At 45.5% G+C, this 49,265-nt stretch carries 54 protein-coding genes (1 of these 54 only partly in view); 4 read left to right on the top strand and 50 right to left on the bottom strand.

All coding sequences use genetic code 11. From position 1 onward, the window contains the following. Nucleotides 1-242: 242 nt before the first annotated feature. The 8 genes from A8709_RS27850 to A8709_RS27815 all read right to left on the bottom strand — a co-directional run bounded on the left by A8709_RS27850 (nt 243) and on the right by A8709_RS27815 (nt 8,528). On the bottom strand, nt 243-926 hold the full coding sequence (locus tag A8709_RS27850) for a DnaD domain protein (protein WP_065857255.1): 684 nt from the start codon (nt 924-926) through the stop codon (nt 243-245). 38 nt (nt 927-964) lie between these two features. Next, a complete protein-coding gene (asnS, locus tag A8709_RS27845) occupies nt 965-2,260 on the bottom strand; it encodes an asparagine--tRNA ligase (RefSeq protein ID WP_208607759.1) in 1,296 nt (431 codons plus the stop codon). Between the two features lie 64 nt (nt 2,261-2,324). Next, nucleotides 2,325-3,533: an acetate kinase gene (locus tag A8709_RS27840; RefSeq protein WP_065857252.1), complete on the bottom strand. Its 1,209-nt coding sequence runs from the start codon at nt 3,531-3,533 to the stop codon at nt 2,325-2,327. After that, nucleotides 3,530-4,402: a 3-hydroxyacyl-CoA dehydrogenase family protein gene (locus A8709_RS27835; protein WP_065857250.1), complete on the bottom strand. Its 873-nt coding sequence runs from the start codon at nt 4,400-4,402 to the stop codon at nt 3,530-3,532. Before A8709_RS27835 ends, A8709_RS27840 begins: the two co-directional genes overlap by 4 nt. 127 nt (nt 4,403-4,529) lie before the next feature. Continuing rightward, on the bottom strand, nt 4,530-6,035 hold the full coding sequence (locus A8709_RS27830) for an AAA family ATPase (RefSeq protein ID WP_065857248.1): 1,506 nt from the start codon (nt 6,033-6,035) through the stop codon (nt 4,530-4,532). Further along, a complete protein-coding gene (locus A8709_RS27825; RefSeq protein ID WP_244163325.1) occupies nt 6,028-6,564 on the bottom strand; it encodes a hypothetical protein in 537 nt (178 codons plus the stop codon). The genes A8709_RS27830 and A8709_RS27825 overlap by 8 nt, the downstream gene beginning before the upstream one ends. Before the next feature lie 137 nt (nt 6,565-6,701). Further along, nucleotides 6,702-7,190, bottom strand: a complete 489-nt coding sequence (locus A8709_RS27820) for a cell wall elongation regulator TseB-like domain-containing protein (RefSeq protein WP_065857246.1) — start codon at nt 7,188-7,190, stop codon at nt 6,702-6,704. Between the two features lie 42 nt (nt 7,191-7,232). Beyond that, nucleotides 7,233-8,528: an amidohydrolase gene (locus tag A8709_RS27815; RefSeq protein ID WP_065857245.1), complete on the bottom strand. Its 1,296-nt coding sequence runs from the start codon at nt 8,526-8,528 to the stop codon at nt 7,233-7,235. Between the two features lie 259 nt (nt 8,529-8,787). On the opposite strand from A8709_RS27815, the gene A8709_RS27810 reads away from it, so the two are divergent. Together A8709_RS27810 and A8709_RS27805 are read left to right on the top strand one after the other, a co-directional pair. Then, nucleotides 8,788-9,414, top strand: a complete 627-nt coding sequence (locus A8709_RS27810; RefSeq protein WP_065857243.1) for a DUF47 domain-containing protein — start codon at nt 8,788-8,790, stop codon at nt 9,412-9,414. Between the two features lie 62 nt (nt 9,415-9,476). Then, entirely contained in the window at nt 9,477-10,478 is a 1,002-nt protein-coding gene (locus A8709_RS27805; protein WP_065857241.1) for an inorganic phosphate transporter, read from the top strand. Nucleotides 10,479-10,531: 53 nt separating this feature from the next. Here the strand turns inward: A8709_RS27805 and A8709_RS27800 are convergent, their stop codons facing one another. The 14 genes from A8709_RS27800 to A8709_RS27735 all read right to left on the bottom strand — a co-directional run bounded on the left by A8709_RS27800 (nt 10,532) and on the right by A8709_RS27735 (nt 24,291). Further along, complete coding sequence (locus A8709_RS27800) at nt 10,532-11,152, bottom strand: redox-sensing transcriptional repressor Rex (protein ID WP_065857239.1); 621 nt, start codon at nt 11,150-11,152, stop codon at nt 10,532-10,534. A gap of 4 nt (nt 11,153-11,156) precedes the next feature. Continuing rightward, nucleotides 11,157-14,015 carry an ATP-dependent DNA helicase DinG gene (dinG, locus tag A8709_RS27795; protein WP_065857237.1) on the bottom strand — a complete coding sequence of 953 codons (2,859 nt, stop codon included), beginning with the start codon at nt 14,013-14,015 and terminating at the stop codon, nt 11,157-11,159. Between the two features lie 89 nt (nt 14,016-14,104). Continuing rightward, nucleotides 14,105-14,698, bottom strand: a complete 594-nt coding sequence (locus A8709_RS27790) for a tetratricopeptide repeat protein (RefSeq protein WP_065857235.1) — start codon at nt 14,696-14,698, stop codon at nt 14,105-14,107. A gap of 90 nt (nt 14,699-14,788) precedes the next feature. Then, entirely contained in the window at nt 14,789-15,172 is a 384-nt protein-coding gene (panD, locus tag A8709_RS27785) for an aspartate 1-decarboxylase (protein ID WP_065857233.1), read from the bottom strand. A gap of 6 nt (nt 15,173-15,178) precedes the next feature. Continuing rightward, nucleotides 15,179-16,048 carry a pantoate--beta-alanine ligase gene (gene panC, locus A8709_RS27780; RefSeq protein WP_065857440.1) on the bottom strand — a complete coding sequence of 290 codons (870 nt, stop codon included), beginning with the start codon at nt 16,046-16,048 and terminating at the stop codon, nt 15,179-15,181. 24 nt (nt 16,049-16,072) lie between these two features. Then, the gene (panB, locus tag A8709_RS27775) at nt 16,073-16,927 is read right to left on the bottom strand and encodes a 3-methyl-2-oxobutanoate hydroxymethyltransferase (protein ID WP_065857231.1); all 855 of its coding nucleotides are present in this window, start codon (nt 16,925-16,927) and stop codon (nt 16,073-16,075) included. 303 nt (nt 16,928-17,230) lie between these two features. Then, nucleotides 17,231-18,199, bottom strand: coding sequence for a biotin--[acetyl-CoA-carboxylase] ligase (locus A8709_RS27770; RefSeq protein WP_065857229.1), 969 nt, complete (start codon nt 18,197-18,199; stop codon nt 17,231-17,233). A gap of 707 nt (nt 18,200-18,906) precedes the next feature. After that, on the bottom strand, nt 18,907-20,193 hold the full coding sequence (locus A8709_RS27765) for a CCA tRNA nucleotidyltransferase (protein WP_244163324.1): 1,287 nt from the start codon (nt 20,191-20,193) through the stop codon (nt 18,907-18,909). A 22-nt stretch (nt 20,194-20,215) separates the two neighbouring features. Beyond that, a complete protein-coding gene (bshA, locus tag A8709_RS27760; RefSeq protein WP_065857228.1) occupies nt 20,216-21,388 on the bottom strand; it encodes an N-acetyl-alpha-D-glucosaminyl L-malate synthase BshA in 1,173 nt (390 codons plus the stop codon). A 17-nt stretch (nt 21,389-21,405) separates the two neighbouring features. Next, nucleotides 21,406-22,098 carry a bacillithiol biosynthesis deacetylase BshB1 gene (gene bshB1, locus A8709_RS27755; RefSeq protein ID WP_065857226.1) on the bottom strand — a complete coding sequence of 231 codons (693 nt, stop codon included), beginning with the start codon at nt 22,096-22,098 and terminating at the stop codon, nt 21,406-21,408. A 1-nt stretch (nt 22,099) separates the two neighbouring features. Beyond that, entirely contained in the window at nt 22,100-22,519 is a 420-nt protein-coding gene (locus tag A8709_RS27750; RefSeq protein WP_065857224.1) for a methylglyoxal synthase, read from the bottom strand. Nucleotides 22,520-22,544: 25 nt separating this feature from the next. Continuing rightward, nucleotides 22,545-23,348 carry a 4-hydroxy-tetrahydrodipicolinate reductase gene (dapB, locus tag A8709_RS27745; protein ID WP_065857222.1) on the bottom strand — a complete coding sequence of 268 codons (804 nt, stop codon included), beginning with the start codon at nt 23,346-23,348 and terminating at the stop codon, nt 22,545-22,547. Between the two features lie 16 nt (nt 23,349-23,364). Continuing rightward, a complete protein-coding gene (locus tag A8709_RS27740; RefSeq protein ID WP_065857221.1) occupies nt 23,365-23,889 on the bottom strand; it encodes a tetratricopeptide repeat protein in 525 nt (174 codons plus the stop codon). Nucleotides 23,890-23,952: 63 nt separating this feature from the next. Further along, nucleotides 23,953-24,291, bottom strand: coding sequence for a nucleotide pyrophosphohydrolase (locus tag A8709_RS27735; protein WP_065857436.1), 339 nt, complete (start codon nt 24,289-24,291; stop codon nt 23,953-23,955). 117 nt (nt 24,292-24,408) lie between these two features. On the opposite strand from A8709_RS27735, the gene A8709_RS27730 reads away from it, so the two are divergent. After that, nucleotides 24,409-25,281: a YitT family protein gene (locus tag A8709_RS27730; RefSeq protein WP_065857219.1), complete on the top strand. Its 873-nt coding sequence runs from the start codon at nt 24,409-24,411 to the stop codon at nt 25,279-25,281. 74 nt (nt 25,282-25,355) lie between these two features. Here the strand turns inward: A8709_RS27730 and A8709_RS27725 are convergent, their stop codons facing one another. The 11 genes from A8709_RS27725 to A8709_RS27675 form a co-directional block, all read right to left on the bottom strand. Further along, entirely contained in the window at nt 25,356-26,234 is an 879-nt protein-coding gene (locus A8709_RS27725; RefSeq protein WP_167357189.1) for a sporulation protein YpjB, read from the bottom strand. A 53-nt stretch (nt 26,235-26,287) separates the two neighbouring features. Beyond that, the gene (locus tag A8709_RS27720; protein WP_065857217.1) at nt 26,288-26,947 is read right to left on the bottom strand and encodes a DUF1405 domain-containing protein; all 660 of its coding nucleotides are present in this window, start codon (nt 26,945-26,947) and stop codon (nt 26,288-26,290) included. A gap of 78 nt (nt 26,948-27,025) precedes the next feature. After that, nucleotides 27,026-27,916: a c-type cytochrome gene (locus tag A8709_RS27715; protein ID WP_065857215.1), complete on the bottom strand. Its 891-nt coding sequence runs from the start codon at nt 27,914-27,916 to the stop codon at nt 27,026-27,028. 20 nt (nt 27,917-27,936) lie between these two features. Further along, entirely contained in the window at nt 27,937-28,608 is a 672-nt protein-coding gene (qcrB, locus tag A8709_RS27710; RefSeq protein WP_028554311.1) for a menaquinol-cytochrome c reductase cytochrome b subunit, read from the bottom strand. A gap of 17 nt (nt 28,609-28,625) precedes the next feature. Continuing rightward, nucleotides 28,626-29,171: a QcrA and Rieske domain-containing protein gene (locus A8709_RS27705; protein ID WP_028554310.1), complete on the bottom strand. Its 546-nt coding sequence runs from the start codon at nt 29,169-29,171 to the stop codon at nt 28,626-28,628. A gap of 281 nt (nt 29,172-29,452) precedes the next feature. Further along, nucleotides 29,453-29,884, bottom strand: a complete 432-nt coding sequence (locus tag A8709_RS27700; RefSeq protein ID WP_065857213.1) for a DUF2487 family protein — start codon at nt 29,882-29,884, stop codon at nt 29,453-29,455. A gap of 198 nt (nt 29,885-30,082) precedes the next feature. Beyond that, complete coding sequence (locus A8709_RS27695) at nt 30,083-30,271, bottom strand: IDEAL domain-containing protein (RefSeq protein WP_065857211.1); 189 nt, start codon at nt 30,269-30,271, stop codon at nt 30,083-30,085. A 177-nt stretch (nt 30,272-30,448) separates the two neighbouring features. Beyond that, entirely contained in the window at nt 30,449-31,561 is a 1,113-nt protein-coding gene (locus A8709_RS27690; RefSeq protein ID WP_065857433.1) for a hypothetical protein, read from the bottom strand. A 144-nt stretch (nt 31,562-31,705) separates the two neighbouring features. Further along, entirely contained in the window at nt 31,706-32,281 is a 576-nt protein-coding gene (locus A8709_RS27685; RefSeq protein WP_065857209.1) for a histidine phosphatase family protein, read from the bottom strand. 46 nt (nt 32,282-32,327) lie between these two features. Beyond that, nucleotides 32,328-32,957, bottom strand: a complete 630-nt coding sequence (locus tag A8709_RS27680) for an anti-sigma factor family protein (protein ID WP_065857207.1) — start codon at nt 32,955-32,957, stop codon at nt 32,328-32,330. Nucleotides 32,958-32,963: 6 nt separating this feature from the next. After that, nucleotides 32,964-33,545, bottom strand: a complete 582-nt coding sequence (locus A8709_RS27675) for an RNA polymerase sigma factor (protein WP_065857205.1) — start codon at nt 33,543-33,545, stop codon at nt 32,964-32,966. A 101-nt stretch (nt 33,546-33,646) separates the two neighbouring features. Between A8709_RS27675 and A8709_RS34995 the strand changes: the two genes are divergently transcribed. Further along, on the top strand, nt 33,647-33,853 hold the full coding sequence (locus A8709_RS34995; protein ID WP_065857203.1) for a hypothetical protein: 207 nt from the start codon (nt 33,647-33,649) through the stop codon (nt 33,851-33,853). Between the two features lie 78 nt (nt 33,854-33,931). Here A8709_RS34995 and A8709_RS27665 read toward each other — a convergent pair whose 3' ends face one another. The 17 genes from A8709_RS27665 to A8709_RS27590 all read right to left on the bottom strand — a co-directional run. After that, on the bottom strand, nt 33,932-34,783 hold the full coding sequence (locus tag A8709_RS27665; protein WP_065857201.1) for a polysaccharide deacetylase family protein: 852 nt from the start codon (nt 34,781-34,783) through the stop codon (nt 33,932-33,934). Nucleotides 34,784-34,976: 193 nt separating this feature from the next. Next, the gene (locus A8709_RS27660; protein WP_065857430.1) at nt 34,977-36,065 is read right to left on the bottom strand and encodes a prephenate dehydrogenase; all 1,089 of its coding nucleotides are present in this window, start codon (nt 36,063-36,065) and stop codon (nt 34,977-34,979) included. Nucleotides 36,066-36,092: 27 nt separating this feature from the next. Next, entirely contained in the window at nt 36,093-37,193 is a 1,101-nt protein-coding gene (gene hisC / locus A8709_RS27655; protein WP_065857199.1) for a histidinol-phosphate transaminase, read from the bottom strand. Nucleotides 37,194-37,215: 22 nt separating this feature from the next. Then, nucleotides 37,216-38,031, bottom strand: coding sequence for a tryptophan synthase subunit alpha (gene trpA / locus A8709_RS27650; protein WP_065857197.1), 816 nt, complete (start codon nt 38,029-38,031; stop codon nt 37,216-37,218). A gap of 3 nt (nt 38,032-38,034) precedes the next feature. Then, nucleotides 38,035-39,228: a tryptophan synthase subunit beta gene (gene trpB, locus A8709_RS27645; protein ID WP_065857195.1), complete on the bottom strand. Its 1,194-nt coding sequence runs from the start codon at nt 39,226-39,228 to the stop codon at nt 38,035-38,037. Continuing rightward, nucleotides 39,225-39,923: a phosphoribosylanthranilate isomerase gene (locus A8709_RS27640; RefSeq protein ID WP_065857193.1), complete on the bottom strand. Its 699-nt coding sequence runs from the start codon at nt 39,921-39,923 to the stop codon at nt 39,225-39,227. Before A8709_RS27640 ends, trpB begins: the two co-directional genes overlap by 4 nt. A gap of 26 nt (nt 39,924-39,949) precedes the next feature. Continuing rightward, entirely contained in the window at nt 39,950-40,744 is a 795-nt protein-coding gene (gene trpC / locus A8709_RS27635) for an indole-3-glycerol phosphate synthase TrpC (protein ID WP_065857192.1), read from the bottom strand. Further along, a complete protein-coding gene (gene trpD / locus A8709_RS27630) occupies nt 40,734-41,774 on the bottom strand; it encodes an anthranilate phosphoribosyltransferase (RefSeq protein ID WP_065857428.1) in 1,041 nt (346 codons plus the stop codon). Before trpD ends, trpC begins: the two co-directional genes overlap by 11 nt. Before the next feature lie 21 nt (nt 41,775-41,795). Next, nucleotides 41,796-43,343: an anthranilate synthase component I gene (gene trpE, locus A8709_RS27625; protein WP_065857189.1), complete on the bottom strand. Its 1,548-nt coding sequence runs from the start codon at nt 43,341-43,343 to the stop codon at nt 41,796-41,798. A 290-nt stretch (nt 43,344-43,633) separates the two neighbouring features. Next, on the bottom strand, nt 43,634-44,020 hold the full coding sequence (aroH, locus tag A8709_RS27620; RefSeq protein ID WP_065857187.1) for a chorismate mutase: 387 nt from the start codon (nt 44,018-44,020) through the stop codon (nt 43,634-43,636). A gap of 3 nt (nt 44,021-44,023) precedes the next feature. Continuing rightward, nucleotides 44,024-45,118, bottom strand: coding sequence for a 3-dehydroquinate synthase (gene aroB / locus A8709_RS27615; protein WP_065857185.1), 1,095 nt, complete (start codon nt 45,116-45,118; stop codon nt 44,024-44,026). A 1-nt stretch (nt 45,119) separates the two neighbouring features. After that, nucleotides 45,120-46,283 carry a chorismate synthase gene (gene aroC / locus A8709_RS27610; protein ID WP_065857183.1) on the bottom strand — a complete coding sequence of 388 codons (1,164 nt, stop codon included), beginning with the start codon at nt 46,281-46,283 and terminating at the stop codon, nt 45,120-45,122. Between the two features lie 266 nt (nt 46,284-46,549). Continuing rightward, entirely contained in the window at nt 46,550-46,714 is a 165-nt protein-coding gene (locus tag A8709_RS34780) for a hypothetical protein (RefSeq protein ID WP_164483568.1), read from the bottom strand. A 92-nt stretch (nt 46,715-46,806) separates the two neighbouring features. Beyond that, nucleotides 46,807-47,589: a CheR family methyltransferase gene (locus A8709_RS27605; protein ID WP_065857181.1), complete on the bottom strand. Its 783-nt coding sequence runs from the start codon at nt 47,587-47,589 to the stop codon at nt 46,807-46,809. 127 nt (nt 47,590-47,716) lie between these two features. Beyond that, nucleotides 47,717-48,160, bottom strand: coding sequence for a nucleoside-diphosphate kinase (gene ndk, locus A8709_RS27600; protein ID WP_065857178.1), 444 nt, complete (start codon nt 48,158-48,160; stop codon nt 47,717-47,719). A 107-nt stretch (nt 48,161-48,267) separates the two neighbouring features. Further along, nucleotides 48,268-49,245, bottom strand: a complete 978-nt coding sequence (locus A8709_RS27595) for a polyprenyl synthetase family protein (RefSeq protein ID WP_065857177.1) — start codon at nt 49,243-49,245, stop codon at nt 48,268-48,270. Next, nucleotides 49,242-49,265 carry the 3' end of a menaquinone biosynthetic enzyme MqnA/MqnD family protein gene (locus A8709_RS27590; protein WP_065857176.1) on the bottom strand. It continues 840 nt past the right edge of the window, so only the last 24 of its 864 coding nucleotides appear in the window; its start codon lies off the right edge, out of view; the stop codon is at nt 49,242-49,244. The genes A8709_RS27595 and A8709_RS27590 overlap by 4 nt, the downstream gene beginning before the upstream one ends.

Below are 49,265 nucleotides of genomic sequence, written 5' to 3'. Positions count from 1 at the left end.
CATGGACTGACACCTCTTAGTCATAGTTAAGATTATTATTACTGCTACACTAAGAGACGTCCACTATTAATTCTAAGAGCACTGATTGTCTTACCACTTACCACTAAATCAAATTGCCTCGACTACAATCACCCTATACCTTTCATCGCAAAAAACGCCCATTCTCCCTCCTTATCGAGTGAAGAATTGGGCATTTTGTTATGTCACATTCTACTAACTCACGCATCCTATCGTGCAATTGATTATCTCGTCTGTCTAAACCGCTGCGAGTATTCCTTCGCCTGATCTACCGTCGATACCCGATTACGACTCCAATCAAGCAGAATCCGATCAATGTACCGGAAATGAACCTTGCCAGCAAACACCGCTTCTTTCAAAGCCGTCATGATCAGCTCTTCTTTATACATATCCTTATCCAACCAATTGGAAATAGTTTCCAATTCCATTGGTGTTAAAGGTCTGGCAAATTCATTTTCGATCGTCGTGTAAATGTTCTTCACCCGATCATCGGACGGTGCCTGCGTCAACTGCGCATCAGCAATGGCCTGCAGCTGTTGCTCGGCAACGCGGTTTGCTAGTTTCTTATAGAGCGGCGTCAGATTATACTGCTCACTTCGGAAACCGGTTGATTCATCTGTCTCTTCATCAATTGTAATGTACTGCTCTCGAATCAGCTTCTGTACACTCGTGATAACCATATCCGGGGAGGCAGACATCCTCTCCTGGATTTCATCCAGTGTTGGGAAGTTGTTTCTTTCTTTTTCGATGAAAGAGATGAAATGGATGAGTGTCATCACGTCAACTTCACTCAAGTTCAGCCCGCGGTAATGCTTAAGCAATAAGCTCGGCACCGCGACGCTGCCCTCTTGAAAACTTTTTAGAAGAATCGCTTCGACCTTCATTTGCATATTCGGTTGCATACTCATGCGTCAATCCCCTTTCTCCCCATGGACAATGCCACTTTTTAAGGGTATAGACGGTATAACAGACGTGGGAATGGAATCGTTTCACGAACATGGTCTAAGCCACAAATCCAAGCGACTGTGCGTTCCAACCCTAGGCCAAAACCAGAATGCGGCACTGTGCCATATTTTCGAAGATCCAAGTACCATTGGTACGCTTCTTTAGATAACTCATGCTCTTTGAAACGCTGCTCCATCAGGTCTGGATCATCAATCCGTTGACTGCCCCCAATAATCTCCCCATAGCCTTCTGGCGCGATCATATCGGCACATAGCACGACTTCTGGGCGACTTGGATCAGGCTTCATGTAGAACGCTTTAATTTCAGTCGGCCAATGCGTAATGAATACCGGTGTTTCGTATTGTGCAGCAATCGCCGTTTCATGCGGAGCACCGAAATCCTCTCCCCAGGCGAATTCATGGCCATTCTTTTGCAAATAATCAACAGCCTCATCATAGGTGATCCGCGGGAAGCTGCCTTTGATTTTCTCCAACTTGGAGGTATCGCGTTCTAAGGTCTCAAGTTCAGCCTGACAGTTCTGAAGCACGGTTTGAACGATATGGGAGACGAACTGCTCTTGTACTTCCAGATTTTCCACATGATCCACGAACGCCATTTCCGGCTCGATCATCCAGAACTCAATGAGATGGCGGCGTGTTTTGGATTTCTCTGCACGGAATGTAGGACCGAAGGAATACACACGCCCAAGTGCCATTGCCGCAGCTTCCATATAAAGCTGTCCGCTTTGGGTCAGGAACGCATCTTCATCGAAATATTTGGTGTGGAACAAATTCGTTGTACCTTCACAAGACGACGGCGTCAGGATTGGCGGATCCACCAGATGGAAGCCACGATCATTGAAAAAGCCTTGAACTGCTTTAATAATCTCAGCGCGGATGACAAGTACTGCACGCTGACGCGGGCTACGAATCCATAGATGACGATTGTCCATTAAGAAATCAACACCATGCTCCTTCGGGGTAATCGGATACTCTTCGGTAACTTGAATAATTTCAACACCGGTGACGTCCAGCTCATAACCGCCTTTGGAACGTGTATCTTCCTTGACGGTTCCTGTTATGTACAGCGAGCTTTCTTGGGTTAGCTTAGAAGCGGCTTCCCAAACGTCTTCACTTACTTCACTTTTAACCACTACACCCTGTATATATCCCGAGCCGTCGCGCAGCTGTAAAAACTGGATTTTACCACTCGAACGTTTCTTATTTAGCCAACAGCCAATCGTAACGGATTCGCCGACATGATGCTTTACACCACTTATCGTACTTTTCATTTGAATATCCTTCCTCCCTAGAACTGAAGATCTTCTTATTGTACACTATTTCACGCTTGCCACGAAAGATTCAGCCCTTTGCAGCTAGCACTAATCCATAGGTATCTTGCGCGATAACCCATTCCTCATTCGTAGGAATCACAAGTACTTCAACCCGTGAGCCTTCCTTCGTAATTCGCTTCTCCATGCCTCTTCCTTGCCGATTCGCTTCTGCATCAAAATCCACCCCGAGGAAGCTCAGTCCCTCGCATACCACTTGTCGCAGCGCCTCTGAATTCTCGCCGACGCCCGCTGTAAACACAATCGCATCGACGCCATTCATCGCTGCAGTATAAGCCCCGATGTATTTGCGCAGCCGATACGTATACATGTCAAAAGCCAGTGTCGCGTTCTTATCGCCCGCTTCCCTCGCCTCCACGATCTCCCGCATATCGCTGGAGATCCCCGAGATCGCCTGTAGGCCGCTATGCTTATTCAGCATGGAGCTCACCTCGCCGATCGTCAAATCCTCCTTGCCCATTACATAGGGCACGATGGCCGGATCCAGATCGCCGCTGCGCGTGCCCATCATCAAGCCCTCGAGCGGGGTCATCCCCATGCTCGTGTCAACCGACTGGCCGCCCTGTACAGCGGCGCAGGAAGCTCCGTTACCGATGTGACAGGTAACGAGCTTCAGCTGCGCCAGCGGGCGTCCTAGGAAGGCTGCGGCACGCTCGCTGACATACTTGTGCGACGTCCCGTGGAAACCGTAGCGGCGCACCTTGTGCTTCCGGTAGAGCGCCATCGGCACCGGATATAGGTAGGCCTTCGCCGGCATCGACTGATGGAAGGCGGTATCGAAGACGACAGCCTGCGGCACGTCAGGCATGTTCGCCTCCACCGCGGAGATGCCCAGCATATGCGCCGGGTTGTGCAGCGGCGCCAAATCGAAGAGACGCCGGATCTCCTTCTTGACCTCGTCCGTGACGAGGACGGAGCTCTTGAAGGATTCGCCGCCGTGTACGACACGGTGGCCGACGGCATCGATCTCCGAGGTGGACGCCAGAACGCCATGCTCGGGATGTACTAGCACATCCAATACCCTACGGATAGCCGTGGTATGCTCCAATATTTCATCAACCTTATGGAAATCAGGTTTACCAGAGGGTTCGTGCAGGAGAATGGCTGAATCCATCCCTATGCGCTCTACTCTTCCTTTGGCCAGAACGGTGGCGTTGTCCATGTTGAACAACTGATACTTCACCGACGAACTGCCCGCATTGATCACTAGAATGTTCATAGTCGGTCACCATCCTTGTCGTAGCGGAAGAAGCCTTCTCCTGTTTTCGTCCCAAGATGACCTGCGCGAACCATTTGCTTTAGCAAATAAGAAGGTCGGTATTTGATATCACCATACTCGCGGAACATTCCTTCAAGTGCAGCCAATACAGCATCTAAACCGAATCGGTCGCACATCTCGAGCGGGCCGTGTTTAAAGTCATAGCCGATGCGCATCGCTTGATCGATATCTGCCGCGGAAGCCACACCTTCCGATAAGGTGTGAAGGGCCTCATTGATCAGTGTACAAATCAATCGTGTCGTAATATAACCTGGTGACTCATTCACTTTGATGCTTTTTTTCAAAAGTAAATCGTCAACGAACTGACGTGTATGGTTATATGTCTCATCCGACGTTTTCATCGCGCGAACGATTTCAACTAGGTTGACTTTGGCAACTGGATGCAGGAAATGCAGCCCAATCACACGCTCTGGATGAGAGGTTACAGCAGCAATCTCCGTAACGCTCAATGTCGAGGTATTCGTCGCGAGAATAATTGTAGGGGAACATATTTGATTGAGCTGAAAAAAAACATGCTTCTTCGCATTCAAATCTTCGGATATCGTCTCGATGACAAGCTCACAATGAGCCATATCCTGGATGGAATTAGCCCGTTTAATTTTCGAAAGGATGGACTTCTTCTCCGCTTCTGTAATCGCCCAACGTTCGATTTGTTTATCTAGACTTACCGTTATTTGTTCGATTGCTCGGTCGAGCTTTTCTGGTGTTTTTTCGGCAAGTAATACGTCAAGTCCTCGAGCTGCAAGCATTTCCGAGATCCCCTGTCCCATCGTGCCTCCACCGATTACACCAATTGTTCTGTACATCATAGCCTGTTTCTCCTTCTACATTCCTATCTTCCCATTACAAATATAAATGAGTCCCTTTAATTATATGTATTCTTGCCCATAAGAAGCAAAGACAAGAACCGCTGACCTAATTGGCCAACGGTCATTATTATGCACTTTGCGACACCGAGGCGTCAAATAACGTACGAAATGTTTCGCCTGAAAGCACTTCTTCCCTCATCAAAATCGCAAAGGAATGTTCAAAGACACTACGTTGCTGCTCAAGCATGCTCTTCGTACGAAGCATCAAGGCATCTAGAATCGCAGCATTCTCTTTCATTAACTGATCCTTGGTTACCATTTCACGGTCAATAATACCTAACCCCGTGAGACCTGAATCCATCATGTTGCGAACCATGGAAAGCGATTGTTCAAAATCATTCCGGGAACCTGTGCTGCGCCCACCATAAATCATTTCCTCTGCTGCCGCACCACCAAGTGCGATCATGATCTGTTCTTCGATATAGTCCTTCGTATACAAATAATGATCCTGAGGAGGATTATGACGCACATAACCTAGCGCTTTTCCCCGCGGGCTTACGGTCACCTGCGAAACGGAACCAGGGCGCACAAGCTCTGCAATAATCGCATGACCCAATTCGTGGTAGGCTACTCGTTCTTTCTCGTCATTCGCTGTTTCTTTATCAGTACGCTCACCCATCATCACTTTATCAATCGCTGAAGCCAAATGGGGTTGCTCAATCGCAAGCTTATCTTCACGCATCGCATAAATCGCTGCTTCGTTCAGTACACCTTCTAGCTGTGCACCTGAAAACCCAAAAGTTTGTTCAGCTGTTAGATCTAACGAAACACCTTCTGCAAGCGGCTTATTTTTCGCATGAATATGAAGAATCGCAAGACGGCCTTTCTTATCTGGCAGATCAACTTCAATATGTCGGTCAAAACGACCTGGTCGCAGTAAGGCACTATCCAGCATCTCTTTACGGTTCGTAGCGGCAATAATTAAAATACGCGGCGCATCATTCGTATGAATACCATCCATCTCGGTCAATAATTGATTCAACGTCTGATCATACTCACGCTGTTGTCCGCCTTCTCGCTGACCACCAATCACATCAATCTCATCGATAAAAATAATCGCGTTATCCTTGCCCTCTTTGAGCGCACGAGCTCTAGCTTCTTTAAACAAATCTCGCACACGGCTTGCGCCGACACCTACGTACATCTCAACAAACTCACTGCCTGAAGCAGCCATATAAACAGAATTCGTATAATGGGCAGAAGCTTTCGCCATTAGGGTTTTCCCTGTACCTGGAGGGCCCGTAAGCAATAATCCTTTGAGCGGACGAATCCCTAATTTCTTAATTTCCTCATGCTTAATCAAGAAATCGAGTGCTTCCATCAATTCTTTCTTTGCACGATCTTGTCCACCAATTTCATCGAATGTTAAAAATGCTGGCGTCCGGTGTTTACTCTTCCGATCACCGCCGCCTGCCGAAGCCCCCATACCGCCGCGAGTGCGCATCATGTAGAAGAGTGAGGCGCCAAGTGCCGCAATAAACAGAATGGGAATCACATTCACGCCTTGATAAACTAGGAACACAAGCAGAACAGGAATAAATCCGATACCAATCTCTTTATATATTTTACTCATTCGGCCACACTCCAATCTGGGAGATTCTAGGCAGCATGATAAATTTCGTCGCATCACCATCTGTCAAACGAATGTACACGTTCTGTTCATCCATTTCGCTATCTACTTTCATGTTCGGAATATCTGCCGCATATTTCTCTAATGTCGTAGGAATATTGGCATAATGTTTGGTCTCCATCGCTTGTGCCACTTCAAATAACGCTTTAGACCACCACTGATCTAACTGAGGAGATGAACTATTTTTCACCGTTATATTCACAGTACGCTTACCGATAATGGACGCACCGTCTTGTTTAATTTGTTCCACGACATTTCTTAGATTCGCATCTGGCTTAAGTGTCAGCTCAATATCTACTTGGCTCGAAGATAATTTCATTGTCGAGTTTGTCACACCCGCAACTGCACTAATTTTATTGGATAATGGATTTTCCATCGCAAAGCTTGTATAAGCGAACCAGCCTCCAAATAACACGCCGGCCGAAATAATCACACTCAAAATAACAGGTAAAAGACGCAGCTTCATCTTCATGGTTGGCGTCCACCTTTCTATTCGTATTTAATTTCCTATGCCTCAAAAGCTATACGAGTAGTATATCATCCGTCTTATACATATTACATTATGTAATCAGTGGGAAATAGAAAAGAAATACGAAAAAACTCAGCCTTCTATTGAAGACTGAGCCGGTATGTATCGAGAAATTTACCTTCTTTGAAGGTGTAATAATCATAGAAATACCGCGTACCTCTATCATTTTTCGTCTTATAAAATACTTCCCACACATAGTCATTTCCAAGCTTACCAGGCATGACACGCTCAATTTCAGTACTTGCATCCTTTTTGGACACCTCAGCTCGTACTTGATCTTCCGTGAACGCCTCATCGGTCATTTCCGTATGAACATCTTTGTCAGAAACCCAAGCAACGAGATTTTGACCCAGCTTATTTTCCCCGTAAACAATTTGGAAAGCCTCATCACCGTAGAAGAAATCTACTTTTGAAGCCTTCGTCATCATGGTGCTCTGATAAGCTTTCTCGACTGCTACTCGCTTCTCATCCCAATGCTCGTTCTGCACATTGAGATAGAAACGACTTAACACTACACCCAACGTTGCCACTATAAAAACGCCTAGTGTTATCGTTCGCTTCTTGTTCATAAACGCCGCGCACCTCCCCAAGTCCACATACTCGGCTAGGAATTAGCCTTTCAATCGATCAAAGCATAATTCAAATTCACGCTTAATTTTCTCTTCATCTAGTGTTAAGCACTCGCCTTTATGGACGATCCAGCTGCCGTCCACACAAACATCCACAACATCTTTGGCACATGCCGAGTACACAATATGAGATACGAAATCCGTTTTCGGTAAGAAATGCGGTTGATCAATATCAAGCGCAATGAAGTCAGCCTTCATACCAGGTTCAAGTAAGCCGACCTTATCCAGCCAAATGGATTCAGCTCCCATCCGAGTGCCGAGCAATAAAGCTTCTTGGGCAGGAATCGCTAGCGGGTCACCCGTAACCCCTTTATGAATAAGTGCAGCCAAACGCATTTCTTCGAACATATCTAGATTATTGTTCGATGCCGCGCTATCTGTTCCTAATGATACTTTAACGCCAGCGCGCAAAAGCTCAGGCAGACGAGCTACGCCGCTAGCCAACTTCAGGTTGCTTCCAGGGTTATGGGAGACACGCACATCATATTGCTTCAAAATCGCGATCTCTTCATCTGTCAAATGTACGCCATGAGCGACTAGTGTTGGCCGTGAGAACACGCCAAGCTTCTCCAAATGAGCAACAGGTCTTGCACCATACTGCTCAACATTGCCTTCTACCTCACGTCGTGTCTCCGACATATGGGTATGTATCGGTAAATCAAGATCATGCGCGGCTTGCACGATACGCTCAATATAATCAGGCGGACATGTGTAAGGCGCATGAGGCGACATCATCGTTGTGATTCTTCCATTGGCTTGTCCATGCCAATTCTTAGCAAATTCCATCGCTTCCTTCAACTTGGATGTTTGCACATCTGGCGGACATAAGCCAATAACGCCACGTGTTAGTACGCCGCGCATACCGGAATCTTCAACCGCCATCGCAACTTCGTTCATATGATCGTACATATCTACGAAAGTTGTCGTGCCACCTTTGATCATTTCAAGAATAGACAGTCGAGTTCCCCATTTCACATCTTGGGAGGTGAATTTGGCTTCCATCGGCCACATTTTCTCTTCTAACCAAATTTGCAGGGCTAGATCATCGCCATATCCGCGAAGAAGGGACATTGCCGCGTGACCATGCGTATTTACTAAGCCTGGCATGTACAATTTATTCGTCCCATCAATGACTTCATCATAATTTTCAATAGGTTCAGGGATTTCCTCACCGATGTATGTAATTTGACTGCCTTCGATAACCATGCAGCCTTTAATGGATGATTTAGCTTCCTTATTAGAAATGAAAATACCGTTCGATATTAATGTTTTTTTCATACTAAAAATCCCTCTCTTTGCTCATTCTATTAATACACAATGCTCCAATAAACTTTACATCTTCATCTCTGCAAAATCAAGGAACACGAACATGCAACTTTATATGTTAAGGAATTGTAAAATTTCACGGAATTTTCGTTGCTTTAGCGGCAATGAGTATGATACTTTATTCATTGTGAGTTTTTTCTACAATTTGGTCCTATTTATTCCTCAAATTCGTTTAAAAACTTGTACATATAGCAAATATTAGGAGGATTCTATGACAACGTTATTCACCAAAAAGAACGAAGTCGATTTCTTGCAACTTCTCATCCGTGCAGCAGAGAACGCTTTACAAACGGCTCAATTGTTTCGCACTGCCATGATGGGTGATAAGCCGCCAATCGAGTATGTCAAAGCCATTAATGATCTCGAGCATGCCGGGGATTCCATAACACACGACATCTTCCGCGGGTTGAATAAAGTATTTATCACCCCTATTGACCGGGAAGATATTATGGTATTGGCATCCAAGGTGGATGATGTCACTGACGGTATTGAAGCAACAATTGCTCGTTTTGATTATCTTAATGTTTCTCATACAGACGGCTATATGAAGGATTTCTCAGCTGTAATTGTAGATTCCTGCCAGCATATGCTTGATGCTTTCAAACTCCTCGCTAAGAAGAAATACATGCAAATTCCGGAACACACCGTTGCCATAAATTCCCTTGAAAATGATGGAGATCGCTTAATGCGCGAAGGTATTCGTCAAATCTTTATTACACGCAAAGATCCGTACGAAGATTTCAAACTCAAAGAGATCTATGAGCGCTTAGAAGAAACCACCGATGCTTGTGAAGATGTTGCCAATATTCTAGATAGTGTTGTACTTCGTTATTCTTAAGACAGCCTAGAGTCTGAGAAGTCGAAGAATGTTTTCCAGCAGGAGAACGCTAGGAGGAATTCATGTTAACCTATTTGATCGTAATCGTTATACTTGCCCTACTTTTTGACTTCATCAACGGATTTCACGATACAGCTAATGCGATTGCAACATCCATCTCTACTCGCGCATTAAGCCCGCGTGTAGCGATTATCATGGCAGCTACGCTTAACTTCGTAGGGGCTATGATTTCCTCCAAAGTTGCCAAAACGGTAGGTGGCAGTATCGCCAATCCTGCCAAAATTGAGAATGGTGTCGAAGTCGTTATCGCAACCTTACTTGCAGCCATTGTGTGGAACTTATTAACATGGTATCTGTCGATTCCATCTTCCTCCTCACATACACTGTTTGGTTCTTTGGCTGGTGCCGTAATGGCTGGAGCAGGGTTTCATGCTGTTAATTGGAGTGGGTTTATCCAAATCATTATCATTTTGGTTCTATCACCACTCATTGCTTTTGCACTCGGATTCTTGATAATGCTCCTAATAAAAAACATTATTATATGGTCAGGAAATACATCTCGATCCAAACTCAATCGGATTTTCCGCTCCTTACAAATTGTTTCCGCGGGCTTACTCTCATTTTCCCATGGTGGTAATGATGCGCAAAAAGCAATGGGAATCATCGTATTCGGTCTCGTAGCTGCGGGATATCAAACCGATTTGAATGTACCCATTTGGGTTAAAATTGCTGCCGCGTTGGCAATGGGCTTAGGAACATCCATCGGCGGATGGCGGATTATCAAAACCGTATCAGGCAAAATTGTTAAAATTGAGCCAATCAACGGGTTTGCCTCTGATTTAACATCATCACTTGTGATTCAGTTTTCAACACATTTTGGTAAAGCATTATCCACAACACATGTTATTTCTTCCGCTATTATTGGGACAGGCAGTGTGTTGCGCTTCCACGAGGTTCAATGGGGCACAGTGGGACGCATGCTTATCACTTGGATCATTACAATTCCGATCTCGATCGCACTAGCGTTCTCTATCTATTTTGTTTTGTTCCGTCTCATTTTCTAAACCAAAATAAAGAGCACGATCACGCTGGCAACAGCGCGATCGTGCTCTTTATTTTAATCGAGATAATAAGCTAAGCTTTGCAGCTCCGTTGTGAAATCCGCGTAATGCACACGGACTTCAGCAGGAACCTTAATAATGACAGGGGCAAAATTCAAGATCGCTTCAATCCCGCATGCGACGAATTCATTCGCTACATTTTGCGCTTCTGTCGCGGGCACCGTGATAATCCCGATACGTATGCCCAGTTCTGTTATGACGGATTTCATTTGACCCATCTGCCTAACGACTAGATTGTTGATAACCTCGCCTGCTTTATCTGGCAATGCATCAAAGACAGCGACAATTTTCATATCATTCCGTAAGTACGTATTATAATTGCATAAGGCTCTGCCAAGATTACCGGCTCCTACAAGTGCTACTTGAATATGACGGTCTAATTTAAGAATCTGTCGTATTTTCTCAATTAAATAAGAAATATCGTAACCGATTCCTTTTTTCCCAAACTCCCCGAAGTAGGCCAAATCCTTGCGAATCTGAGCAGGATTCAGATCTAACTTCTGACCTAAATCCTGAGATGAGACCGTTGTTACATTATTCATCGCAAGTTCGTTCAGATACCGCAAGTAGATTGGCAAGCGTCTGACGACGGCTTCTGAAATTTTTTGTGTTTTCACGAATTTAGGCTCCCCCCATCCATTGCTCAATCCTCGGTAACATTTGTTCGCACGTCATGTGTTCGATTTTGGGACCAGGCAACGAATAGAGGAAATGCTTGCCATAATACGTTTCAATAACACGTGTATCATAAATGATCACGATGCCTTTGTCCGTCGCTCTACGCACAAGTCGCCCAAAGCCTTGTTTAAAGCGAATGACTGCCTGTGGGACGGAGAATTTCATGAACGGATTCTCATTCCGCTTCTTGATGTTCTCGCATTTGGCCTCAACGAGCGGATTGTTCGGAGGTTGGAATGGCAGTCGGATGATCGCTAAGCAGCTTAGCGCATCACCTGGAATATCTACACCCTCCCAGAATGAGCTGGTGCCCAGCAGCACGCACATTTTGTTATCTTGGAACATACGGGTCAGCTTGCTGCGATTACCGCTGTCAACGCCCTGTCCAAGCACCGTGATGCCATGCGGCGAAAGCTTCTCCTTCATGCCGGCGTGAACGAGCTTCAGCATGCGATTCGAGGTGCATAGGACCAACATTCGTCCCTTCGTCACTTTCGCAACATCACTCAGCGAGGCAATCAGTGCTTCGATGAAGACAGGATCGCCTGCCCCCTTGATTGTTGGGAAATCACGCGGGATAACGACTAGTGCTTGCTCGCGATAGTTGAACGGCGATGGCAGCTGGACAGTTCTCAACTTACCTGACTCTTCGTCCGCCGGGATCGAAAGCCCTAATTGCTCCGCCGAATATTGGAACGATTTATTCACAGACAGCGTTGCGGAGGTCAAGATGATACTGTCCTTCACTTCGAAAAAGTGCTGCTGCAATAAGCCGCTCACATCCGTTGGCACCGAATTCAGTTGGACGGATTTAGCTTTTGCATAGGTCCCCGCTTCAATCCAGTACACATAGCCTTCATCCGCCATTTTCATAAAGAAATGCAAGGCATCACGATGCGCATAAAGCTCCTTGACTGTACCGTTCAGATCCGTCACCAGACCTTGAACCCCAAGACCATCCTGCTGCTCTTTCAGCTCGTTCAACAACTTATCCAAGGACCGCAGAAGCTCGTTCGCATTCAAATAGATATTATCTTCCATAATCATCAGCTCGCGCCAATTGGAAGGCAACGTTTCAGGCTTCAACCGAAGTACGTATTGCGAATTTTCCGTTTGGGATGGATCACTGCCTGAAGAGACGATGTCATACAAAGCCTCGCTTAAACGTTCCCAGTCCTCTTTGATCGAGATGATTTTTGGGAATAGTCCGTCGATGGAGTGACCCCAAACCGCCGCGCGTTCCCCAGCTTCATCTGATTTCTGTAATCGGAAACGCAGCATCGGCAGTTGACCGCTTCGATTATCTTTATACAGCCACAATAACGAATGATAAAATGCTGAAGCATGCAGCTCGATACCGAGATGTTTACTCGCCACTTCTTCAAAATGATGTGCCTCATCAATCACAAGGTGCTTGTAAGCCGGTAGAAGGCGGTTCTCAGCCTTCATATCCGTGAAAAGGAGGGAATGGTTCGTGATGATCACATCGGCCGTGTTGGCGTCATTACGCGCTCTATGATAGAAGCACTTTTTATACCAAGGGCACATCCGGTTCAAACAGGAATCCGTGTCACTTGCAACCGAGTACCAGAATTGCGCGCCTTTGTTCCCAAAGTGCAATTCCTCTTCATCGCCATGCTCCGTCTCACTTAACCACACAACCATTTGAGCAGCCGTGATCGGGTCTTCCCTGCCATTTTCATAATCCCGCGTGGTCAGCTTCGTCTCGAACTTCCGTAAGCACAGATAATGGCTTCTACCTTTGAGAACAGCTGCTTTGAACGGCACCGGGAAAATTTCCTTCAGGAGGGGAATATCCCGCTCGCGAAGCTGCTCCTGCAAATTAATCGTGTGGGTAGAAACGACCACTTTCTTCTCATATTTGAGGCCATAATAAATGGATGGAATCAAATAGCCTAGTGATTTGCCCGTTCCTGTTCCCGCTTCGATCATCAAATGTTGATCAGCTTCCAGCGCTTTTTCCACTTCGGCGATCATCTGATCTTGTGACTCCCGGTCCTCATACACCTCAAACCGCGTCTTCAAAGCACCCTTTAACCCCTGTTGAAACTCAGAAAAGGAAGCGCCAAGCGCTTGCGTGACTTGATATTCTGACCGAAGCTCCTCTTCCTCGCCCCAATCGGTCACATTTAATGTAAATTGGCGGAAGTAACGATTCGTATCCATATCAACGCTTGTTACTGATTCTTTATACGTGCAAATTTCATCCAAGAACCAGCCTAAGTCCGTGTTACCGTTTTCGAAAATATGGAATAATCTTTGCACCGTTAGAAGCGGCAAACCTAATAAGCGATCCATACATTGAATCCAAATCATCGCCGTTACTTCTGCATCACTATCTGCTTGATGGGGTCTCTCATGGTCGATGCCGAAGAGTGCAGCTACCATGCTCAACTGTAGACTCGAGATCGAGGGGAATAAGATCCGAAGCATATCCATCGTATCCAGCACACGACCTGAGAATGGCGGATAGCCCGTTCTTGTTAGCCCTCTTTGCAAAAAGGACAAGTCGAAAGCCGCTTGATGCGCCACCAGCACACAATCAAACAAAAGCGGAAACATATCCGCCATCACGGTATCCAGTGAAGGCGCGTCCGCAACCATCTCATTCGTAATCCCGGTTAAGGTTGTAATCGAAGAAGGTATACTAATCCCTGGGTTCACCAGAGAAGTATACCTATCTGTAATTTCAAATTGATCTATAATGACGAGTCCAACCTGAATAATTTCATCCCCAGGCTGACTTCCTGTCGTTTCAAAATCCAAAACAGCAAATTTCATGACGTCTATCTTCAATCCCTTCGTCCTGCACTTCTCCTAGCATACCAAATCTGATTAGGAAAAGGGAATACCTTGTTTGCCGCTTTTGATTAGGTTTCATCCAGATTAATGAGCGGCTCCATACAAGAGGGGTCGGTGTGATACGCTTTTTGAAAATATTCGAAAGCTTTCTCCAGGTTCTGATTCTGAACATGAATGCAACCCATTGCGTTATAGGAAATAGCTTTCATTTTCGAATTTTCCGTTAAAGGAAGGAGGAATTTGAAATGCTGATACGCATCACCAAACTCCCCTTTCCGCAAATGCCCCATCGCTAAGTAAACACGAGCTAGTAAGAAATCCGGCTGTCTTTGAATCAACACCTCGAATTCCTTGATCGCTTGATCGTACATATACAGCTTGTAATACCCTTGTCCACGCAAAAATTCTTCCGTTTGCTTACCGGACACGTCGAGCTCCATTAACCCATCATGTAAGGTTTGGGTGCTGATCGGTACCGCCCCATAGAACTTTCCCAGCTTCTCCTCAAAAAGCAGCCACGCCTCGATGAATTCATCGCTCATCGTTTTCAGCACTTGCAGTTGTTCGTCAAGCTCCGCCTTTTTCTCCACATCGCTGTTCGGATATTCCTTCTGGATTTCTTCCAAAACCTCATTCATTGTGGAAAATAAATGCTTAAACATTTGGCATCCCCACCTTTGCTTCGAAAGCTTACCCTCATTCTTTGTAAACAGAGCCGATTTCATGCATGGACGTCGGGTACACCACTGAACTTAAAGAACTGTCGAGTGCTCTTCTTCTTTCAGAAGTTGAGCCACTTTGTTGTTAGCCCCCATAATCGCAACGGTTGGCTGATGTTTTCGAGCTTCTTCATCCGTCATCATGGCATAAGAAACGATAATGATCGTATCGCCGGTTTGAACAAGTCTTGCTGCCGCCCCGTTTAAACAGATTACCCCTGTGCCGCGTGGCCCTGGAATAATGTACGTCTCAAGACGTGCACCGTTATTGTTGTTGACGATTTGCACTTTCTCATTCGGCAGCATATCCACAAGGTCGATCAAATCCTCATCGATGGTGATCGAACCGATATAGTTTAAATTCGCCTCTGTGACCGTGGCGCGGTGAATCTTGGCTTTCATCATTGTGCGAAACATAAAACGTCACTTCCTGACTTGTAGAATAAGATTATCAATTAAGCGTGTTTTCCCAAACTTAACAGCCAAGGCAATAATAAGAGAAGAAGTAGAATGGCTTTGATCAAAAGGCTCTAAAGTTGGGTAAGACAATACTTCGACGTAGTCAATAACGGCTAACGGCGCCGTCTGAATATGTTGAGTAACAAGATTTTGCAGCTCTAGTGATGTAAAAGATGTTGCAGCTTTACTTTGAATGAAGTCTTTGGCTTTGTTTAAGGATTGTGATAACACTAACGCTTGCTGACGTTCTTCAGTAGAAAGATACACATTCCTAGAGCTCATGGCAAGCCCATCTGCTTCTCTTAACGTAGGACATGGGACAATCTCCACTGGGAGATTCAGATCCTTTACCATTTGCTCGATCACAGCCACCTGCTGAGCATCCTTCAAGCCGAAGAATGCTTGATCGGGCTGAACAATGTGGAACAGCTTGCTTACAACGGTCGCAACCCCATCAAAATGGCCCGGCCGCGAAGCACCGCAAAGTCTAGTCGTGACTTCCGAAACACGCACAGTTGTACGAGTCGGTGTTGGGTACATCTCTTCAACCGATGGCATGAATACGAGATCCACGCCTGCTGCTTCAGCAAATGCCAAGTCTCGCTCCGCATCACGCGGGTACCGCTCAAAATCCTCACCAGGTCCGAATTGTATCGGATTCACAAAAATACTTAACACCACAAGACCACTCTGAGCTCGGGCTTTCGTCAATAGACTAGCATGCCCTTCATGTAGAAAGCCCATCGTAGGCACAAAACCTACAGATTTCTCATTCTTACGACGATATGCTTTGATTCTCGAACGCAAATCGGCAATTGTCTGAACCACTTCCATTGTGTGGATCGCTTCCATGGCCAATCACTCCTTGTCGCCGTATAAATATTGAACAACATCGTTGTCCATATGAAACGTATTTTCTTGAGCCGGGAACGTCCGAGCTTTCACTTCTTTCACATATTCGCCAATACCTGCACGGATAGTTTCCCCTATATTTGCATAGGCTTTAACAAACTTTCTGGGAGCACTGTCAGAACCATACTGTAATAGATCATGATAGACAAGCACTTGCCCGTCACAATGCACTCCTGACCCAATGCCAATCGTAGGAATCGAGAGCTGCTTCGTGATCCATGCGGCTAACTCATCCGTGACAAGCTCAAGCACAATGGCAAATGCACCTGCTTCTTCAATTGCCTTCGCATCGCTTAACAGCTTCTCTGCTTGCTCCGAGCTGCGACCTTGTACGCGGAACCCGCCCAATTGATGGACAGACTGTGGTGTAAGTCCCAAATGACCTACGACAGGCACGCCTGCCTCAGTAACAGCTCTAACGGTAGCCGCGATTTCAGCTCCACCTTCCATTTTCACTGCTTTCGCGCCACCCTCGCGCATCAAACGTCCGACTCCCTGCATCGTCGCATCCAAGCTTCCATGATACGTAAGGAATGGCATATCCGCAACGACGAACGTATTCGCGGCTCCGCGAACGGTAGCTCTTGTGTGGTACACCATATCATCCAAGGTGACAGGTAACGTTGAATCATAACCCAGAACGACATTCCCTAGTGAGTCACCGACGAGAATAACATCCACGCCAGCCTCTTCCGACAATCGTCCTGATGGATAATCATAAGCGGTTACCATCGTAATCGGTACGCCATCTTGCTTCATTTTTCTCATCTTTGCTGTTGTAAGCGCCTTGCGTTGTTCCATCGTAATCCCAGCTTCCCGTATAAAAATAAAAAACCTTTTAGCTAAGAGCTAAAAGGAACGCATGCAGAAAGAATCAATGATCCCTCTGTCTCGGTCCCGTAAGGCTCAGAGCAGAATCCAACATCTTGTTTCATAGGTTATTCCGTTGTCGAAATGAGAAATGTTGCTCTCATTAACAACCGTAATTCGATACAACTCGATAACTTGCAAATGATACACAACGAAGTGCAGTTCCTTTAAGGATACCGCCTTCTCCATCTATTATACCAAAGCTTGCTCGCGGAGGATACCCTTTATCTCCCACTACCTGAGTTCAACATCTCCCGAGTAGATCTTAATCCGCTCACCCGTTGGTGAAATCACCGTCAAAGCGCCCGAATCATCTAACGAATCTGCAAAGCCTTCAATGACGCCCGTTGGAGTTGTTGTTCGAATAGGTCGTTTCAACGTAACACTTAGAGCTTCCCATAATAAGCGAATAGGGGCAAAACCTTTCTCCAAGTAAAGTGCATACATCTCCTCGAATTCCAATAGAAAAGCTTGTACTAAGCTCTCGCGTGACACTTCGATGCCAGACTCTATCGCTAACGATGTCGCTACCGCGCGCAATTCTTCTGGGTAGTCTTCGGTTAACAAATTCACACTAATGCCGATCCCCGCAATGACATACTTCAGACGTTCATCCTCGCCGCTGCTCTCTAGCAAAATACCGCTAACCTTCTTCCCATGAATCAGAAGATCATTCGGCCATTTAATCCCGATCTCAACGTGGCACACTTTCTGAATGGCACGACATAGTGCAACTGCACTTAACAACGTGAGCTGTGGCATAAAATATACAGGAATACGCGGAGTCAGAATTAGACTCATCCATATCCCCTTACCCGAAGGAGAATGCCAGCTGCGCCCCATTCGGCCTCTGCCAGCTGTCTGCTTCTCCGCAAGCACAATCGTGCCCTCAAGCGCCCCTGCGGCGACCAGCTTATGAGCAATCGTCTGTGTCGAGTCTACTTCGTCGTAGATATGGACTTTTTGGCCAAGAACTTTGGTTCTCATCCCGTTCAAAAGCTCACTAAGCTGCCACTTGGCAGGCTTACCAAGCAGCCTATAACCCTTGCGCGGAGCGGCTTCAAACGTATACCCTTCCGCACGCAGTTCCTCAATGTGCTTCCAGATCGCTGTACGGGTCACACCAAGCCGCTTACTAATCTCTGCACCTGACACGTACGTTTCTGGTGACTGCTCAAAAAGCTCTAAAATTCGTTCATTCATACGATTTCACTCGCAATCTCATAGTTTGATCGATAGATGCGCGTTGGAACGCGCGGTTTGTGTATAAACACTCATTTAAACTTGACTCATCGCCAATTTCGTAACGAAAACTAAAGCTAAAATGAAACTAAAATCGAAACTAAAACTAAAACTAAAACTAAAACGCGCTTGAATAACTGTATTTCATACAGTTAATTTTACCTGATTCAGTGATAGATTGGAATTAACTGGATTTTATGTAGTTATTCTCATGCATTTCAGTCATTTTCGACGAAATCCAATAATTTAACTGTAGTTATTACAGTTAAACACGAATTGGAGGAGAAATTGGAGGAAATAGCTGGAGTTTTTCCAGTTAATCGGATCTCAGCTTATAATGCATGTGGCATCTCAGAATCCGCCACAACATAAGAAAAGCCGCACAGCGCTGCTACTTCGCAGCCTGCGCGGCGTGAATCAATGCCTCGCGCTCATTCGGGATTTCTCCGAGCGCGGCTCGCTCGAGCAACCCACACAGCGCTGCTACTTCGCAGCCTGCGCGGCGTGAATCAATGCCTCGCGCTCATTCGGGATTTCACCAAGCGCGGCTCGCTCGAGCAACCCTTGCAGCGCTGCTACTTCGCAGCCTGCGCGGCGTAAATCAATGCCTCGCGCTCATTTGGGATTTCACCGAGCGCAGCTCGCTCGAGCAACCCCGCACAGCGCTGCTACTTCGCAGCCTGCGCGGCGTAAATCAATGCCTCGCGCTCATTCGGGATTTCTCCGAGCGCGGCTCGCTCGAGCAACCCCTGCAGCAGCTGCCCCATCCAGGGGCCGGGCTGCCGGTCCAGAGCCGTCGCCACATCCTCGCCGGATATGGCAAGGGCCTTCAAGCTGAAGCAGGGAACCTCCTTCAGCCAAACCTCCCCGCGCCGCAGCAGCGCCGGCGCGGCAACTCCCATGAAGCGCGCCAATTCGCCGCGCTTTCCATCGCCCTGCGGCAGCTCGCGCAGCAGCCGCAGTAGCGCGCGTGCCGCGGCTTCGCCGCTGCGCACCGCGCCAAGCTTCCAGACCCGCTCCAGCGGAGCCGGGTCTTCCTCGATGATCTGCGCGGCGACAGCCTCGCGCAGCGCAAGCACGCCCGCGACGGCCAAGCCGTCGGCGCGGGAGAAGGTCAGCTCCTGGAGTGCCGCGCGGACTACGTCCGCTGGCACCTCCAGGAGCATCAGCAGCATGGCCCACCGGTCATGCTGCTCGTCCAGCGCGCTGACAGCGTCCAGCGCGACATCCCAGGCGAGCCAAGCCTCAAAAGGCAGCGGAAGCTGCTTTTTGAGGTGGCCCAGCAGGCCGCTCGCCAGTAGAAGCCGCACAGCACGCGCAGGAGCTGGGCCTTCAACCATGCGCTGCAGCTCGCTGCGCACGCGCTCCATAGCAATATGGCGCAGCAATGGCGCATTCGCCAGCAGTGCTTGCCACGTGCTTGCCTCGATCTCTAGGTCATACGTCGAAGCAAAACGAATGCAGCGAAGCATGCGCAGCGCATCTTCGCCGAAACGTTCCTCCGCAACGCCTACGCAGCGGAGAACCCCCGCGGTCAGGTCTTCCTGACCGCCGAAAGGATCCAGCAAATCGCCTGCCTCATCCATAGCCATCGCGTTCATCGTGAAGTCGCGGCGTTTCAAATCTTCGGTCAAATCGGATATATATTCAACGGAAGCAGGACGTCGAAAACCTTCGTACGCCGCTTCCTTGCGAAAGGTTGTTACTTCATAGGTGCCTTGAGCCATCAGAACCGTCACTGTGCCGTGCTGCAGACCCGTAGGCACCGTACGATGAAAGAGCTGCATCACTTGCTCAGGCAACGCTGAGGTCGCAATGTCGACGTCTTTAATTGGACGCTGAAGCACAGCATCGCGTACACAGCCTCCAACCAAATAGGCCTCATACCCAGCTTCTGTGAGCTTCGCCAATACTTGTGAAGCACCTGGATCATTGATTAGCTTACTTACATCCAACTTGATTCTCCTATCCAGCATCTTACTGACATGAAGACGCTGCAATGCGATGTGATTCAGGGAGCTCTCTCCCTAATACGCGGTAATAAATTTCTTCATATTGGAGCGTTGTAATATCGTTACAGAACGTATAACGCGCACGATTCAAACAATTTTGCGCAACTTGTTCATAGAGCACTTGATTTTTCAACAGATTAATCGCATAAGCTGCCATTTGCTCCGTATCACCTACTTCAGCCAAATACCCTGTTTCACCGTGAGTAATTAACTCAGGAATACCTCCCGCATTTGAACCGATGGTTGGTACGCCACAAGCCATAGCTTCTAAAGCTACAAGGCCAAAGCTTTCTTTTTCCGATGGAAGCAGCATGACATCCGCCAATGAAATAACTTGAGCCACGTCATCCTGCTTGCCACAGAATGTGACCTTATCCGTTAGGCCAAGCTCTTTCACTTTCGAAATCATTTTCGAGAGATCCGGACCCTCTCCTACAAATAAGAGCCGTGAAGGCACTTCCTTAACCACTTTCGCGAAAATATCTACAACATCCTGCACCCGTTTCACAGGTCGGAAATTGGAAATATGGATAAGGATTTTCTCATCTGGCCGTGCAAATTCACCTCTGAGCTTCGATATATCCCGCGGGTAGTACACTCGTTTATCAACAAAGTTATACGTCAAATCGATATCACGATCAATCGCCAACAATTCTCGCGTTTCTTTGATAAGATCTTGAGATACAGCAGTTACCGCATCGCTCTCATTAATGGCATAACGAATCAAGTCCGAAATCGAATGATCCTGCCCGAGTACAGTAATATCTGTTCCATGAAGCGTGGTAACAACTTTCAGATTCGAGCCTACCATTTGCTTCGCTAGAAGCGCGCAAACCGCATGTGGAATCGCATAATGCACATGCAGGAGATCCAGATTCTCCATTTTGGCAACTTGTGCTAGTTTACTGGCAAGGGATAGATCATAAGGGGGATAACGGAACACATAGTACTGACTGACTTCAACTTCATGATAAAATATATTTTTATGAAATTTACCTAATCGAAACGGCATGCTATGCGTAATAAAATGGACTTCGTGTCCTTTTTCAGCTAGAAGCTTACCAAGCTCTGTCGCAACTACGCCTGAACCACCCAAAGTCGGATAACAGGTAATTCCAATTTTTAATTTGTCGTTCATCTCACACCTCTTTCCAATCAGTCAAAATGTTCAATCACCAAGGGGAGTTTGGAAACGAACCCTTCAGCGTACGTCAAAAGACGTTTTTGACCCATGACTCGATCACGGGCTTCAACACGTTCGACGTAACCTTGATTGAGCGGCGTTGCAACTGAGTCCGTACCAACTACAAACTGTGATTTGTACGCACGCAGTGCCGCCAATTTTTTATCATACACATCGGTGACATCCACCATCAAATCTGCCTCATACACATCATTGATAAAATAAAAATATAGCTGCTCCACAAGGACTGGAGCTGTTTCTGGTAAGTACTTACGCAGCTTTGCATTAAAAACAGCTTCCTGAACAAGCGCCGAACAGGCAATATGATCCGGGTGCCGATCTTGCCAATAGGGGGCAAAAACCAATCGCGGTCGAAATTTACGAATTTCTTGTGTAATGATTTCAATATTCGCAGCCGTCATGAAAAGTCCTCGATCTGGTAAACCCAGATTCGTACGCGTCGATACCCCTAGAATTTCCGCTGCTTCTGCCGCTTCTTCTAAACGGGTCTGCACGGTGCCATTCGACGACATCTCCGCATAAGTCAATTCACAGAGTCCAACTTTAAGACCGCGAGCCGTATGTTTGGCGATGGTCGCTCCCATCCCAATCTCAGCATCATCGGCATGAGCACCAAATATGAGAATATCCAACTGTTCGCTCATCTTATTCGATACCTGGTTTATATTTATGTACGAGTTCTCTCCACGCAAAATCTCCACGATCTAGCGCACGTGTAAGCAGCTCAGCAGTTGCAATATTCGTCGCACAAGGAATTCCCTGTACATCACATAGGCGTAACAACGCAATAATATCCGGCTCATGCGGCTGTGCCATTAAGGGATCGCGTAAGAATATGATGAAATCCATTTCATTTTCAGCAACCATGGCTCCGATCTGTTGATCGCCCCCCAGGGGTCCTGACATGAAACGATGAATGTTTAGCTTGGTGTTCTCCATAATCCGCGTGCCTGTTGTTCCTGTTGCATATAGTTTATGACCTTCAAATACATGCTCATATGCTGTAATGAAATTCACCATTTCATCTTTTTTTCGATCATGGGCAATAAGCGCGATGTTTAACATCTGACTTCCACTCTCCTACGGGTCTCTAATCTATAAAATGCTCAAATCCATAAATCATTCCGCTATATGTCATTACTTTACGAACCGCAATCGCTACACCTGGCATATAAGCAGCGCGATCGTATGAGTCATGTCGAATCTTCAGCGCTTGACCTGGCTCCGCCATAATAACTTCCTGTTGAGCAAAGATGCCTGGCAGGCGCACACTATGAATTCTAAATCCATTGTAATACCCGCCGCGCGAACCTTCAATCGTTTCTTCTTCCTTCGGATTGCCTTGCTTGATTTCTTCACGAACTTCAGAAATAAGTTCAGCCGTCTTTACAGCGGTTCCAGAAGGAGCATCCAACTTCTGATCTCCATGATATTCAATAATTTCTAAGTTAGGGAAATATTTCGAAGCTTGAGCCGCAAATCTCATCATGAGAATCGCACCGATGGAGAAATTAGGAGCAATTAGACCACCGATATTGCTTTCTTTGCACAGCTTGTCCAATTCAGCAATGGCCTGAGGGGTGAATCCCGTCGTCCCCATAACAGGGCGGATCCCTAGGCGAATAGCCAGATTCGTATGTGAAACCGCTGTTTGCGGTCCAGTAAAATCAACGATAACATCAGGTCTGGATTCCGTCAGCGCTTGCTCAATGTCAGTGCTCATCAAGACACCGCATTCGTCCATGCCAACCATTTTTCCTAGATCGATAGGACCAGAGGAACGTGACACCCCTGCGACTAATTCCATATCGGATTCGCGCAGAACCGTTTTCACGACCTCCCGCCCCATTCTTCCACTTGCCCCAATGACTGCTACACGTATACTACGCTCCATATTGTAATGATCTCCTTTATTTTCGTTTCGGATCCGACCCTTGTTGCAATTTCAGCTGATAGAGCGCTGCATGTTGTTTAGCAAGCTCGTGAAGAGGCTCTAAGCGAACAGCTTCCATTACCGTCTGATAGGCTCTGGAATAATCTCTTCGCAAAGCGAACGCTTCACCTAGAATAAGATACGCTTCAATCGCTAACGGATCAAGAACAATCGCTTCCTTGAGTAAAAAAATCGCTCGTTCTGGATGCGCTGATGAATGATTGAGCTGCCTTTTGGCTTGATCAACCAACTCGCGTGCATTTAACACTTGCAAATGAAAACGAAAAGCTTCATTCGCTGGTTCTAGCTCAATGGCTTTCGAAGCATGTTCCACCGCTTTAGTCAATTTATTACTTCTCGCGAAAGTAATCGACAGTTTGTGGTGATAGGCAGCATTGTCTGGTTCTTCAGCTATCGCTTTTTCAAACCATTCAATGGCTTTTTCAAAATCATGCCCAAGTATGGATTCATATGCCTTTTGTATTTGATTTTCTCCATTCATCTGCCCATCCTCCTTATCCATAAGCGGTTTACCCGTTAGTGGGGATGGTATAGTTTATGAAGTTCAGGTAGTTTCGGTGTTAATTTTAGTCCAACGCCCCGCGTCACGGGTATTGAACTTGTGCATGATTTTATCATGTGCTTCCGTCAAATCAATGCCAAGGGAGTTGGCAAAACATATCGTTATAAATAGGATATCGCCTAGTTCCAGCTCGATGGAATTGTCTGCTTCCGTACTTTTTTTTGGCTTTTCGCCGTAAGAATGATTCACTTCTCGCGCTAATTCGCCAACTTCTTCGGACATTCTAGCCAACATAGCCAATGGACTGAAATATCCTTCCTTAAACTGGGAAATATAAGTATCAACCTCTTGTTGAAGGTCTTTAAGTGTGCGTTCTGACATTGGCATCCTTCTTTCTATCCTTTTCACCAAGGTTATCCTCCTTATGTTAAACTAAACGAGAAAAGTTGACAAATTTTTTTAGACTAAAGCATGTATCTCAGGCATGGAGGAATTAGCATGATTTTCAAAGAAAGGTTCGCTGATCAGTTTTTGAATGTCATTGGCATCATGATCGGCACCGCCATTTATGCGTTTGGTTTACATTATTTCGTGATTTCCAATGAGCTTATGGAGGGGGGACTTACGGGTATTTCACTCCTGCTCAAATATGTGCTCAATGTACCGCCGTCTCTCTCTACGCTAGTCTTTAATATCCCACTCTTTTACTTAGGATGGCGAAATTTCGGGAAAGGTCCCATGCTGTATACGATCTTTGGCGTTGTTTGCCTTTCAATCTTCCTATGGGTCATGGAACGACTTATTCATAATGGGTGGATCGTTCCTTTTCATACCACACAGGACTATTTTTTGGCTACACTCTATGCCGGAATTACACTTGGAACAGGGCTTGGGCTCGTTTTCCGTTTCGGGGGAACAACTGGCGGTTCTGATATTCTAGCGCGGATTGGTCATAAAAAAAGGGGTTGGAGCGTTGGACAAGTCATCCTCATTATCGATGTCATCGTCATTGGCTCTTCCTTCATCTACTTACCCAAGGAAAAAGTGCTGTACTCACTCGTTGCTGTTTTTGTGACTTCACGGATCATTGACTACATATCAGAAGGGGCTTATGCCGCGAAGTCTTTTACCATTATTAGTGAACAGCCTGGTGTATTAGCTGACAATATTACCAAAGTTCTTGACCGCGGTGTCACGTTATTTCCAGCTCGGGGGGCTTACTCGGGTAACACGAAGGAAGTTGTGTACTGTGTCGTTTATCGACATGAGACTAGGCGACTGCGAGAACTCGTCCACGCGGTTGATCCCCGTGCTTTCATCATTGTAGGCGATGTACATGAAGTCATCGGCGAGGGCTTCAAAACGCATTAAGCAGCTTTCTGCAAATAAGGCTATACATAAAAAGTGGGTTGAGTCGCTCTAGGAGCGTGCTCAACCCACTTTTCTCAAACATTATCGCTTTCCTTTGTTTGCCTAACAGGTACGATGTGTCTCCCCGATTGATACATCCGCCAACCGACATAGGATAAAACACTCACAATGATGAGCCCCATGCTGAGTGACCAGATGATCGGTTGATTCGGATCCGTTAATGGCACATACGCCAATGCGTCCTTGTGTTTCATGAAGAGATCATCCAAAACCTGATTGAGGTTAACAATACCCATTTCTAAGCGTTGCGTAGGCATCGGTTTTGAATTTACATTCGTACGGAGAAAAACAAGCAAAGAGTCGAGCTTTTCTACCGATGAAGCATCACGGCTAATAACAAGTGAAGGATGAATTATGGCTATATGCTGAGCTAACTTCCCGAATTCATTAATCGCTTCACTCTGATTATTCGATTTTACCTGTTCACTCATTTGTTGCGTATCGTTAAGAAGTACTTTATAGTATTGCAGCCACATCGGCTGATTCTTATGCGTAAGTGCATCCGTTGCGAGACGGATTTTAGCAACAGCAATTTGTCCTTCTGTCGCTGAATAGTTTGCTGCGCTATATACACGCTTGGCTTGGGTGACCGTTTCTGTCAGCGCATTCAAGCCTTCAATGGATGTGATGCCTTCAAAATGAATTTTCGGAATTTGATCCGAAATTTGAGTCAATTTATTTCTCGCTTCGGCTACTTGTCCAGCCATAGTCATGGTGTACATTTCTTCCGCGATTTGATTCAGAAAACTTATTTTCTCTACTTGTGCAGGATCAATTGGTTTAGCAGCTTGTCCGGCCGTGCTAGCGCTCTTTCCACAGGCTGCAAGTACTAAGATGGCAACCGTAACTAAAATCATCACAGTTAGCCTTCTAAGGCCTCTGGTGATCAACATGGGACATCCCTCCTTCACCATCATCATATGGAGGTTCGTCCCACTTTAGACCATTAAGAAGTTAATAGTACCCTTCTTTTCTCTCTTACGAATACACACGTAACCGAGATCCAAATTCCAATAATGCTCAGACATACCGTAAAGAATTGAATCGTTCCCAAATAGGGATGAAGCTCAAGAGGCAAGCGAGGGAAAACGCCTTTCTCATAGTCCATGTAATCATTCCAGAAGGTCCAAATCGCAACAAGCACAATCGCCGGAATTCGGAATGAAAACCATCGCACGAATAACAGCGCTTCCACCGCCATTGCCAAATGAGATGAAGTTAACATCCAACCGTCCCATCCTACCGGCACGCCTTGCCATGCTCCAGCCCAGATCATCGTTACTGCCCATACGCCATATTTAACTGAAGTGATAAGGGCAAAAGCTTCTATAAAGCCACGTATGGCGCGATAAAGCTTTGATGAGTTCCTAGATGAAGAAGAATCCATCAGCAAGTAACCAACCGAAAGAGTGAAAAACAAGCTTGCTGTCGGACTATCGGGTACAAATATCACGTACCACACTGGATTTTCAGCAATCGTATCCACCATTTGTCCCCAGTACCACTCATACCCATAAATGGTTCCTAATGCATTACAAATCAAAAGCAACCACAGCATTGTCTTGCTAAGTAGGAAATCTCTGCTCCAGAAATAGGAAACGGACATATAGGCACCCCTCAACATCAAGTTCGTTGGTTTGTCTAAAAAAAAACCTGATCACTTTCGCGACCAGGTTCCCATTTATTATTGAGTTTTTTGTTTCGATAACCAATCAGCAAGCTGATCAATATCGGCATCCGTTAAACCTTTGTCAATGTTCGGCTTATACATGGCTGGCATGTTGCCTTTACCATTCTTGATGATACCTAAGATATCATCCTTCGTGTGCGTATCGCCTACGCCTAACAAAGCAGGTACTCCTGAAGCTGGCATACCTTTGAGTTGAGCACCATGACACGCTAAGCAAGTAGCTTTTGCGAATACTTTAGCACCTGGGTCATCAGCAGCCACAATGGCAGCCGCTTTTTTGGTTGTTGTTTTCGCAGCACCGCTAGCAGCCTTACCTTTGTTCGCTTGAAGCTCTTCTTCACGCTTAATATGTTCTGGAATAATATTTTTCTCTTTAAGCTCGACTTGGTAATGTGACCAAGACGTGTACGTCAGATATGTACAAGCTACCAAAGACAAGATCATCAGGCTTGATGCAATTGGTCTTCTATAGAAGCGACGCTCTTTACCTGTATCCAAGAATGGAGCAAGTAGTAAGCCACCGAATAGTAAACCTGGTACAACAACCGCTCCAAGAACAACGTAGCTACCCGATGTGTATGGATATTTCAGCAATTGATACATGAACAAGAAATACCAGTCAGGCATCGGAATAAATGCTGTATTCTTTGGATCCGCAGGATAGCCTAACGGAGCCGGATCGGACATAACTAGGACTAGCATACCGACCAAAACAACGACACCAACCATCCACTCTTTTAACAAGAAGTTTGGTATGAAAGCCTCTGACTTACCTGGGTAAGCCGAGTAATCTCTCGGAATGAGTCGTTGCTCTTCAGTTTTCTTAATTACGCGGGAATCCCCTACGTAAACGATTTTTTCATCAGACTTATGACCATGCGCCACGCTATTCGCCCCTCCCTAAATTATAGCGGTCCGGAAATACCTTGTTTGCGAATCATGAAGAAGTGTCCGGCAAGCAAAGCGAGCAGAACGCCAGGCAGGAAGAACACATGAATAGCAAAGAACCGTGTCAGTGTTTGTGCACCAACAATGCTTCCGCCTTGCAGCAATGTTTCGATGTACGGACCAGCGAATGGTACCGATGCTGCAATTTTCATACCTACTTGTGTTGCAAAGTAAGCTTTGTTATCCCATGGAAGCAGGTATCCCGTAAAACCAAGACCTAACATAACGAAGAAAATGAGCATGCCTACAACCCAGTTCATTTCACGTGGTGCTTTATAAGAACCTGTGAAGAACACGCGCAGGGTATGTAAGAACATCATTACGATAACTAAACTAGCTCCCCAGTGGTGCATACCTCTGACGATAACACCGAAAGCTACTTTATGTTGAAGGTAATCAACACTTGCATACGCATTGATGATATCAGGTGTGTAATACATTGTTAAGAACATACCTGACAAAATTTGAATGACTGTGATGAAAAACGTCAATCCGCCAAAGCAATAGACGAATGCGGAAAAATGATGAGCAGGGTTAACGTGTTCGGGTACCTCGTGATCCGCTACATCCCTCCACATAGGCGTAATATCAAGACGTTCGTCAATCCAGTTGTATACGTTTTTAAACATCTGATCCTGACGCCTCCTTATACTCTTGTGTTAGCATGCAGTTGTCCAACATACACGAAACCGTTCTCTACTTTTGTTGTATACTCGTCCAACGGCTTAGGCGCTACGGCAAGGTTCTTACCATCTTGCGTGTAATGCGCACCATGACATGGACAGAAATACTGATCTTTGTAAGCAGGGTTATCGTTCCAGTTAACCGTACAGCCAAGGTGCTTACAAGTTGGATTCAAAGCAAAGAGTTTTCCGTCGCTGCCTTTGGAAATCCATGCTACCAACTCCGCATCACTTTCGTACCAGCCATCTACCTGATGGATTTGGAACGTAAATGCTTGTGGAACATTCGTAATTTTACTTTCTTCGACAACTTTAACCCAATCCGATGCTGCTTTTTTCTGAAGGACTGGATCAATAGCAAACCGAATCATCGGTATGATAATTCCGGCTCCCATGAATCCACCAGCGCCACCAAGGGTATAAGAAAGAAATTGTCGACGAGACATTTCGCGTTTGGTCCCGGGTTTCTTCCCATGCTGTTCTTCATTGTGATTGTTATGATCACTCATTCTCAGGTCTACCCTCCTACATTGGCCGAAGTCCGATCCCTCTCGGACATCAGTTACCTCTATCACGTGTCGTTCGACATTACACTACATAACTAGGACATTTCTAATAATAGCCTACGTCTACTAGGTCGTCAAGAATTCGTAACTCCTTTTATTGGATTGAAATCTGCGCTTTCGGACAAATTTTAACGAAATTGTCACAACTTTTTGGAAGCCACATTCATCCATTACTACCCTTAGCTTGCACATTTTTTTTCCAATAATACACGACAACACCAAAGTTACTCACTTGGGTACCAGAGTTGCTGCACTTGTTTAGAAATCCCCGTTTTGATTGCATCAGACTGCACGATCCATTGATCTTTATCGACAACGATCAACAAATCCGTTCCGGGTGATTTCCAAGCAATTGCTTCTGTGTGTAAGGTAAGTACGATTATGTAACGAAACCCGGATTTCTTCAATCGCTGAACAATGTCCTCCACTAGTTCACTGACATCCGCTCCTGTTATGTAATGAAGAGCTGGATAGGTGACGACTCTGCCTTTATAAGGAATCTCAATGACTTCCATGACATCTCGCAGCTGCTCCAATACGGAGGTCACGATCATCGGATCTTCGGAACCCCTCAATCCTGTAACCGGAAGCAGACAAGTATCCAAATAAGGCTTCAATTCGGGCCAATCCTGTGCAACAATCTCATTAAACTTCAAGGTTTTACGCCTCCCTATCATTTACCAAAAGAACAAGGGCTATGTAGCATTCGTTCAACTTGTACTTTAATCGGTGCAAACTTCACTGTCAATGCAGTTCCTTCCATTACAGGTGTCAAAAGAAATCTTTATGAACATAGAAAAAAGACATGTGGATTCCACATGTCTTCCATCCTTTCATGCCATGCGCAGCTGCGATTACCCTAGTGATTGTAAAATCCTTAGTTCAGAGGTGAGCGCCAGAAAGGTCGTTTGATCTCCTTTAGCCAAAGCGCTGTCAATTTCCTTATAAAGATTTTCTTCTCTATATTTGCGTAAGGCATTATCCCAAATCATTTCCGCGAAAAGTGCCAGCAGCGCATCGTTAGATACATTCATTTTTCCCATGAGACCTACCTCCAAATGTTGTCCGCGGTTTGTCAGGAGCTTCATTTTCGCAAAAATTTGTGTGTGTATGATGATCTACGTCAACCCGTTGTTGTGCTCCTTTTACATCATATTCACTTGCATTATCAACGCTTCATTCAAAAGCCCGATTGATTGGGAATGTGTTAGTACCTAGTTTCAGAACAACACAACCTTGTCTTCCTCTGCTATGTTAATGCCTTGTATGACCTTGGAACCCAATTTGGTAACTTGAATGACAGTACCGTATGTGTGATCTTCGCCAATTCGTATTAAGCCCAAATGCATCATCATTTGTAAAATCCGTTGTTCAACAATCGATTCCGAGCTGTCATAGTAAAACGGTTTGACTAACTTACTTAGCAATTCGACTAATGATTGTCGCGTGACCCATTGACCGCAGAGCCGGTCTACCCAACCCGAGATACTTTGAATATTCGGAATGGGGTTTTTATAGAGCCTCAACCAAAACATGTAAACATCTGCTAAGGGTTCTTTCTTGCCTTCCACTAAACGTGCGATCCCCGTCTCTGTGAGACGAAGCATGAAGTTATGTTCACTGATCAATTGGTGGTAATAACAATAGTCATAAATAAAGGAAAATCGGTTGGGGTACTCCTTAAACATACGCCCATATCCGAACCGCCAGGTTCCTTTCTGAACCATCTCTTCTTGTACAGATAAAACACTAAGTACCTGTCCAAGTTGTCGTTTGTACATGGCGCCATCCGTCGTTAAAGGGACTTCTTGCTGAGCCACTGCTGTAAGGAAATGCTGGATGTCATCTACAAGCAGGGATTGTTCATCACGATACACGGTAGGTTCTTCGGTCTTCATTAACTCTTGCCTGAATTGATTGGCCAGTACATCACGGAATCTCCGCTTGAGATCAGATGGAACATGAAAAAGGTACTTCGTTTGCTGCGAGTAGCCATTAAATAGCCAGCCTAACTTCTTGAATTTCAAAATCATGTCCCGAGGATTCCAAGTCTCTGACTCTTCTTTTTGGAAACGTGATTGCCCAACTCTAGCGATGAGTTCCTCCATGCTGAAGGCATTGCGAGGATCAGATAATAACGAATTGAGAAATCGAATGTTCTCCATACTGAGACTTTGAATATGTTTTTCAAATATGTCCTTCCGCATGGCTGTGCTGAGGATCGATTGAATCAATTCATTCTTAGAATGACCATTACACTCACACTCGTAGGTATGTGCAATTCGGCCTAAATCATGGATATCGGCATAACTGAGCATATCCGCTAGGTTCATTTCCATCCTACATCTCCCATCTGGCGGAGCTTTAGGCTCCGTGGTTTCTAGTAACCATTATGGGATTTTTTCCCGAAAATATTCCATGAAGAACAAAAAAACATGACACATCTCGCGTCATGTTTCGAACTCCCTATTCGATTCTTACGAAGGTTGTAAATGCAATAGACAATTGTACAACTCAAGTTTCCACTGATCACCTTCACGTAACAAAAGGGTTAACGATGTATTTTGCAAAAACTCCTCTTGATTCAACTGAAGTACGCGAAGTACCTGAACAATAAATCCGCCATGGGAGATTAATAGGACCTTCTGATTCGGATAACGCTCCAAAATCTCAGTTTCAAGATCCATCCACCGGGCCCACAGCTCGCTGTCGGTCTCTTGATCAAGGTCCAGAAGCTTCCAGTCGACTCCCCAGCGCTCTTCGCGCTCAGTAACCGTAGTCCCTTCAGCCAACCCGTATTTGCGCTCTCTCAAGCGTTTATCAGACGCCAGAAGTGGAATACCGGATAATGCCGAGATGATTTGTGCGGTTTCACTTGCTCTCTTCAGATCACTGCAGATGATGCCATCCCAATTTTCGTCTGCTAAACGCAAACCTAGCAATCTTGCTTGCTCTCTGCCTTCGTCCGTTAAATCCGTATCCAATTGGCCTTGGAGTCTTCCTAATCGATTCCACTCAGTGCTCCCGTGACGAATAAACCCAATGGTTGTCATTCTCTTACCTCCACCGATGAAATGCGAAAATGCTCCTGCAGGAGCATTATGTTTTCGTTCGTGATAACCAGTTCATAATAATAATGGTAGCTACAAAGCCTAGAAAAGATACAACTAATAAGTAATGCGGATAGGAATGAATCGGTCCCACATGAAACCGTAGAGGCTCCATGAAGCTTGGATTCAGACTGGCTACTGCATCACCTAGCTTATGCCCATTCATGGATTCTGTGCCAGTTGACTTCAGCGCCTGCGGCGCTTCTAAATCAAAAAGTGAATTATCCGCGGTAGCCATCGTGGACTGCGGTGATCCGTCATAAACAATCGCAAATAAAAAGCTAAACACAAAAAGAGCTAAACAAAATGCGATTACTGCTGTAAGATTACGTCTTAATTTATACGAAATGTGATACATGCGTTCCGATACTGGAATGCGCCATGATTCATCTTCATAAATACGACTCATTACCTTAGAAGAAACCACAGGCTCAAAGTCTGAAAATTCTTCGTCTGTTGCTGCAGACCGTATTAATATCATGCTTTCTTCCCATATTTGAAATTCCTCTGCACAGGAGTCGCACGTTGTTAAATGCTCATCTACAGCGACACGACGCAGGTCATCAATCGGTAAATCCCAATAGACGCCAAATAACTCCTGGATCTCACTACACTTCATCGGTTGTCATCCCTTCGATTCTTCAAATATCGGTTCACTGAAATAAGGATCCAAGTGCAATTTGACGGATGCCCTTGCTCTAAATAAGAGAGATTTCACGGAAGAGACAGTCTGACCTAAGATGTTGGCAATTTCTTGATAATCCATCTGATCATATTCACGTAAAATTAAGGCTGACCTTTGCTTCTCAGGCAAGCTATTAATCGCTTCGCGGACCATGGATACCTTCTCGTTCCTCAACATCGCCTGCTCTGGCATCGCATCAAAGGCAGCATGCGGCGTTAGCCCGCTTTGCTCCAGGGATACTTGGACACTTTTATTTTTGCGCAGCTCACTCAATACGGTATTACGGGCAATGGTATATAACCAAGTTGAAAATGATGCCTCGATCTCACGGAAAGAATGCAAGCTCCGGTACGCTTTATAAAAAGTTTCGTTACACAAATCTTCAGCGATCGCTTCCATCTGTGTACTCTTTAGCATGTGATAAATAAATGCAAGGATTTTACGCTCGTAACGACGCATGAGCTCGTTATAAAGCTGAACATTTCCATCCTTGATTTCTCTGATCAATTGGGAATCGGTCATTACGTGGCGACCCTCCTCGCGATTCCGGGTACCACTCCAACTGTTCCTACATGTTTTACTTAGGTTGGAGTGAAAAGTTGCGATAAATTTGTAAAAAATCTGTGAAAACCAAAACGAACAAAATTTTGGCCTATTACTTATTCTTGATAGAACCCGAGATTCCTGCTAGTTTCGACAAATTGTTGGATAAAGTTCATATTTCTAGTGCTAATGCGCTAGAACGTCCTTCTTTTTCGCAAAAAAAAGGCGTAAAGACAAAAAAAAACCGCCGAATCGGCGGTTGCACTTATGGTGCGATTATCGGATAGGAGTGGAGAGAAACCATACTGTACTTTTATTATATGTATACGGTTTCATTCTGTCAACACTTTTCTTGAAAACGTTTACTAAGCATTATTATTGTTCTTTTTTTGAAGATGTTCCCGCATCGATTGTTTAATTAAGTTATTAATGGAATGAGGCCGAACATAAGGGCTTCCTGCATTAATCCGCGGAATTTGCATAGGATCTGTCAAAGCAGAGACAATTCCTGCTTTCGTTGTAAAAGCATACTGAATGCCGACTTCCTGCAAAGATTTAATCGTTGTATCATCATAGCTACCGAATGGATACGCATAGGCATCTACATCTTTCGCAGGTTGTAGCGCCTTAAGCTTCGCAATACAATTCTTCGTGTCCCTTTGAATCCGAGTCTTAAACTCAGCGTCGCTTTCCACTTGCCCATTCAGGGTAAGTTTATTGGAAAGCATTGGCTTTCCATCCTTCATGGCATGAAGCTCATCGGAGTGGGCTTGAAATTCAATGTTTTTGTCATTTCGACGCATCTCACTGATCTCTTCCCTCGATAAGGAGGCTAACTTCGTACCTTTGGGATCCTCCAGCCCTTTCGTAATTACGAAATTAACAGCAGGAATGCCCAGCTTTCGGAGAATGGGGTACGCATAAGTGTAGAAACTTTCGTAACCATCATCGAATGTGACCAGTAAGGCATTGTTGGGAATAGGCTTTCCTTTACGCTTGAAATCCTTGAATTGATCGAGAGTAATAAATTCAAAGCCTTTACGCTGTAAGGAGACCAGTTGTCTTTCAAATAATGCTGGTGAGATTGTTACGGAGCTTTGCTCTTGCTCATCAATATGATGGTAGACGAGAACAGCAACTTCGTTCGAATAGAACACATCTTTCGCACTTGCAAAAATAGGAAAAAAATTAAGAATCACAATCGAAATCACTAACATACTTACAAAAATCATCCGATACTTCAGTTCAACCGCCCCATAACAATCTAGATAGGATATAAATAATAAGACCCATTATAGCATGAGGCTTTATACCTGTGAATCCGTTAACAAAAATAATAAATAGACGTCTTCCGCATTGGTTCTACCCCTTTTGCGGATAACGTCTATTCATCTTTGAAACGTAATTAAGTTAAACATGTACCTTATAATCATGCCCTAGTAAATCAGACGCTCGATCCGCTTCTTCTTGATTACGGAAGGACAGCCGTAGAACGCCAGGTACATCTTCTCGGCTTTCAATGATTTGAATATTACTCAGGTTGATACGAGCATTACCTAACAACGAAGTGATCGAACCGATAATACCTGGATGATCTGGAATATCCACATAGATATCGAATAGCGATGTGAGTACGCCTTTTCTGCGTTCTGGCAATTTGCTACGGAACTCACCAGCTAAACGGAACTGTTCCACAATGCCTTCGCCATCACTCAACTCAAGCATTTGGATGAAGCGAGCAATCTCGCCATTCCAATCTTTGAGCAGTTTGAGTAAGACTTCGCGATTATTAACCAGAATATCACGCCAAATGGTTGGTTCACTTGAAGCAATCCGTGTAATGTCACGGAAGCCGCCTGCAGCCAAATTCTGATACAACGGATTACACTCGTTATATCCTCTGACTTGGTTAACGAGAGCTACCGCAATGATATGTGGAAGATGGCTAATGGCTCCTACTATATCATCATGCTCGCGCGCATCTACTTGAACGATTTGAGCCTTCGTCAGACTTAGCAACGCTGTGAGACGGTCTACCTGAGCTTGAGGTGTCCCTGCTGCTGGAGTCAGCACATAAAAAGCATTTTCATACAGATGCGAGGAAGCTGCTTCCACCCCATGCCGCTCGGAGCCTGCCATTGGGTGACCACCGATAAAGTAATAGCCTTCCTTCAGGTGTGCTGCTGCACTTTCAGTGATCGAAGCTTTTGTACTTCCCACGTCCGTGATAATACAGCCTTGTTTCAAAGGCAGCTTCATAAGTTGCTGCACATATTCTTCCAGATTACCAACGGGTACGCATAGAAAAATATAGTCCGCTCCGTCCACGGCTTCAGCCATATCCGTTGTTGCATGATCAACGACATTCCGTTTCAGTAATTTCTGCACGGAATTCGGATTTGGAGAATGACCTACTACCGTAAAGTCGGGTTTTCCTTTAAAGCATAAGGCTAGTGAGCCACCGATCAGTCCGACTCCGAATATTGCTATTTTCGTCATGAAATGAATCAACCTTTATCCTCTGAATTAGGCTTGAACAGGAACGTCAGCAAGGACTTCTGTTAATGCCGCAATGAATTTTGCATTTTGCTCGCTTGAACCAATGGTCACGCGAAGCGATGTTGGGAACCCTAGCATATGTCCGCCACGAATAATAATACCACGGCGCAGCAGGCCATTGAATACGTCACTAGCTGGACGAGCAACGTCTACCATGACAAAGTTGCCATGTGCAGGGAACGATTGCAAACCAAGCACTTCGAACTGTTCTTTTAAGTATTTCAAACCTGCTGTGTTCGCTTCACGGCAGCTATCGATGAAATCTTGATCTTTAATCGCAGCAAGTGCAGCCGCTTGAGCGAAGCGCGTTGTGTTAAACGGCTCCCGAACTTGGTTAATGGAACGAATCACTTCTGGATGTCCGATACCATACCCAATACGAAGTGAAGCTAAGCCATATATTTTGGAGAAAGTACGCAAGGATATAACATTCTTATACTGGCCAATGAGTTCAATACTATCTGGGAACTCGCCTGTTGTATTGTACTCACAATAAGCTTCATCCAAAACAACAATGACATGTGCTGGTACTTTCGCTAAGAAAGCTTTAATCTCAGCGTCGGTATTCATCGTGCCCGTTGGATTGTTTGGATTGCAAATCCATACGATTTTCGTACGGTCCGTTATCGCGGCAGCCATCGCATCCAAATCATGCGTACCTTCTTTCAAAGGCACTTCAATGGAGATGGCACCTTCGATTTCACAGTTATGTTTGTATTGCGGGAAAGTATGTGATGCCATAACCGACTCGTCGCCTGGTACGAGGAATGCGCGTGCCAACATCAAAATGACCTCATCGGAACCAGCGCCGAAGATAAGTTGATTCGTTTCTACTCCAAGGGAAGCCGCCACAGCTTCAGTAAGCTGTACAGCACCTCCATCGGGATATAAGCTAATGTTTGCGATTTCTTCTTCGATAGCAGCTTTCACATGCGGAGAAGAGCCAAACGGGTTCTCATTGGAAGCCAGCTTAATAACTTCAGTCAAGCCAAGCTCACGTTTTACTTCTTCAATTGGTTTACCAGGTTGATAAACAGGTAAATGGATAATCGTTTGTTTCGGTTTCATGTAACAGTAGTCACCTCATCAATTAGTTATTCGAACGTTTTAATTGACCTACAAAATTACGAATTTGCAAAAGACCTTCAGGATGCGCCGCATCCGCTTCAAAATGAGGTAACGCGCTCTCAATCGTACGAACAATTGCGCTTCCTACCACGACGCCATCACAGAGCTTCTCAAAGCGCTCTACTTGCTCGCGTGACGAAATGCCGAAGCCTACCACAATCGGGACAGAAGCTGCTTCTCGAACGGTCGTAAGGAAGTCCTCAATCCCTCCGAAAAATTCAGCCCGCTCGCCTGTTACGCCTAAGGATGATACACAATAGACGAACCCGCGTGCACTTGCCGCGATGCGTTGTACACGCTCATTAGATGTTGGTGCCACCAATGGAATCAAATGAACGTTATATTTCTCCGCAATCGCTCTGGTTTCGCTGTCTTCCTCAAGAGGCAGATCTGGGATAATAATACCGCTGATTTCATTTTCCTGCATCACTTTGAATATGCGTTCCAGCCCGATTTGCAAAACTGGATTATAATAAGTAAATAAAATGAACGGAAGCTCGGAGCCACGATTTCTAGCTTGCTTTGCCACATCGATTACATCAAAAATAGAGATTTTACGCTTTAATGCCCGCTCCGACGAGCGCTGAATTACGGGTCCATCCGCTAACGGATCAGAATAGGGCACGCCTAACTCGATTAAATCTGCGCCAGCTCGCTCCATCTCCAGAATTAGCTCCAAAGAGGCTTCAATGGAAGGATCACCAATCGTTAAGAAAGGAATCATCGCAGTTTCACCGCGCGATTTGAGTTCTGCAAAACGACTATCAATTCGGTTCATCGTCTATACCTCCTCGCCCAGATAGCTAATAATGGATTCCACATCTTTATCGCCACGACCGGATAAGCTTACGATGATAATTTGGTCCTTCGACATGGTCGGTGCTAATTTCAACGTATGTGCAATCGCATGAGCGCTTTCTAGCGCAGGAATAATACCTTCCGTACGGCTCAACAATTGCAAAGCATCCAAAGCTTCTTGATCCGTAATTGGATAGTAGGAAGCACGCTCAGAATCCTTGAGATAGGCATGTTCAGGCCCAATTCCCGGATAATCAAGCCCTGCTGAAATCGAATGTGCAGGCAAGACTTGCCCATACTCATCTTGCAGCAGGTAGCTAAGTGAGCCTTGGAACACACCTGGTGTACCTTTGGTCATCGTCGCTGCATGCTCATCCGTGTTGACGCCGCGTCCAGCCGCTTCTACACCGATTAACTTCACGGATTCATCTTGCACGAATGGATAGAAAATCCCCATCGCATTACTGCCTCCGCCTACACAAGCGACAACCGCATCTGGCAATCTGCCTTCGGTTTCTAAAATCTGCTCACGAGACTCGTCACCAATAACGCGTTGGAAATCTCGAACCATCATTGGATACGGATGAGGTCCTGTAACCGAACCTAGAATATAGTACGTATCTTGTACATTGCTAACCCAGTAACGAAGCGTTTCGTTACAGGCATCTTTTAAAGTACGTGTGCCTGACGTCACTGGAATCACTTCAGAGCCCAGCAATTTCATACGAAACACATTTAATTGTTGACGTTTCGTATCTTCCTCACCCATGAACACCTTACATTCGAAGCCCATTAAAGCAGCCACTGTCGCAGAAGCAACACCATGTTGACCTGCACCCGTCTCAGCAATAATTTTCTTTTTGCCCATGCGTTTCGCGAGCACCGCTTGTCCAATGGTGTTATTGATTTTGTGTGCGCCTGTATGATTTAAATCTTCACGTTTTAAATAAATCTTGGCGCCGCCAAGTGATTCAGTTAAACGCTCTGCAAAATATAACGGCGTCGGTCTTCCGGAATATTGCTTTTGCAAATAACGAACTTCAGCAATAAATTCAGGATCATCTTTATATCGCGCATAAGCTTCTTCAAGCTCATGAAGGGCATTCATCAAAGTCTCAGGCACATAGCGGCCACCGAACTTGCCAAATCTACCATACTGATCAGGTACTTGTGTCACTTACCGGTCACCCTTTCCACAAATGCGGTTATTTTCGCAATATCTTTCACACCATCTGTCTCCACACTGCTTGATACATCAACGCCATCTGGAGCATAGGCTTTCACTAATTGATCTACATTATCGTGTCGAAGTCCGCCAGCTACAAGCAATTGTACACCGGCCGAACGGGCCCATTCTTGATAAACAGGAATACAGTCCCAAGCAAACGTAGTACCTGAACCGCCACCATAAACGGGATCAAACGTATCTAACAAGATGGCATCAACAGTTCCCTTATACGGATCGAGTTGAGCAGCCACTTCTTCTAACGACGGGATTCGATCTTCTGTCTTCGAAATGGATACTGATTTAAATACCTTTAGGCCAAAATGTTCACGGACCCACATGCAAAATGCCGGTGTTTCCTGACTATGCAGTTGAACTACGTCCAAAGGGGCTGCCGCTAAAATATCGGTAAGCTGCTCTTCCGTTGGATTCACAAAGACGCCTACTGTCAACGGAACTGTCTGTCCACGTACCTCTTCTGATTTTAAATAAGCAATCAGCTCTGCTACCTTATCAGGCGTAACTTGCCGCTTGCTTGGTGCAAAAACAAAGCCGATATGAGCTATCGGCAAATGTACGATTGATTTTAACACTTCAACGCTTTGAAGTCCACAAATTTTTACCGTTGGAATCGTTCCCACAGCCATGAAATTCGCCTCTTTCTTCCTTGTTCCTACGCCTTTGTGACCCGCTCACCCATCAAGTCATATACGGCTTGTTCAACCACAGGTTGACGCATGAAATGCTCACCGATTAACACGGCTTGTGCACCCACTTGCTGTACAAAGCTCATATCCGCCACGGAGGAAATGCCGCTTTCGCTGACAACTGTTTTCCCTTTTGGCATCAAATTAATTAATTCTTCCGTCGTACCTAAATCAGTTACAAATGTTTTCAAATTGCGGTTATTCACACCGATCAATTGCGTATCCAACGTTAGCGCCCGCTCCAGCTCTTCACGATCATGTACTTCCACCAACGCATCCAAACCGAGGTCCTTCGCTAAAGATAAGTAGGACTTCATTTGATCCGTTGTCAAAATCGCCGCAATTAGCAAAATAGCATCTGCGCCAAGCAATCTCGCTTCATAGATTTGTTTCGGATCAATGGTGAAATCTTTGCGAAGCAACGGTACGTTGACTGCTTTGCGAACAGCTTGCAGATAGTCATTACTGCCTTGGAAGTATGACACATCCGTCAAAACGGAAATACAATCCGCACCTGCTCGCTCATAAGCTTGAGCTAAACCAACTGGATCAAAGTCCTCACGAATCAAGCCCTTTGAGGGGGAAGCTTTCTTCACTTCCGCAATAAGCCCTACCTCACGGTTCTTGCGCACGGTCAGCGCCTGTTCAAAGCCTAGGCAAGGAGGAAGCTGAGCAATCAGCTTCTCTGCCTCTGCAATCGAAAATCCGCTCATCGCTTCAACCTCTAGGCGTTTTGTGGCAACAATTTTATCAAGAAACATGGCATAATTCTCCTGTGTATTGGATTAAATCGTTCAATTTCTGTTCCGCACGACCGGAGTCAATGACATCAGCTGCAAATTTAACACCTTGCTGCAGTGTGCCCACTTGACCTGTTACATAGAAACAAGCTGCTGCATTTGCCAACACGATGTCACGATGAGGACCTTTCTCACCTGCAAAAATATGACGAATAATTTCAGCATTGAGCATGGCATCTCCACCCGCTACATCCTTGATGCTATGTGCGCGAAGGCCAAGATCATCCGGTGTAATCGTATAAGTCTGAATGACATCGGATTTCAACTCCGTTACCTTCGTAGGCGCTGAGATGCTGAATTCATCCAAGCCATCTTCGCTGGCTACGACCAACGCACGTTTCAAGCCTAGCGCTTGTAAGGATTGGGCGATCAGTTCCGTCTTCGTTCTGTCAAAAACACCGAGAACTTGACGATCCGCTCCCGCAGGATTCGTTAATGGACCAAGTAGATTAAACACAGTTCTAAAACCAAGCTCCCGGCGAGGCGCAGCGACATGCTTCATCGATTGATGATAAGCTTGCGCAAACATGAAACAAATCCCCGTGCGTTCTAGACACTTCGCAGCTTGTTCACCGCTAAGTGTAATTTTCACGCCTAACGCTTCTAAGACGTCTGCGCTCCCGCTTTTGCTCGACATCGCTCTATTCCCATGCTTTGCTACACGAATACCGCCTGCTGACGCTACAATTGCTGCCGTAGTCGAGATGTTGAAAGTCTCCGCGCCATCTCCACCTGTTCCGCAAGTATCGAGTAGATCGCTTTGCAGTACATCCATTTGAAGTGCCTTACTGCGCATCGTTTCCGCGAAGCCAGTAATTTCTTCAAACGTTTCACCTTTGATACACAATGCGGTCAATAAACTCCCAATCTGTGCAGGAGAAGCCGCCCCGTCCATAATTTCAGACATAACGCCCCGTGCTTCCTCACGAGACAGGTGATTACCACTGATCACTTTCTTAAGAGCTTGCTGAATTGAAATTGTTTCACTCATGTTCATCGTCCCTCTCTTCTCCTATGAGTTAACAAAATAATCTTTGTTAATATCGCTAATAGGTCTAGGCTCTGGACTGAACATGGCTTCCGCCATTCGAATGGATTTCAGCAAAGCCGTTGCTTTGTTCACTGTTTCTTGATACTCGCTCTCAGGTACGGAATCCCATACGATGCCTGCTCCTGCTTGTACGTAGGCTTTTCCTTTTTTGAAAACGATGGTCCGAATCGTAATGCAAGTGTCCAAATTACCGGAAAATCCTAGATAACCGATGGCTCCGGCGTAAGAACCGCGAGATTCGGGTTCCAACTCAGCAATAATCCCCATCGCACGTAATTTCGGAGCACCAGATACCGTTCCTGCAGGCATGCAGGATAAGAAGGCATCAAAGAAATCTTTATCCTTCGCAATTTTACCGGAGACGTTGGAAACGATATGCATCACGTGTGAATAACGTTCGATGTCCATGAAGGTGTCGCACTTAACCGTTCCAAACTCAGATACACGTCCGATATCATTGCGGCCTAAGTCTACAAGCATTAAATGCTCAGCGCGCTCTTTCTCATCTGCAAGCAACTCAACTTCGAGAGCTTGATCTTCTTCAGGCGTCTTGCCACGGGGCCTCGTTCCAGCTATCGGACGCGTCTCAACTTTCTCCTCTTCTACACGTACCAGTAACTCTGGAGACGTACCTACGACTACCTCGTCATCCATTTTCAATACGTACATATAAGGAGATGGATTCATCGTACGAAGCACACGATATACCTGAAGTGGCGATACCGTCGTTTCCATTTCAAAACGTTGTGAAAGCACCACTTGGAAAATGTCGCCGGCACGAATGTATTCCTTCGCTTTGTTGACATTGGCGATGTACTTTTCCTTCGTGATGTTCGAGCGAATCTCGCCTAGCTCAGGCTCAGATACGATTGGATTGTGTGTCATCGTGTCCGAACTTAACGGGCGTTTGATTTTCTCAATCGTCGCATCAATTTTCTCACAGGTTGCTTGATACGCCTTCGCGATATCAGCATCCGTTGCGAATTGGGGAACATGCAGGTTCGCGATCACTTTAATCTGTTGTTTGAAATGATCAAACACGATCACTTGATCACAGAACATGAATTGAATGTCATTCATTTGTAAATCATCTATTTGATGAGCTGGTAATTTCTCATAGTATTGGAGCAAGTCATATCCGAAGAATCCAACAGCACCGCCAGTAAACCGCGGAAGATCAGCAAGCTGTGGGCTGGAGTAGGCACGAAGGTAGGCTTTCAACACTTCGATGGGTTTCTCATCCGTGACTTTCTTCTCGGACCCCGTTTCAACCGTTGTTTTTCCATGCTTCGCCGTGATCATCAAGAAAGGATCGCTGCCAAGAAACGAATAGCGGGCCCATTTCACTCCTCCCTCTACGCTTTCTAATAGAAAAGCACGCGGCTCTTGATATAAATGTTGGAAAACACGAATTGGCGTCTCGGTATCTGCTAGCAAATGACGCACCACTGGGATTAAATTATAATCTTTGGACAAACGAATGACTTCTTGCAATTCAGGTGTATACATGGAAACATCCCCTCTCAGCTTGTGAGCTGCTCACTTTTGCGGCGCTCAAAACTCTATTCGAATACAAAAAAACCTCTACCTAGGGTAGAGGTTGACTTTAGTTTCAGTAGACGATCAGGATGAATGTGAAAAAAAGAGAATGATGGCTGGGTATGACCAAACAAACGATCCCTAAAGGAACGATCTTGGTATCACACGAAAGCTATTTACCTTTTTCTCATCTCAACTGGGCTCTGCTCTACTCGACTAAACTCTGCTCTACTAACCTAAACTCATCTAATTTCACTATACTACCGGGTAGCTTCATTTGTCAATTTAACAATATCAGGACGAAGTGCTTTAGCTTCTTTCAGATACACATGGTTGATTTCAGCTTGTGTTTTGGTTGTATTTACTTGTACCATCAAACGAATGCATTTCGGCAAAGCATTTTCAACTGGCACTTCCAAAGAACACATTAAAGGGACAAGCTCCCAGCCAATCAGCGTACGGATCGCTCTTGCGGGAAACGTCGCTGTGATATCTTCTGTTACCGTGATGAAAACCGATCCGATATCTTCCGGATGGAAATCATTTGCTTCTACAATGGCTTGAAGAAGCTCACTCGTTGCAGCTAGAATTTCGTCTGCATTATTCTGTTCAACCGTTGTTGCGCCGCGAATTCCCCTTAAATACATCGGTTATTTCTCCCCTTTTAGAAGGTCAACAATTTGCCTAACTTGCTCCGTTGTTACATCTTTTCGGATCTCGACCTTGCCAATTTCAGTTGGAATGATGTAGACCATCGTACCTTCTTTGAATTTCTTATCATGCATCATGGCACTCATGATCATGTCCGTATCCAAATGTGGCGGTATACTAACCGGCAAACCAAATTTCACAAACAAACCTTTGGTTACCGTATGAATGTCTTCACTGTACCCAAACTGCTGCGCAAGCTTGGCTGCGCCCACCATTCCGATGGAAATGGCTTCACCATGCAGCAGCTCACCATAGCCAGCTACAGCTTCTAATGCGTGACCAATTGTGTGTCCCAGATTTAAGATCGCGCGAAGATCATTCTCCCGCTCATCTTGTGACACCACGATTGCCTTCACTTGGCAACCGATATATAGCGCGTAACTCAGTGCTTCTGGATCTAAAGCTAACAGTTTGTCAGCGTTCTCATCACACCACTGCGTAAAAGCAGCATCCCAGATCAAGCCATGCTTGATCACCTCAGACAACCCTGCTTTGACATCGCGCAGTGGCAGTGTCATGAGCAAGTCGATGTCGAAGAGGACCAGCTCTGGCTGGTGAAAGGCCCCGATGATGTTCTTCGCCATCGGGTGATTGACCGCTACCTTGCCGCCGACCGAACTGTCGTGGGCAAGGATGGTTGTCGGGATCTGCACGAAGCGGATCCCGCGCATGAAGCTCGCCGCTGCGAAGCCGGCGAGATCGCCGACCACGCCTCCTCCAAGGGCAACGATCGCAGAACTGCGATCAAGGCCCGCCTGGAGGGCGGCTGTAACGATTCCCTCGAGCTGCGCGAGGGATTTGGACGTTTCGCCTGCAGGCACGACGCAGGCCGTCGCGGCGAAGCCGCCTTCACGGAGCAGCGTCAGGACGCGCTCCAAGTGCAAGGCCGCCACCGATTCGTCGGTGACGATAAGCAGCGGCGATTTGCGGCTAAGCTTCGCGCGATCGAACAGGGCCGTGATATTGGTAAGAATGCCTTGGCCAATATAAATGGGATAAGACCGTTCTCCAAGCTCTACGGTAAGTTCTCTCATCTTAGTAGTTCTCCACTTGCTTGAGGAAATTCGCAAGGTTAGCACGAATTTCTTCGATGGAGTCTCCGCCAAATTTATCTAGTAACGCATTCGCTACTTCCCATGCGATGACGTTCTCCATGATGACGCCTGCGGCAGGCACTGCACAGGTGTCAGAACGTTCTACCTGCGCCGTGAAGACTTCCTTCGTATCGATATCAACGCTTTGCAGCGGTTTGTATAACGTCGAGATCGGCTTCATGACTCCGCGAACGATGATTTGTTCGCCAGTTGTCATACCGCCCTCAAAGCCTCCAGCACGATTCGTTCTACGTCTGAAACCTTCTTCTTGTGTATATAGAATTTCATCATGTACATTAGAGCCTCTGCGTTCTGCTGCTTCGAAGCCAATACCGAATTCAACGCCTTTGAACGCTTGGATGGAAAGAACGGCTTGTGCAATTTTACCATCTAATTTGCGATCCCATTGAACATGACTGCCCAAACCAACTGGCACGCCTTCGATAATAACCTCAACGATACCACCCAGGGTATCCCCGTCTTCTTTGGCAGCATCGATTGCAGCGATCATTTTCGCTTCTGCTTCTTTATCAACCACGCGTACTGGTGATTCTTCCGTAATTCGAATCAGTTCATCAACAGACAGATCTTGACGCTCTACTTCGACATCTCCAATACGGATAACTTGTCCAGCTACTTTGATACCAAACTCAGCCAACAATTGACGCGCAACTGCGCCAGTCGCAACACGCATCGTCGTTTCACGTGCGCTTGATCTTTCCAAAATGTTACGTAAATCTTTTTGATTATATTTAAGGCCGCCGTTCAAATCTGCGTGTCCAGGACGTGGACGATTTACACGACGCTTGCCTTCGTTATCTTCTTCAACGGGTTCAATCCCCATAACCGTAGTCCAGTGCTTCCAATCGTTATTCACGACAACTAGGGCAATTGGCGCACCTGTTGTTTTACCGTGACGAACGCCGCCAGCAAAGGTCGCTGTATCTTTCTCAATTTGCATCCGACGACCCCGACCGTAGCCTTTTTGACGTCTATGTAATTGATGGTTCAAGTCTTCAAAGTTCAGGGTTACATTACTTGGGAACCCTTCAATAATCGCAGTGAGCTGCGGGCCATGCGTTTCACCAGCTGTTAAATATCTCACAATCCGTTACCCCCTAAGAATTTTACGAAGAAAATCAAACTCCGTATATAAACATAATTGTATGGAAAAACCGAGCATACTTGCTTCGCGCATATTCGATTATTTTCGACAGCAACGAGCACTTTAGCGCTTTGACGCGCGATTATCTGTTGTCATTATAGTATAGCTACTCAGGTTTGGCAACAACACAAATGCAAAAACACGCATCACACGTCAGGGATAAACCCTATCGCGTTAGCGTGTCATCATCTAGACAAGAGCAAGAATTACCCGTGCATAGGCTGCTTCTGGACGACCCTCGGAGGCTCACAAAGCTGAGGATCATTCATCAGACCCGTGATTTGTGACGAGTCGACTCCTAAAATTTGAGCACATTCTTGAATCGAGATCATTCCCCTGCGGTAAGCAGTTATCACCTTGCGTTTGTCCATGATAGCCCCCTAAGCGTGTATGCAGTGTACAAAGAGTGAACTCAGCCGCCCTTTGCTTTGCTACATCTTAGTATTGGAAGATATGGAAGTTCTTATACTCCCTTTTTCCGATAAAAGAACGTATCTGCCGCTTCCAGATCATATTGCCCTGGGGAGAAGATTTGTTCTGTCGAGCCTACGAATAATAAACCGCCTGGCTTTAAGGCTTTCGCAAATTTCTGGTATAACACATGCTTCGCTTCCTCAGTGAAATAGATAATGACATTACGGCAAACAATCAGATCGAATCCTGTATCAAAGGTATCCACCAGTAAGTTCTGTTTTTGAAATTTAATCGATTTCTTCAGGTCATCCGAGATGTGATACATCAGTTGATCTTGTTTAAAATATTTTTTTACATACGACGCTGGCACATCGCGTACCGAACGGTCCAGATATACGCCTTTTCGCGCTTTCTCCAATGCACCATCATCAATATCAGTTGCGTGTAAATTGGTCTCGCTCAAAGCCCCCTGCTCCGCTAATATCATAGCCAGCGTGTAAGGTTCTTCTCCTGTGGAGCAGGCTGCGCTCCATATTTTTAATCTGCGATTTCTTTTTAACATCTCCGGAATAAATTTTTGTTCTACAAGCTCCCAACGATTTGGATTCCGCCAAAATTCGGACACATTGATGGTCATCCGATCCAGAAACTCATAAAATAATTCTTTATCTTTCATCATGGCTTCAAAAAAAGCAATAAACGTATTGTAGCCTCGCTTCATCCGCAAGGTCGTTAGTCGCCTCTTCATTTGCGCTTCCTTGTAAAGGGCAAGATCAATGGACGTATGTTCTTTTATTTTCTTTATAAACAACAAAAAATCTTGATCTTCCATGTTGTACACCCACCTTGATTGTTTTCTACCTTGATACATTCTGTGAGTGTTTACCAAATTCCTTCATAAATCAACAAAAAAAGAACCTGTATCCGTGAAGATACTAGGTTCTTTCCTCATTCCATGTCTAAATCCAATACTGAATGTTCTTTTCGTATGTAAAAATTTCTTGCGGTTGAAAGAAGTTACTGATCTCACGTTCAGCACTTTCAGGTGAATCTGAACCATGAATCAGGTTAAGATGCGTATGTACGGCAAAGTCACCACGAATGGTGCCAGGTGCAGCTTCGAGCGAATTGGTTTTCCCAATCATAGTCCGAGATAAGGCAATGACTTGATCACCATGCCAAACCATCGCAAAGACAGGTCCAGACGTAATGAAGTTAACCAGTCTCTCGAAAAAATCTTTTCCTTTATGCTCTGCATAGTGAATCTCGGCTTGCTCGCGAGAAATAACCGTCAGCTTGCTGCCAATCAATTGGAAACCTTTCTGTTCAAACCGTTTAACAATCTCGCCGACAAGTCCCCGTTGTACGCCATCTGGTTTTACCATGAGAAATGTTTTTTCCATTGAACGACTACCTCCTAAAAGTTTTCGTTAGAAAACTGACTTCGTAAGCTTCCACTTTAAGATTTCGTCAGAAAACTGACTTCGTAAGCGTTCACTTAACTTTGTTGTTAGTAAGATCGATTCCCGATAAAATGAGCGACTTCGATGAGATCCTTCTTGGCTCGAATGTCCGGCAACTTGTCCAAAGACGCAATTGCTTTATCGATATAGACTTGAGAAAGACGATCCGCTTCCTTAATCCCCTCGCTGCCGCGTATTAGATCTAAGAATCGACTAACATCCGTTTGTCCATCCAGTTTATGTATTCGATCGAGTTCTGTCAATATCATCGGCTTTAAACCAGGATTTTTCATCGTCAGCAACACTGGCAAGGTGATGTTTCCTTGCCTGACATCGCTGCCTGGCGGTTTCCCGATTTGCTTTTCAGTTCCGATTAAATCAAGAATATCATCTCTAATTTGGAAGGCCATACCAACATTATAACCAAAATTATACAATTTAGTGCTCACCCAATCAGGCGCACCAGACGCCATCGCGCCAAGTTGGCATGAAATCGCAATTAGAAGCGCTGTTTTACGGCGAATCCGTAACAGATAATCCCGAATCGTTTGTTCCGAATTGAAAAAAAAGCGAATTTGCTCCATCTCGCCAATGGACATTTCCACAATGGCTTTAGACATGATCTGATGCACTTCAGGCTTCGGGATTTGTGTAATGACCCCCAAAGCTTTGGCAAAAATATAATCACCTGTAAACATCGCAATCCGATTATCCCATTTGGAACGTACGGTTAATTGGCCGCGGCGCGTGTTCGCATCATCAATTACATCATCATGAACAAGAGAAGCCATGTGGATGAGCTCTAAGGGAACAGCGACATTCTTCATGGTTTGAAGCTGATAGTTTCCAAACTCTCCTGAAAGCAGAACAAAAACAGGTCTGATCCGCTTTCCACCTGCTTTGAGAAGATGAATGGACGTTTCTCTCAGCAGGGAATAGTCGCTGCTTACTGTTTCTTCAAGCTCTTTTTCTATCGCTGAAATATCTCTCTTTTTCCTCGAATAAATGTCCAATAAATTTTTCATTCGGTCACCCGTGCCACTTT

Origin of the sequence: Paenibacillus pectinilyticus (assembly GCF_001700435.1) — a bacterium.
Taxonomy (GTDB): domain Bacteria; phylum Bacillota; class Bacilli; order Paenibacillales; family NBRC-103111; genus Paenibacillus_E; species Paenibacillus_E pectinilyticus.
Note: the sequence above shows the minus strand (reverse complement) of the source record. Positions and strands in the feature narration are given on the sequence as shown.

Bases quoted from the DNA above. Each gene is read 5' to 3' on its own strand.
- A8709_RS27850 (WP_065857255.1), bottom strand. From the start codon at position 926: ATGAGTATGCAACCGAATATGCAAATGAAGGTCGAAGCGATTCTTCTA.
- A8709_RS27840 (WP_065857252.1), bottom strand. From the start codon at position 3,533: ATGAACATTCTAGTGATCAATGCGGGCAGTTCGTCGGTGAAGTATCAG.
- A8709_RS27835 (WP_065857250.1), bottom strand. From the start codon at position 4,402: ATGATGTACAGAACAATTGGTGTAATCGGTGGAGGCACGATGGGACAG.
- A8709_RS27830 (WP_065857248.1), bottom strand. From the start codon at position 6,035: ATGAGTAAAATATATAAAGAGATTGGTATCGGATTTATTCCTGTTCTG.
- A8709_RS27825 (WP_244163325.1), bottom strand. From the start codon at position 6,564: ATGAAGATGAAGCTGCGTCTTTTACCTGTTATTTTGAGTGTGATTATT.
- A8709_RS27820 (WP_065857246.1), bottom strand. From the start codon at position 7,190: ATGAACAAGAAGCGAACGATAACACTAGGCGTTTTTATAGTGGCAACG.
- A8709_RS27815 (WP_065857245.1), bottom strand. From the start codon at position 8,528: ATGAAAAAAACATTAATATCGAACGGTATTTTCATTTCTAATAAGGAA.
- A8709_RS27810 (WP_065857243.1), top strand. From the start codon at position 8,788: ATGACAACGTTATTCACCAAAAAGAACGAAGTCGATTTCTTGCAACTT.
- A8709_RS27805 (WP_065857241.1), top strand. From the start codon at position 9,477: ATGTTAACCTATTTGATCGTAATCGTTATACTTGCCCTACTTTTTGAC.
- dinG (WP_065857237.1), bottom strand. From the start codon at position 14,015: ATGAAATTTGCTGTTTTGGATTTTGAAACGACAGGAAGTCAGCCTGGG.
- A8709_RS27790 (WP_065857235.1), bottom strand. From the start codon at position 14,698: ATGTTTAAGCATTTATTTTCCACAATGAATGAGGTTTTGGAAGAAATC.
- panD (WP_065857233.1), bottom strand. From the start codon at position 15,172: ATGTTTCGCACAATGATGAAAGCCAAGATTCACCGCGCCACGGTCACA.
- panC (WP_065857440.1), bottom strand. From the start codon at position 16,048: ATGGAAGTGGTTCAGACAATTGCCGATTTGCGTTCGAGAATCAAAGCA.
- panB (WP_065857231.1), bottom strand. From the start codon at position 16,927: ATGGAACAACGCAAGGCGCTTACAACAGCAAAGATGAGAAAAATGAAG.
- A8709_RS27770 (WP_065857229.1), bottom strand. From the start codon at position 18,199: ATGAATGAACGAATTTTAGAGCTTTTTGAGCAGTCACCAGAAACGTAC.
- bshA (WP_065857228.1), bottom strand. From the start codon at position 21,388: ATGAACGACAAATTAAAAATTGGAATTACCTGTTATCCGACTTTGGGT.
- bshB1 (WP_065857226.1), bottom strand. From the start codon at position 22,098: ATGAGCGAACAGTTGGATATTCTCATATTTGGTGCTCATGCCGATGAT.
- A8709_RS27750 (WP_065857224.1), bottom strand. From the start codon at position 22,519: ATGTTAAACATCGCGCTTATTGCCCATGATCGAAAAAAAGATGAAATG.
- dapB (WP_065857222.1), bottom strand. From the start codon at position 23,348: ATGGAGCGTAGTATACGTGTAGCAGTCATTGGGGCAAGTGGAAGAATG.
- A8709_RS27740 (WP_065857221.1), bottom strand. From the start codon at position 23,889: ATGAATGGAGAAAATCAAATACAAAAGGCATATGAATCCATACTTGGG.
- A8709_RS27735 (WP_065857436.1), bottom strand. From the start codon at position 24,291: ATGTCAGAACGCACACTTAAAGACCTTCAACAAGAGGTTGATACTTAT.
- A8709_RS27730 (WP_065857219.1), top strand. From the start codon at position 24,409: ATGATTTTCAAAGAAAGGTTCGCTGATCAGTTTTTGAATGTCATTGGC.
- A8709_RS27725 (WP_167357189.1), bottom strand. From the start codon at position 26,234: ATGTTGATCACCAGAGGCCTTAGAAGGCTAACTGTGATGATTTTAGTT.
- A8709_RS27720 (WP_065857217.1), bottom strand. From the start codon at position 26,947: ATGTCCGTTTCCTATTTCTGGAGCAGAGATTTCCTACTTAGCAAGACA.
- qcrB (WP_028554311.1), bottom strand. From the start codon at position 28,608: ATGTTTAAAAACGTATACAACTGGATTGACGAACGTCTTGATATTACG.
- A8709_RS27705 (WP_028554310.1), bottom strand. From the start codon at position 29,171: ATGAGTGATCATAACAATCACAATGAAGAACAGCATGGGAAGAAACCC.
- A8709_RS27695 (WP_065857211.1), bottom strand. From the start codon at position 30,271: ATGGGAAAAATGAATGTATCTAACGATGCGCTGCTGGCACTTTTCGCG.
- A8709_RS27690 (WP_065857433.1), bottom strand. From the start codon at position 31,561: ATGAACCTAGCGGATATGCTCAGTTATGCCGATATCCATGATTTAGGC.
- A8709_RS27685 (WP_065857209.1), bottom strand. From the start codon at position 32,281: ATGACAACCATTGGGTTTATTCGTCACGGGAGCACTGAGTGGAATCGA.
- A8709_RS27680 (WP_065857207.1), bottom strand. From the start codon at position 32,957: ATGAAGTGTAGTGAGATCCAGGAGTTATTTGGCGTCTATTGGGATTTA.
- A8709_RS27675 (WP_065857205.1), bottom strand. From the start codon at position 33,545: ATGACCGATTCCCAATTGATCAGAGAAATCAAGGATGGAAATGTTCAG.
- A8709_RS27665 (WP_065857201.1), bottom strand. From the start codon at position 34,783: ATGTTAGTGATTTCGATTGTGATTCTTAATTTTTTTCCTATTTTTGCA.
- A8709_RS27660 (WP_065857430.1), bottom strand. From the start codon at position 36,065: ATGACGAAAATAGCAATATTCGGAGTCGGACTGATCGGTGGCTCACTA.
- hisC (WP_065857199.1), bottom strand. From the start codon at position 37,193: ATGAAACCGAAACAAACGATTATCCATTTACCTGTTTATCAACCTGGT.
- trpA (WP_065857197.1), bottom strand. From the start codon at position 38,031: ATGAACCGAATTGATAGTCGTTTTGCAGAACTCAAATCGCGCGGTGAA.
- A8709_RS27640 (WP_065857193.1), bottom strand. From the start codon at position 39,923: ATGGCTGTGGGAACGATTCCAACGGTAAAAATTTGTGGACTTCAAAGC.
- trpC (WP_065857192.1), bottom strand. From the start codon at position 40,744: ATGTTTCTTGATAAAATTGTTGCCACAAAACGCCTAGAGGTTGAAGCG.
- trpD (WP_065857428.1), bottom strand. From the start codon at position 41,774: ATGAGTGAAACAATTTCAATTCAGCAAGCTCTTAAGAAAGTGATCAGT.
- trpE (WP_065857189.1), bottom strand. From the start codon at position 43,343: ATGTATACACCTGAATTGCAAGAAGTCATTCGTTTGTCCAAAGATTAT.
- aroH (WP_065857187.1), bottom strand. From the start codon at position 44,020: ATGTATTTAAGGGGAATTCGCGGCGCAACAACGGTTGAACAGAATAAT.
- aroB (WP_065857185.1), bottom strand. From the start codon at position 45,118: ATGAGAGAACTTACCGTAGAGCTTGGAGAACGGTCTTATCCCATTTAT.
- A8709_RS34780 (WP_164483568.1), bottom strand. From the start codon at position 46,714: ATGGACAAACGCAAGGTGATAACTGCTTACCGCAGGGGAATGATCTCG.
- A8709_RS27605 (WP_065857181.1), bottom strand. From the start codon at position 47,589: ATGGAAGATCAAGATTTTTTGTTGTTTATAAAGAAAATAAAAGAACAT.
- ndk (WP_065857178.1), bottom strand. From the start codon at position 48,160: ATGGAAAAAACATTTCTCATGGTAAAACCAGATGGCGTACAACGGGGA.
- A8709_RS27595 (WP_065857177.1), bottom strand. From the start codon at position 49,245: ATGAAAAATTTATTGGACATTTATTCGAGGAAAAAGAGAGATATTTCA.